The organism is Pseudoxanthomonas suwonensis 11-1 (assembly GCF_000185965.1).
In the GTDB taxonomy this organism is placed as follows: Bacteria; Pseudomonadota; Gammaproteobacteria; order Xanthomonadales; family Xanthomonadaceae; genus Pseudoxanthomonas; species Pseudoxanthomonas suwonensis_A.
The window spans coordinates 2,516,246-2,570,632 of sequence record NC_014924.1; the positions used below are offsets into that span (position 1 = coordinate 2,516,246).

Sequence of the window (54,387 nt, forward strand, 5' to 3'; positions counted from 1 at the left end):
GGCGCGCTCGATCGCCGCGTCCACGCCGTCGACCTGGATGGCATCGGTGCGCGCGATCAGGAAGAAGTCCGGATCGGTCTTCGCATCGGCCGCGGCCTTGACCCGGTCGACCATCTCGCCCTGGGTCACGATCTCCTTGCCCGGGCGGTGGCCGCAACGCTTGGCGCCGACCTGGTCCTCGATATGGCACGCCGCGGCGCCGGCCTTGATCAGGCCCTTGATGGTGCGCTCGATGTTGAACGCGCTCGGGCCGAAGCCGGTATCGATGTCCACCAGCAGCGGCAGGTCGCACACATCGGTGATGCGACGGGTATCGACCAGCACGTCCTCGAGGGTGTTGATGCCCAGGTCCGGCAGGCCCAGCGAACCGGCCGCGACGCCGCCGCCGGAGAGGTAGATCGCCTTGTAGCCGGCGCGCTTGGCCAGCAATGCGTGGTTGGCGTTGATCGCGCCGATCACCTGCAGCGGCGACTCGGCGGCCAGGGCGGCGCGGAAGCGGGCTCCGGCGGAAAGGGTGGACATGGGGTGCTCCAGGCGGGTGCTATCGACCGGCGCAATGTGTCACCGAGGTTCCGGTTGATCAATCTTGATCCGGACGATCAATGTTTCGCCGCCGCGAGGGCGTGACAGGGTGCACGCGGCGCGCCGATCCGGTGCCGCCTGGTACTCGCCGGTCACGTGCTGGCGACAACGTGGCGGCAGTCACAGTGCGGACTTGGCCAATGGTCGAAATCCGGCGACCCAAGGCAACCGGACCGGTGCACAACGGTTCCGCATGTGTCACGCTGTTATCGTTGATCAATCTTGATTCTTGTAGTCAACATGTCCATCGACCGAGACCTGATCCCCGCATCCGAGGCCTGCCGAGTGCTGGGCATCAGCCCGGCCACGCTCTACGCCTACGTCAGCCGCGGACTGCTGGAGTCGCGCCCCGGTCGCGACCACCGCAGCCGCGTCTACCGGCGCCAGGACGTCGAGCGGCTTGCCCAGCGCAAGCGCCTTGGCCGCGGCCCGGCACGCGGCGCCGCGCAAAGCCTGGACCGCGGCCTGCCGGTGCTGGAGACCCGGATCTCGCTGATCCGCCCGGACGGCCCGTACTACCGCGGCCGCTCGGCCGTGGGCATGGTCCGCGCCGGCGCCACGCTGGAGGACACCGCGCGACTGCTGTGGGACTGCGGCACCCAGGATCCCTTCGCCGACCCGGCGGGCGACTGGCCCGCGCGGGTGGTCTCGCTGGCCAACGATGCCGAGCTGCCGCCGCTGGCGCGGGCGATGGCGGTGATCCCGCTGCTGGCGCTGCAGGTGCCGCATTCGTTCCAGGCCGACCAGGGCACCCGTCGTGCCCTCGCCGCTACCCTGCTGCGCCAGAACGCTGGCCTGCTGGTGGCGCGGCGTCCGTCCGGCCCGGTGCACCGCCTGCTCGCCGACACCTGGCGCCCGGACGACGAGGGCTTCGCCGAACTGGTCCGCGCCGCCCTGGTGCTGTGCGCCGACCATGAGCTCAATGTCTCCGCCTTCGCCGCGCGCGTGGTCGCCTCCACCGGCGCACACCTGCACGCGACCGTGTGCGCCGGCCTCTCGGCCCTCGCTGGTCCGCGCCACGGCGGTGCCACCACGCGCGTCTACAAGCTGCTGGAGGATGCGCGCCAGAGCCGCGACGTGCGCCGCCTGATCGCCTCGCGCTGGCGCCAGGGCGAGGACCTGCCCGGCTTCGGCCACGCGCTGTACCCGGAAGGCGATCCGCGCGCCAGCGAACTGCTGGCGATGCTGCGTACCCAGCCGGTGCCGGAGCAGCCGATGGCGCTGCTGGAGGAAGTCATCGCCGCCGCCGAGAGCGTGGCCGAGCGCCGCCCGAACGTGGACTTCATGCTCGGCGCGATCTGCTTCGCCTACGGGCTGCCAGCGGCGCCCGCACTGTCGATCTTCGCCGCCGGCCGCCTCGCCGGCTGGCTGGCCCACGTGCTCGAACAGCAGGCCCTGGGCCGCCTGATCCGCCCGCGCGCCAGCTACACCGGCCTGCCGCCGGAAACCGACGCCGAGCAGGAGTAGCGGGAAAACCGGGGTCAGAGTGCAATTTCTCTCCCAGCTTCCCGATCCCAAAACCGGGGTCAGAGTGGGATTTCCGCAGACCTCCATCCAGTCTCACGGATGCTGGAGAGCAAAAACCGGGGTCAGAGTGCGATTTCTCCTCGACGCAGCCACGGGCTGGTCGGGAATGTCCGGAGAAATTGCACTCTGACCCCGGTTTTTGTTTCCCTCAGCCGAGCTTCTGGCGGACGGCGCGCAGCAGTTCGTTGAGGTTGAACGGCTTGAGCAGCATGTCCATGCCTTCGCCGAGGAAGGCCTGGCGGTTCTGGGCGTTCTCGGCGTAGCCGGTGATGAACAGCACGGCCATGTCCGGGTCGCGCTCGCGCACGCGGTCGGCCAGTTCGCGGCCACTGAGGCCGGGCAGGCCGACGTCGGTCAGCAGCAGGTCGAAGCCACGCGTGGCCACCGCCTGCAGCGCTTCGCCGGCATCGGCGCAGGCCACCACCTCGTAACCGGCGTCGACCAGCACTTCCAGGGCCATGCCGCGGACCAGCTCGTTGTCGTCCACCAGCAGGATGCTCTCGGCACCGCCGCGGACCTCGGCCTCCTCCGCCTGCACCTCGGTCGCGACCTCGGTGCCGCGTGGCAGCAGCAGCTCGATCGTAGTGCCCTGGCCTTCGACGCTGTGCACGCGCGCGGTGCCGCCGCTCTGGCGGGCGAAACCGTAGGTCATCGACAGGCCCAGGCCGGTACCCTGGCCGATCGGCTTGGTGGTGAAGAATGGCTCGAACACCTTGTCGACGATGTCGGCGGGGATGCCCGAGCCGTTGTCGCTCACCTTCAGGCTCACGTACTCGCCCGGCGGCAGGTCGCCCGGCAGCGACTCGGCCGGACGCGCGGAAATGGTCACCCGGCCGGCCCCACGCAGCGCGTCGCGGGCATTGATCACCAGGTTGAGGACCACGCTTTCCAGCTGGTTGGCATCGGCCACGACGACGAGTGACTCGTCCGGCAGGTCGAACTCCAGCTCGATGTTCTCGCCGATGGTCCGGGCCAGCAGTTCGGACAGGCTGGCCACGCGCGGGCCGATGTCGAAGGCCGTGGTGTCCAGCGACTGCTTGCGCGCGAACGCCAGCATGCGCTGGGTCAGCGCCGCGGCGCGGAAGGCCGAAGTCGTGGCGACGCTGGCGAAGCGCGGGATCCGCTCCAGGCGGTTGGTCTCCACCGCGGAGTTGATCATGTCCAGCGCACCGATGATGCCGGTCAGCAGGTTGTTGAAGTCATGGGCAATGCCGCCGGTGAGCTTGCCCAGCGCGTCCATCTTCATCGCCTGCTGCAGCTCGGCCTCGGTGCGCTCGCGCTCGGCGATCTGCACCGCCAGCTCGCTGGTGGCCGTGTGCAGGCGCTGGCGGTGTTCCTGCTCGCGCGCGTGCTGCTCGGTCTGGTCCTCCACGTACAGCAGGCCGGCACCCGGCTCCCGGTGCGGGGTGACCCGCCACTCGGTCACTCGGGTGCCGCGCGGGGTATGCAGCCAGTACCGGCCCTTCCAGCTGGTGCCGTTGCGCAGCGCCTCGCACAGCTCGGCCACCGGCTGGTCGGCGAACAGGCTGGACAGGTCCGCGGCGCCGGCTTCGTCCAGCAGCCGCTGGAAGGCCTGGTTGGCCTCGCGCACGTCCAGCGCGCCGGTGACCACCGCGATCGGCGCGCCGATGTTCTCGAAGATCTCGCGGAAACGCGCCTCGCTGGCATGCAGCGCGTCCTCGGCGCGACGCACGCGCAACAGGGTGCGCAGCGTGGCCAGCAGCACGTCGTGGTCCACCGGATGGACCAGGTAGGCGTCGGCGCCGGCGTCCAGGCCGGCGATCACGTCGCCATTGGCGATCGAGGCGGCGGAGACATGGATCACCGGCAGCAGGCTCGTGGCCGGATCGGCGCGCAACTTGCGCACCAGGTCGAAGCCGCTCATGTCCGGCAGGTTCACGTCCAGCACCAGCGCGTCGTACTGCGCGGTGTCCAGGCACTGCTGCCCCTCGGTGCCGGTCCCGGCCTCGTCCACGCTGAAGCCATGCCGCTCCAGCACGCGCCGCACCGAGTAGCGGGTGGCGGCGTTGTCGTCGACCACCAGGATCCGGTTAGCCCCCGTCATTGCTCTCCTCCGGCAGTGCGATCGGCACGATCACATGGAATTCCGACCCCTCGCCCACCACGCTGCTGACGCCTACGCTGCCGCCGAGCAGTTCGGCGAAGCGCCGGCACAGCGCCAGCCCCAGGCCGGTGCCGCGCAGGCGCTTCTGGATCGGGGTATCGACCTGGATGAAGTCCTCGAACAGCGCGCCCAGCATATGTTCGGGGATGCCGATGCCGGTATCGCGCACGCTGAAGCGCACGAAACCCACGCCCTCGGGACGCGCGGAGATCGCCACGCGGCCCTTCGGGGTGAACTTGAGCGCGTTGGAAATGAAGTTGCGCAGGATCTGCGCCAGCTTCTTGTCGTCGGTGTAGAGCATCGGCAGCGGCGGCGGCTCCTCGAACACCAGCTCGACGTGGTGGGCGTCGTCGACCAGCGGGCGGAACATGCCGCGCAGGGCCGAGAACAGGTCCATCAGGTCGAACCACGCCGGCGAGATCGAGATGCGCCCGGCCTCGATCTTGGCCAGGTCCAGCAGGTCGTCGACCATGTCGCGCAGCTCCACCGCCGCGCTGCTGACGAACCGCACCTGCCTGAGCTGCTCGTCGTTGAGCGGGCCGTCCATTCCCTCTTCCAGCAGCCGGGTGATGCTCAGGATCGAGCCCAGCGGCGTGCGGAACTCGTGGCTCATGTAGGACAGGAACCGGCTCTTGAGATCCGAGACCTCCTTGAGCTGCTCGGCCTGCTGGTCCAGCTCGGCGTACAGGGCGAGCACGCCCTGGTTGGTCTCCTCGAGCTCGGTCCGCAGCGCGGCGTTCTCCGCGCGCAGGCGCTCCAGTTCCGCGGCGATGTCAGTGGTACTGGTCACGTTGCGCCTCCAGGCGAACGGCAAGGGCGCCGGTGTCGTCGCGGCCGCGATCGAAATCGCGCAGCAGCACGGCGAGCACCAGGGCGGGATGGCGGTACACCAGGCCTTCGTACTGGGACAGGCTCCAGCGGGTCTGCAGGCCGTCACTGTGCATCAGCAGCAGTGCACCCGGCGCCGCCGGCACGACGAAGGAGGGTGTGCGGCGGTGCTGGCTGCCGACGATGCCCGGGTGCGAGGCAAGGCCACGCGATGGCTGGCCCGGCTCGTGGATCGCCGCGGCGATGTTGCCGACGCCGGCGAAGCGGACCACGCCGGACTCCGGTTCGTGGACGAAGGCAGCGGCGGCGCCACCGCGGGTCGGGGACATGCGCGCGTGCATCCGCGACAGCACCTCGTCCGCGGCCAGCTCCGGGCCCTCGGCGGCGGCGGCGATCCCGGCATCGGCCGCCTCGGCGGCGAGCAGGCCGTGGCCGAGGCCATCGACCAGGACGCCCGAGGTGCGCCCGCCATCGTCGCGGGACACGAACCAGGCGTCGCCGCACACCGGTTCCTGGCGCATCGGCAGGCGCAGCGCGCCGTAGCCGAGGTCCTCGTTGCGGGTGCGCTCGCCGTAGATGCGCGCCAGCACGATCGCGCCGCGCGCGTCCGACCACACGTCGAACACCTGTGCCTGGCGCTTGATCGCGCCCAGGCCCTGTCCGGGGGTGCCGCCGGTGGAATAGCCGTCCGGCAGGCAATCGGAGAGCGAGAAACCCGGCCCCCGGTCGATGCCGCAGACCTCCACGCCCTTGCTGGTGCGGCCCTGCACCAGCGACAGCAGCACGCGCCCGCCGCGACCATGGCGCAGCACGTTGGTGGCGATCTCCACGGCGGCCAGGGTCACGCGCCCGGCATCCAGCTCGGCGAAATCGGCCAGCTGCGCGAGAACCTGCGCCTCGCGGCGGACCTGGCCGACCTGGCTGGCTTCGTCCACCGTGATGGCGCGGGTGACCTGGCCGACGAACCCTATGCCCATTTGGTGATCGCAACCCGCGTGCCCTTGCCGGGCGAGCTTTCCAGCTCGAATGCATCCACCAGCCGGCGCGAGCCGGAAAGCCCCAGGCCCATGCCGTTGCCGGAGGTCCAGCCGTCGGTGAGGGCCCGGTCGATGTCGGGGATGCCGGGGCCCTGGTCGACGAACTCCAGGCGCACGCCCTTGCGCATGCCGTCCTTGACCGCGCGCCAGCTCATGCTGCCGCCACCGCCATAGACCACGGCATTGCGCGCCAGCTCGGATGCGGCGGTGATCAGCTTGGTCTGGTCGACCAGGCGCAGGCCGCAGGCCACCGCCGCCTGGCGCGCGGCCTGGCGGGCGAGGACCACGTCCTGCTCGGTGCGGATCGACAGTTGGCCATCGGCGCTCATTCGGACTCCGCGCTGGCCTGGCGCAGGAGGCGCATGCCGCGCTCCACGTCCAGGGCGGTGGAGACGCCGGTGAGGTTGAGGCCCAGCTCGACCAGGGTGATGGCCACCGCCGGCTGCATGCCCACCACCACGGTGCGCGCGTCCATCACCGCGGCCAGCGCGGAAATGGTGGCGATCATCCGGCCGATGAAGGAGTCGACGATGTCCAGCGCCGAGATCTCGATCAGCACGCCGCGCGCGGAGGTCTTGCGGATGCGCTCGGCCAGGTCGTCCTGGAGGGTCAGCGCCAGCTGGTCGTGCATGTCCACCTGGATGGTCACCAGGAGGACGTCGCCCATCTGCAGGATCGGGATGCGCTCCATCAGCCCGCCTTGGTCACGGTGACGCCCGTGCGCTTGAGCGCCAGCGCCAGCGCATCGGCGAGGTTGGCCTTGGTGACGATGCCCTGCAGGTCCAGGCCCAGGTGGACGATGGTCTGCGCGATCTGCGGACGCACGCCGCTGATGATGGCGTCGGCGCCCATCAGGCGGATGGCGGTGACGGTCTTGAGCAGGTGCTGGGCGACCAGGGTGTCCACGGTGGGCACGCCGGTGATGTCGATGATCGCGATCTCCGAACCGGTCTCGACGATCCGCTGCAGCAGCGATTCCATCACCACCTGGGTGCGCTGCGAATCCAGCGTGCCGATCATCGGCAGCGCCAGCACGCCTTCCCAAAGCTTCACCACCGGGGTGGACAGCTCCAGCATCTCTTCCTGCTGGCGCTTGATCACGTCCTCGCGGTTCTTCTGGAACACCTTGACCGTGTGCAGGCCCAGCTGGTCGACCAGCTCGGACACCGCGCGCAACTGGGCGGCCATCAGCTGCGGCTCGCCGGCATGGCCCTGCTCGATCACGTCGAACAGCGGGCGCTTGAGCGAGAACACGAAGCTGGCGGTCTCTGCCGCGCTGAAGCCCTTGAGCACGCGCTCGCGGGACAGCTCCTCGAGGAAGTGGCGGGTGTCTTCCCAGGCGTTGCCCTGGAGGTTGCCGGCGTCGCCGGAGGCGACCGCGCCGAGGAACAGCTGCCAGAACTCGCGTGCCTGGGCGTCGAGCTCACGCTGGGTGGTGCGGCCATCGAGGCCGGTCCTGGCGAAGTTCGCCACCCAGGTCTCGACGACCTGGTCCTGGCGGGACTGGAGAAGGGTGTAGGTACGCGGATCGAGGGCGGCCATGCAGGGGTCCTGTGTTGGCGCAGCCGGACGACCTCGACTCTGCAAGGATCCCCCCAGCCACATTGTTGATCGAGCCTAACGGAAACGTAATCACCGCGTCGGCGCGCGCGATTAGCGGGAAACGGATGTGAAACCGGTGTGAAATGCAGCCGGAACGGCGTCGTGCGGACTGCGTCGTGCGGAGGCTGGTCCGCTGCCCGTTGGCAGCTTCCCCGGACCGGCCGTGCTCCACGGTATCAGTGAATGCCTAATCGCTGCGAATGCAATCCGAATTGGTCGCGGCAACCGTTCACCCTAGACTCGGGCCGGCCACGGGCGCCGATGCCCGGATTCCGGGAGCTCCCATGGACGACCATCGACCGCACCACCCTGCCCGCCCTGCCGACGACCTGGTGCCGCGCCTTCCGGCGACGCGGCGCGCGCGCGTGGCCATGCGCCTGCTGGTGCTGCTGCCCCTGCTGGGCGCGGCGCTGGGCGTCGCCGCGGGCGAACCGGCGCCCGGCTCCAATCCGCTGTTCCGCGACCGGTTCACCGCCGACCCCGCCCCACTCGTGGTTGGCGACCGCCTCTATCTGTACGTGGGCCACGACCAGGCCCGGGGCGAGGAGATGTTCAACATGCGCGAGTGGCTGGTGTACTCGACCACCGACATGAAGCAGTGGACCGACCACGGCCCGGTCATGAAGTTCTCCGACTTCAAGTGGGCCAAGGCCGACGCCTGGGCCTCGCAGGCCATCGAGAAGGACGGCCGCTTCTGGTTCTACACCGCGGTCGAGCACGACGACACCCACCCGGGCAAGGCCATCGGCGTGGCCGTCTCGGATTCGCCGACCGGTCCGTTCGTCGACGCCAAGGGCTCGGCGCTCATCACCAACCAGATGACGCCCAAGGGCGAGCACAGCTGGGAGGACATCGACCCGACGGTGTTCACCGACGACGACGGCACGACCTGGATCGCCTGGGGCAATCGCCAGTGCTACATCGCCAGGCTCAAGCCGAACATGATCGAGATCGACGGGGAGATCACCGAGATCACCCCGCCGCACTTCGAGGAAGGTCCCTGGCTGCACAAGCGCGGCGACATCTACTACCTGACCTATGCCTCGCTGGATCGCAGCGACCACACCGACGAGCGCATCTCCTACGCCACCGCTCCCTCGATCCAGGGCCCGTGGACCTACCGCGGCGAACTGACCGGATCGGGGAAGAACAGCTTCACCATCCACCCGGGCATCGCCGAGTTCAAGGGCCAGTGGTACATCTTCCTGCACAACGCCGCGCTGTCCATCGGCGACCAGGAAGGCGCCCTGGGCCGCCGCGCGGTGACCGTCGAGTACCTGCAGTACAACGACGACGGCACGCTCAAGCCTGTGGTGCAGACCGAGGAAGGCGTGTCGGTACCGCCGCCGCGCTGAGGCGTCGAGCTGGAAAAACCGGGGTCAGAGTGCAATTTCCTTCCCGCTGCCCACGCCGCGGCGGCGTCCAGGGAGAAAACTGCACTCTGACCCCGGTTTTCTCTTTACAGGCGTGCAGCGGCCATCCGGCCCGCGGGCTAGCGAGCTGCAACCAGGATCAATGCGAGTCGCGAAGTGCCGTCTGCAGGGCGGCTATCGAGGACTGCCATTGGGCGAAGTCGTCGCTCTCCTCCCACAGCTCGCGCAGCTCGGAATCCGGAGCCAGGACGCGGGCCAGCGCCCGCTGCGCCAGCTGCAGCAGTTCCACTGACGGCTTGACGGTGATCGAGGCCAGCCACTCGTCCACCGGCTCGGTGTAAGCGTCGGACTGGGTTCCGCGGCCAAGGGCCTTGGCAAGGACCTCCGCGGCCGCGACAGCCTCTTCGGCCTCCCCGGCATCGAGATCCTCCCCGCTGTCGGCGGCGCGCTGGAGGACCGCAGCGACGGGCCCGAAATCCCTGCTCTCCTCCAGCCCGTCAGCCCAGTCGGCGGCAGTGTCGTTGCCAAACGGCTCGTGTGACCATGCACCCATCGTCATCTCCTCTTGGACCAGCGGTCCTGGACATTCCCCGTGCACCCGGCCCAGGCCGTCACCGGAAGGGCCATGCCCGCCTCCTCGCGACGTTCCTGCGGCCGATATCGATGAAGTCGGTGACATCGTGCTCGTCGAAGCGCTCGAGCAATGCGTCCGAACCCTCGCGCAGCTTCAGGTCCATCTCTTCCTGGAAAAGCGGGACGAGCGAGTAGAACTGGATCTCCTTCACCCCCGGAATGGACAGCTGCTCGAACTCCGGCGGGGTGCCCAGCGGTGGGAGCACGATGGTGCCGGTGAAGGGAACGCCGGGTGCGTAGGGCTCGGCCGGGTGGCCATTGGGCACGGTGTGGCCGTAGCCGAGCCAGGTCGCATGCTTGTGCGGGAGCCGCGCCAGGTCCTTCAGCAGGCGGATGGGCCAGTACCAGCGCTCGTCCTTGAAGGACTCCTGGTCGAGCTTCCAGTCCGCCGGCAGGGTGACCATCAGCTCGGCGAATTCCGGGAACCCGGAATCCTCCGGCACCGTCATTGGCAGGTCACTCATGCCCGATGTCACCAGGCGGACGGCGGGGAAATCCTCGCTCGCAGGCACCACATGCACATCGATATGCACGGTGTCCGAGACGAGCTCGTGGAATACGGAGCTGATCGGCCCCAGGTGCTGTTCGATATGGTCGGAGATCTCGGCGATGAACTCCTCGCCCTTGGGCGCCGCAAAAGGCGCCGGTTCGTCACGGTAATGGATTGGCTGCCCGCCAAGGCTGACGACCTTGGCCTTCCCGTGCGTCCCCATCCCTCTCCTCCCTGGCATCCCCCGTCGCGAACCACCGTCGACCGGCGCACCGGTCCATGGCGCTGCTTGCTGGCAGTCGATCTTGCCGTGTCCCGCGCCGGCGTGTCAGCACCTGTCGCGTGGGGAAGTGCCCGGATTCCGACAAGCGGTCGCCAGGATGCCTGCCAGAAAACCGGGGGTCAGAGTGCAATTTTTCCCTTACGCCGCGCCAGGTCCAGGCGGTGCATCGGGGAAATTGCACTCTGACCCCGGTTTTTCTTCGTCCTGCACGGAGTTGTCGAGCAGGAACTGGCTGATGGCGCGACGCAGGTCGAGGTCATCGGTGCCCGAGGCGACGGCGTCGGCGCGGACGGCGTACTCGTAGGCAAGCGCCGACTCTCCCAGGGTCACGTGGCGCTCGGCCAGTTCCAGCAGGATCGAACCTTCGTACGTGGCGGCGCCGTGCAGCGAGGCCTGTTCCAGCGCGCGCTTGTAGAGCTCGATCGCCGCGCGGTCGTCGGGGGTGAAGTCGGCCAGGGTTTCCCACAGGAAGGGATGGTCGCGACCGGCCGCGGCGGTCGATTCGCAGAACTCGCGCAGTTCGGCGTGCAGTTCCCAGGCCGCCTTGCGATCGGCCGACGCGTAGCTGTCGACGATGGCACGCGTCAGCTCCAGTACGCGCGCATGGATGTCTTCGGGAACTCGCATCGGGGGTCCTGCAGGTCGGGGGTCAGGGCCTATTGTCGCCGCGATGGAAGCGCAGTGGGGTCAATCCGTCGCCACGCCACCCTCGTGTGCTCCCGCCTACCTCGACAACAGCCACAGGGCCACGGCGTGCACGCCGATGACGAACATGATGGCCCCTGTCCGAGACCCGTGGCACCAGGCGCAGGAACCGGTTGAACCAGCGCTTGCGTTCCTCCTCGTCGAGGCTTTCGAAGTAGGCCTGCAGCTCCTTCTCGGGCGACCGCTTGAACAGGGCGTCGAACCGCGAGCTTTCCTCGATCCTGATCCCTTGTCAGCGAGCCGGACGACCACGAAGAAGAACAGCGCCCGGAACAGCAGGCCGGTAACCACGGAGCTCGTGAAGGTGGTTGCGAAGATGATTACGAACAGCGTGGAGATGCCGCTCTACCGTCCCCGAAGTTGGACAAGAAGCCTTGGGGCCAGCGCCCGGAGGGAGCAGGACCTGGCGCACTGGATGGACGTCGACCTCCAGGGCCATCCGCCCTCAATCCGCGAACCTGACCTGGGCAGGACTGAATACCTCGACGTGAGTCTGGTAGTAGTACTTGCCGGTCCGCTTGCCCGCCTCGTCGGCGAAGTCGATGCGGATGCGCCGGGCGATGCCGCGCACCACCAGCCTGCGTCCGCGGAGCTCCTGGAACTTCACGCCGAGGTGCTTCTCCAGCCTGGGGACGATCGAGGTGTGCATGCGGATGGTCAGGTTGCGCTGGTCGCGATAGTCCTTCTCGGAGTTCAGGTAGGACTGATCCGGGTAGGAATCGAGGTTCCTGACCGTAAGCACGAACTCCCCGTGCATGCCGCGGCCGGGGGCCTCGTTCGCCCCGCGGATCGCCTCGAGCGGCTCGATCCAGCCTTGCCCGGTTGCCGGCACCGAGGCGCAGGCGCTGGCCGCGAGAACAACCATGGCCGTGAGTAGAAGGATCAGCAAGCGCATCCGGATTCCATGGGAACAGTGGCAAGAAAAAGCCGGGGTCAGAGTGCGATTTCCATCCGGCGCCGCCCTGGGGGAAAACCGGGGTCAGAGTGCAATTTGCTGCGTGGCAGCGGCCCAGGTGATGCCGGAGAAAGTGCACTCTGGCCCCGGTTTTCCGCCCGCCGCCTGCCGCGCCAGAGAGAAATCGCACTCTGACCCGGTTTTCTGCGCAAGAAAATCGCACTCTGACCCCGGTTTTTCTGGGGCGCTAGCTGTAGAAGACCGCCAGCCAAACGGTGGGTATGTCCGGATCCGTCCAGGCCACCCTGTGCTTCACGTGGGCGGGAATGTCGACGTAGTCGCCGGCCGACAGCTCGCAGCTGGAACCATCCTCGAACTCCAGCGACGCCCTGCCCGCGACGACCATCACCCACTCGTTCTCGCCCTGGTCGTACCACCCGGCTTCCGGCGAGGCGTGGCCCCTGGAGACGATGCGTTCGATCCTCACCGACGGCGAGCGGACGATGTTCTGGAAGACCTCGTGCGTCAGGTCCGCGGGAAGTGATCCGAGCAGGTTGGCTGGCTTCATGGTGGCTCGGGTCTCCGCCCAGGGATCGAACATGGAGCTTATCGAACCGCACGTCCGACAGCCGGGTTCGGGCGACATCGCCAGGCAGGTCCGGCAGGACAAGCATCATGCGTCCTGCTTCGGCCTGGACCAGGGCGGCTCGCGCAGCCAGTAGTAGCAATGGACGCACACCTCCTCGTCGGCGCCGCTTCCCCGCGCGAGGTACCCGCCTGGTGGTCTGTTGCAGTTCGGGCACAACAGGCTGAGCTGCGAATGCCCCTGCAATGCGATGAGGACGCAAACCAGGGCGAACATCGCCACCAACGCGAACGCGGACGGCGCGTAAAGGAGCCAGCACACGCCGACGACGAGCGCGGCGACGAGCACTCTTCGTGGGCGGCCATACTTGCGCTCGAACGCGGCCACCTTGGCGTCCCAGGCCTCGATCACACGCTTGTCGACTGTCGCCCGATAGTTCTTCATGCCCTCGCTCCCTCATCCACCACCGGTACCGTCGGATACATGCCCCCTGTCGCCCCCATCGCGTCATGGAGTCACGATGCGTCCCCGTAGCTAACGGGTCCCGTCCAATACACCAATCCTGCAGCAGCTGCGCCAGTCCAGCTCGACACCTGGGTCGACCGCCTTCCCAACCAGGTAACTGGTGGATTCCGCGCGTGCCAGATAGCAGACGCTTACAAAGCTCTATCGCCTGATGCCTTCTGGCCCACCGAGTCCCTTCCAATCCTGCAAACGCAAGCCGGCGAACACTTCACAACTGCTCGGCCATCGTGTCGGAGAAGAAGAAGGAGTTGACCAGCCAGTGATCCGCGGGCTTGGAGAACACGAAGCGCCATCCCACCGGGTGCTTCTCGAACTTCTGCACGTAGCGGACGATGGATTTCCCGGCTTTCTCTTCCTTCACGAACTCATGGCCGAGGCTGTTGCCGAAGCGCCCCTCCACCATCGGCGCCTGCAGCAGCGCCTGCCCGGTCATTGCTTCCAGTTCGGCCCTGGGAACGACCGTATAGGCCTCGCTGACCAGGTCCAGCGCGGCCTTGAGGTTGCCGGCGGACGCCAGCTCCATCACCTGATCGGTGAATGCGCGCATTTCGGCTTCGGACCTGAATTCGCGGGCCGGGAGCGTGGCCGGCATGAGCAGCACGCAAGCAGCAGGACACGACGCATGACATCCCCCTCCCTGTTGGATTGACCCGGATTATGCCGTGCGCACGGGTTGGCGGAATTGACCTGTTGGGGCCTGCTGGTGGCGTCCGGCGAAAGGCATGGGCGGCGGTGCCATCCACGGGAACGGCCAATGGGAGACTCGCCGGACCAGCCGGTCTGGATAACCTGGTCCGGATAACCCGGGGGTGCATGTCGGGGACACTCCGGGCCCGGATGACGGGACCTGCTGCCTGTTCGCAAAGTCCGGAGCTTCGCCTGCAAGGCTTTCTACCTTGCGTGCAAGGCTCGGAGCTCCGCCTGCAAGGCTTTCTGCTTTGCGCGCGAAGCTTTTTTCCTTGCACGCGAAGCCCGGAGCCCGGCGCGCCGGGCAAATTTCCTTGCGCACAGGGCTTTCAGCCTTGCGGTTGGAACGCTGCGTGGCACGGCGCAAGGCTTTTTGCCTTGTGCGCAAGGCCCTGGAATCCAGTTGCAAGGCTCCAGGCTTTGCACGCAAGGCTCGGAGCCTTGCAACTGGAGCTTTTTTCCTTGCCATCACAAGCCCCGGAGGCTTGCGCGCAAGGCTCCAAGGCTTGCGTGCAAGGCAAGGAGCCTTGCGGTCGGAGCTCCTATCCCCGTGCGCAAGCCTCCGGGCCTTGTGCGCGAGGCTCCCAGGCTTTGCGTGCAGCGCTTTGGGCCTTGTGGCTGGCCGCGGGAAACTTGCACGCCGCGATTCGAATTCCCGTGGAGCGGCAGCCTTTGCCGGCCTGGAGGCTGGGCAGGAAAGACGCTGGGCTCCAGCTTCCGCCGCGACGACGAGTGGGGATCCGGGCGGTCGTAGGCCGGGCACGCGGAGCGCACCCGGGGTGGAGGCCAGGCATCGTGATCCGACGAATCCACGGAAGCCCCGGAGCGGCCTTTGGCCGTGTCCGGCTACACGCGTCGCTGCCTGGGGCGGTGGGATGCGCGCAGCTGCCGATCCTCGCCCCCCAAATCGCTCTCCCAAAGGGAGAGGGATTACACGTAACCGGGGTTAGCGAAGCGCACCCGGGGTGCGATCGCAGTCACCGCCTGACGCATGTGTGAAGGACCCGGATGCGGCCTTCGGCCTTATCCGGGCTACACGCGTCGTTGCCTGGGGCGGCGGGATGTGCAGAGCTGCCGCCCTGCTTCCCCAACCCTGCTCCCGAAGGGAGAGAGGAATACGCGTAGCCCGGGTAAGCGGAGCGCACCCGGGGTGGGAGTAGCGTGTCGCTGGCAGCCGCGCACACAGAGGCGCCGGATGCGGCCTTCGCTACACACGTCGTTGCCTGGGGCGGCGGGATGCGCAGATCTGCCGCCCCTCTCCCCAGCTCCTTCCCCAGGGTTTGAAGGGATTACGCGTAGGTCGGGCGACCCACGAAGCGATCAAAGGAGGGCCTGGCGGCGGACCCGGTGGCCCGTCAGGTTCCATCCGTGTCCTGCCGCTGCAGGAATTTGTGCATCACGTATGTGCCCACCGGGCCGAGCACGCGGTGCCTGAAGGCAGCGGGCAGCGTGCCCACGACGGCGAAACCAAGCTTCCTGTACAGCTCGACGGCCGGCGTATTGGTGCTTACGACGTAGTTGAACTGCATGGCCAGGTAACCATCACTCCGGGCCCGGGCAAGACTGTCCAGGACCATCGCACGCCCGACACCCCTGCCCTGGGCGGCTGGCCGCACCAGGTAGGTGGCGCTGGCAACGTGCGACCCGAGGCCTGGGTAGTTGGCGCCGTACCTGTACATGCCCAGGACATCCGGACCTTCCGCGGCAAGATAGGTCGCCTGCGCGCCGAACCAGTGGGACTGGAATGTCGCCCGATCGAAGTCGGCGGAGAACGGCAGCGAATCACCGCCGGCGATGACTTCCTGGAAGATCTCCCACATCGCTGCAAGGTCGGATGGGACTGCCGGTCGGATTTCCATGGCGGAAGGCACCCCTGGGCCTGGCGCGGGTGGCACGCCCACACGGAGCACCCGCTGTCGGTGGACGGCGAGCCCTCATCGTGACATGTAACCGCCCAGGGAGTCGGCGGCCGGACCGGAGGCCACCTTCGCGCCCTGAGGGCCAAGCCATGGCAGCGCACCGGCGTTCTCGCACCTAGAACGCGCGCGGCCCGGGTTCCTGCCAGCCGGGCGCAGCGGCCGCGGCCGCCAGTCTCCATCGTCTGGGGCGCTTCCGGTGCGCCCGGCCCGCAGGACCGGGAAGGAACTGCAACGGCGTTGCCGTCACCTGGACGCGGACGATGGGGTCGCCATCGCTCACGGGTGCGGCAGCGACTGCCGCGATGGCTCAGGTGCCGGCGTCGGCGCCGCGTTCCAGCGCGCGCTTCACTTCCTCCAGCGCGTTGGGATCGTCCAGGGTGGAGAGGTCGCCCGGGTCGCGGTGTTCGGCCAGGGCCTGCAGCGAGCGGCGCAGCAGCTTGCCGGAGCGGGTCTTGGGCAGGGCGTTGACCACGTACACGCGCTGCGGGCGGGCGACCGCGCCGAGCTGGCTGGCGACGGTCTGCAGCATCCCGCTGGCGGCGCCGGCCGGGTCGGTATCGGTGCGCTTGAGCGTGGCGAACACCACCGGCACCTGGCCCTTGACCTCGTCGTGCACGCCGACCACCGCGGCCTCGGCCACGTCCGGATGGCTGGCCACCGATTCCTCGATCTCGCGCGTGCCCAGGCGATGGCCGGCGACGTTGATGACGTCGTCGGTGCGGCCGAGGATGAAGGTGTAGCCGTCCTCGTCGCGGATCGCCCAGTCCAGCGAGCTGTACAGCAGCTCCTTGAAGTGGCTGAAGTAGCTGGCGATGAAGCGGTCGTCGTTGCCCCACACCGTGCTCAGGCAGCCCGGCGGCAGCGGCGGCTGGATCGCCAGCACGCCCTTTTCGCCCGGACCGACATCCGCGCCGGTGTTCTCGTCGATCACGCGCAGGCGGTAGCCCGGCGATGGCAGGCCGGGCGAGCCGAGCTTGACCGGCTTCAGCTCCACGCCGGGCATCAGGGTCAGCACCGGCCAGCCGGTCTCGGTCTGCCAGTAGTTGTCGATCACCGTCTTGCCCAGGGCGTTGGTGATCCAGTCGGCGGTCGGCTCGTCCAGCGGCTCGCCGGCCAGGAACAGGTACTTGAGCTGGGACAGGTCGGCGCTGTCCAGCCACTTGGGATCCTGCTTCTTCAGCACGCGCACGGCGGTGGGCGAGGAGAACATGGTGCGCACGCCGTACTTCTCGCAGATGCGCCACCAGATGCCGGGATCCGGGTTGGTCGGCAGGCCTTCGTAGAGGATCGAGGTGGCGCCGGCGATCAGCGGGCCGTAGACGTTGTACGAGTGGCCCACCACCCAGCCGATGTCGGAGGTGGAGAACATCGCCTGGCCGGCGCGCACGTCGTAGACCGACCACATCGACAGGGCCAGGGCGACGGCGTAACCGCCGACGTCGCGCTGCACGCCCTTGGGCTTTCCGGTGGTGCCGGAGGTGTAGAGGATGTAGCTGGGCTCGTTGGATTCCAGCCACTCCACCGGCACCTCGGCATCGGCGTGCTGCGCGGCCAGCGGGCCGTACTCGACGTCGCGGCCTTCCTGCATCGGCACTTCGCCGGCCAGGCCGCGGTTGACCACCAGCACGTGCGCCGGCGGATGCCCGGCACGCGACAGCGCCTCGTCCACCAGCGGCTTGAACGGGATGACCTTGCCGCCGCGCATGCCGGCGTCGGCGCACACCAGCACCGCCGGCCTGGCGTCGTCGATGCGCAGGGCCAGGTTGAGCGCGGCGAAGCCACCGAACACCACCGAGTGGATCGCGCCGATGCGGGCGCAGGCCAGCATCGCGACCGCGGCCTCGACGGTGTGCGGCATGTAGATCACCACCCGCTCGCCCTTGTGCACGCCCAGCGACCTGAGCACGGCGGCGAAGGTGTTCACCTCGCGGTGGAGCTGGCGGAAGCTCAGCTCGCGCACCTGCCCGGTCTCGGTGGACCAGCCGACCAGGGCCGGCTGGTCGCCACGCTCGGCCAGGTGGCGGTCGACCGCGTTGTGGCAGAGGTTGGTGGTGCCGCCGACGAACCAGCGCCGGAACGGCGGGTTGTCGTAGTCGAGGATGCGCTGCGGCTGGTCCTTCCAGTCGATGGCGCGGGCCGCTTCGGCCCAGAATTCCTCCGGTTGTTCGATCGAGCGCCGGTAAAAGTCTTCGTAACCCATGACGTCCCCTCCAGAGGATGGGCCGAGCATAGACCCGGCCCGCCGGGGCGGGGGTGCGACCTTGGTCGAAAACACGTGCCCCAGGTACAGGAAAGGCCGGTTTTGCCGGCCTTTCCATGGGTCACAGGTTGATCGTGGCGATCAATGCGCCGCGCCGCGGCCGGCCTTCCCGGTGGCGCCGCCGGTCGCCTTGCCGTCCGGGCCGCCGGCCTTCACGTAACGGTCGAACCAGGCCAGCATCTCGGCCACGAAATGCTCGTTGGACTCGCGCGCGGTATACCAGTGCGGCTCGAACGGCAGCATCACCAGGCGGGTGGTGCCGCCGTTGCCGCGGATGGCCTGGAACAGGCGCGGCGACTGGGTGGCCTCGGTGCCGGGGTTGGCGTCGTCGGAGCCGTGCACGATCAGCAGCGGCTCGTTGATCTTGTCGGCATGGAAGAACGCCGAGGCCTGGTCGTAGGCGCCGGGCGCGGCCCAGAACGAGCGCCGCTCGCTCTGGAAGCCGAACGGGGTCAGGGTCTTGTTGTAGCCGCCGCTGGAGGCCACGCCGGCACGGAACAGGTCGGTGTGGGCCAGCAGGTTGGCGGTCATCAGCGCGCCATGGCTGTGGCCGGTGACGCCGATGCGCTCGCGGTCGACCACGCCCAGCTCCACCGCCTTGTCCACCGCCGCCTCGGCGTTGGCCACCAGCTGCTCCAGGTAGGTGTCGTAGGCGCTGCGCGGGTCGCCGACGATCGGGAACGCGGCGTTGTCGATGATCGCGTAGCCGGCCAGCAGCAGCAGGCGGTAGTTGGACAGGCGGGTGAAGGTCTGCTCCGAGCCGCTGACCTGGCCGGCCTTGGACGGGTCGGCGTAGTCCAGCGGGTAGGCATAGAGGATCGCCGGCACCCGGGTGCCTTCGATGTAGCCCGGCGGGGTGTACAGGGTGAAGGACAGGTCCACCCCGTCCTTGCGCTTGTAGGTCACCAGGCGCTTCTTGACCCCGCGCACCAGCGGCGTGGGATCGGGGAAGCGGGTCACCGCGGTGGCGGCGGAGGCGACCGCGGCCTCGCCTTCGGCGGCGTCGGCGAAGGGCTCGCCCAGGGTGCGCAGGTACAGGTTCGGCGGATCGACCGGGGACTGGTGCCAGGTCAGCAGGCGCGAGCTGTCGCCGCCGGCGAAGCCGACGAAGCTCTCGTAGGCGTCGGCGGCGCTGCGGAACAGGCGGGTGGTCTGGCCGCTGGCCAGGTCATAGCGGTCCAGGAACGGGCGATCGCCGTTGGGGTTGGCGCCGTCGCCGCGCAGGAACAGCTGGCCGTCCTCCTCGCGCAGCACCGAATAGCCATTGGGCAGGCGGCGGGTGACCGGGCTGCCCGGGTCCTCGTAGAGCTCGTCGGTTGACAGGTCCCACAGCACCCTGCCCGGCTGGCCGGGTCGGTCGATGTCGACCAGGGTGGTGGTCTGCCAGTTGCGGTTGGCGTCGTACTCGTAGGCCAGGGCGCGGCCGCCGTCGGCGAAGAAGGACACGCCGGCGAAGCGCTGCTTCGTGCGCAGGACCTCGCGCGGCTTGCCGGTGAACGGGGCGGCCAGGGCCAGGACGCGGTCGCGGTACGGGACCTCGGTCTTCCAGTCGCCGCCGTCCAGGGCCTCGGCCCACAGCAGGGTCGCCGGCTGGTTGGCGCGCCAGCGGTGGCTGCGCTGGCCAGTGGGCACGCCGTGCACGGGCACGCGGTCGGCCACCGGCAGGCTGGCGAGGACGCGGCTGCGGCCGTCGGCCAGGTCCAGCACGGCCACGTCGCGGGCGAAGCGGTTCCAGGTGGTGACGTAGGAGTACGGGCGCTTGAGGGTCTCCACCAGCACGTGGCGGCCATCCGGGGCGGCGTCGATGCTGGCGACCACGGCCGGCTGGCCGACCGGGGCGGTGGCGCCGCTTGCCAGGTCCACGGTCACCAGCTGGGAGCTGGCGTAGTAGTCGAACAGGGCCTCGTCCTCGGGGCCGGACAGGGTGTCGCGGGCCTCGTAGGTGCTGCTCTCGCCCTTGCCGCCGATGGCTTCCTTGATCTCCGGGCCAGGCGGCACGGCGGCCTTCTGCGGCGCGGGACCAAGGTTGGCGGGAACGGCCTTGACCAGCAGCTTCGACTGGCCGCCCAGCCACTGCATCCAGCCGCCGATCACGGTATTGACGCGGATGCCTTCGATCCGGCGCACGGTGCCGGTGGCGGCTTCGCCGATCCACAGCTCGACGCCGCTGTCGGTGGTGTTGTCGAAGGCGAAGCGCTGGCCGTCGGGAGACCAGGACGGCATGCCGGGGCAGGCGCCCTCGGGCAGCTGCACGGGGGTCTCGGCGCCGGTGGCCAGCTCCAGCACGCTGAAGCCTTCCAGGCAGGTGCGGATGCCGTAGCCGTTGGAGCGGTCGTGGCGGCTGTGGTTGCGCGGTTCGACGCGCACGCCGGCCAGCTTGAGGTAGGGCTCGGCCACGCGCTCGACCGGCGGGTACTGGGACTGGCGCACCAGCAGGGCGCGGGTGGCGGTCGGATCCAGCGCGGGGCTCGGGTTGAGCGGTGCGCGCATCACGCCCAGCAGTGGCTCGGGGGGTTGCAGGTATCCGCTGTCGGCAGCCATGGCCGGCGCGCCGAACGCGCCCGCCACCAGCACCGTCAGTCCCAGGGGTCGCCACGTCTGCAGCATGGTTGTTGGTTCCGTATCGGTTGGAGAGGCGCCAGACCGTAACACGTGAAAACACGCGTAAAGCCGGGATCCGGGCCGGATGTGCCATCAGTCACGGGTGGTGGCGGGCGATACGTGGCACACGTAGCCCGGGTAAGTGGAGCGCACCTGGGTGGGTTGGGCGGAGGCGTGCCACGGATGCAGGGCGGAGCGCGGCGCCGCAATGCCTGTTGTGCTGCTGCAAACCTCTTGCTGCATGCAGTGTGCCGCACACGCTGCAACAGCACTTGTCCGGAGGCATGGCGAGGCGCTGCGCTGCAACGCCTGTCGCCCTCCATGTCCCCCGGCTTCGTCCCCCGCTTCCGTAGGGAACGAAGCCTCCTCCTTTACTTCCGGGCAACAGGCATTGCAGCGCGGCGTGGATGCATTGCCGGCTTCCTGGGGAGAACAAAGGCAAGAGCAACGACCGGCTGCAAGGCGCGTAGCGCGTAGCCCGTGTAAGCGAAGCGCACCCGGGGCTTTCTTCTTCGATGCACGCATGACGCCATGGACATCCGCTGCGCGTGGGATACATGCACACCCCGGATGCGGCCTCCGGCCTTCCGGGCTACACGAACTGCAAACCCCTTGCTCAATGCGACGTGCCGCAACCCTGCAACAGCATTCGGCCGGGATGGATGGCGAGGCGCCGCGCTGCAACGCCTGTCGCCCTCCATGTCCCCCGGCTTCGTCCCCCGCTCCCGCGGAGGACGAAGCCTCCTCCTTTACTTCCGGGCAACAGGCATTGCATCGCGGCGTGGATGCATTGCCGGCTTGCCGGGAAAAACAAAGGCAAGAGCAACGACCAACTGCAAAAAGCGCGTAGCCCGTGTAAGCGAAGCGCACCCGGGGCTTTCTTCTTCGATGCACGCATGACGCCGTGGACATCCGCTGCGCGTGGGATACATGCAACCCCGGATGCGGCCTTCGGCCTTATCCGGGCGACGCGGGTAATCACGTGCGCAGCGGCCTGTGCGTCACAGGGTCACCGGCCCTCGCCCCCCGACGCCCGCTGCGTACCCTCACTCCACGTGGAGAGGGCTTCAAAGCGGGGTTCGCACGCGCGCCCTGCCCCACGGGGAGACAGGCATGGAAAAGGCAAAGAAAAGGGCGGCCCAAGGCCGCCCTTTCCATGCACAACCTGGTGGCTGGATCAGCCCAGCAGGTGGGCGACGCCGGAGCGCTCTTCTTCCAGCTCGGCAAGGGTCTTGTCGATGGCCTTCTGGCTGAACTCGTCGATCGGCAGGTCCTTGACCAGGGTGTACTTGCCGTTCTCGGTAGTCACCGGGAAGCCGAAGATCACGCCCTCCGGGATGCCGTAGGAGCCGTCGGACGGGATGCCCATGGTCACCCACTTGCCGTTGCTGCCCAGCACCCAGTCGCGGATGTGGTCGATGGCGGCGTTGGCGGCCGAGGCGGCCGAGGACAGGCCACGGGCCTCGATGATGGCGGCGCCGCGCTTGCCGACCTTCGGGATGAACTCGTTGGCGTTCCAGTCGGCGTCGTTGATCTTGTCCTTCAGCGACTCGCCCTTGACGGTGGCGAAGCGGTAGTCCGGGTACATGGTCGGGCTGTGGTTGCCCCACACGACCAGCTTCTCGATGTCGCCGACGGCCACGTTGGCCTTGGTGGCCAGCTGGCTCAGGGCGCGGTTGTGGTCCAGGCGCAGCATCGCGGTGAAGTTCTCCGGCTTCAGGTCCGGGGCCGACTTCATCGCGATGTAGGCGTTGGTGTTGGCCGGGTTGCCGACCACCAGCACCTTCACGTCACGGCTGGCGACCTTGTTCAGCGCGGCGCCCTGGGCGGTGAAGATCTTGGCGTTCTCCAGCAGCAGGTCCTTGCGCTCCATGCCCGGGCCGCGCGGACGCGCGCCAACCAGCAGGGCCACGTCGGCGTCCTTGAACGCCACTTCCGGGTCGTCGGTGCCGACGATGCCGGCCAGCAGCGGGAACGCGCAGTCCTCCAGCTCCATGATCACGCCCTTGAGCGCGGCCTGGGCCTTTTCCATCGGCAGCTCCAGCAGCTGCAGGATCACGGGCTGGTCCTTGCCGAGCATCTCGCCGGAAGCGATGCGGAACAGCAGGGCATAGCCGATCTGGCCGGCGGCACCGGTCACGGCAACTCGAACGGGGGTCTTCATCGGTGGAGGTCCTTCGGTATGTGTTGCGGGAAATGGAGTGGCGTCGACGGTCGCCCGTCCGGCGCGCGCAGGTTAATAGACGTCGTATCCCAGCGGGGTAAGCCTTTGGTCCAAGGCCGCGGTGTCGTAGCCGCGGACCACGTCCTGGCCGATCACGGTGACCGGGACGCCACGGGTGCCCAGGGCGAGCATGGCCTGGCTGCCCTCCTCCCGGTCGACGTCCAGCACCCGGTAACGGACGCCGGCGCGCTCGAAGTCGGCGCGCTGGCGCTGGCAGTAGCCGCACCAGTCGGCGGCCAGCATCACGATGCCGTCGTCGCCGGTGGCGCGGCGCGGGTCGTCCGGATGCAGCTGCGCCGGGCCCCGCGACCACCAGGCGAACACGCCGCCGGCCAGGCCCAGGATCAGTAGCAAGCCGAGGATGCGCATGGGAATCCGTCGTCGGGGGGCGGGAATTTTACCACCGCGCCCCCTGCCCGGCCGGGACGATGCCAATTGGAACCATTGGCCCGGACTGTCACCCGGCACCGGGACGGGCCGCGCGTGGCGGCCCGGACGGGCGTGGATCAGGCGCTCAGGAAGCGATTCCACTCGGCGACACGGTCGGCCTTGGCGGCCAGCACGGCGTCGGCATCACCCTCGATCTTCACCGAGTTGATCTTGTCGCCCTGGGCGATGGCGTCGACCACGTCCAGGCCCTCGGTGACCTTGCCGAATACGGTGTGGCGGCCGTCCAGCCAGTCGGTCTTCACATGGGTGATGAAGAACTGGCTGCCGTTGGTGTTCGGGCCGGCGTTGGCCATGGACAGCACGCCGCGCTCGTGCGGCACGCCGTTGTTGGTCTCGTCCTCGAAGCGGTAGCCCGGGCCGCCGCGGCCGGAACCCTCGGGGCAGCCACCCTGGACCATGAAGTCCTTGATCACGCGGTGGAAATTGAGGCCGTCGTAGAAACCGCGCTTGGCGAGGTTGACGAAATTGGCCACGGTCAGGGGGGCCTTGTCGGCCAGCAGGTCCACCTTGATCACGCCCTTGGCGGTGTCGAAGACGGCGGTGACGGTCATTGGTTCATCTCCAGGCGCCCGGAAGGGGCAGTTGACCCGCTATAATAGCCCGTTCGTCCGTCCACTATTCCGCGCCCTGTCCTCCTTCTGGCAGCCGGGTGCGTCTTACCCGATCCCAGAAAACAATGTCCATCCAGAACCTTCGCAACATCGCCATCGTCGCCCACGTCGACCATGGCAAGACCACCCTGGTCGACCAGCTGCTCAAGCAGTCCGGCACCCTTTCCGAGCGCACCGTGCTTGCCGAGCGCGTGATGGACAGCAATGACCAGGAAAAGGAACGCGGCATCACCATCCTGGCCAAGAACACCGCCATCACCTGGCGCGGCAACCGCATCAACATCGTCGACACTCCCGGGCACGCCGACTTCGGCGGCGAGGTCGAGCGCGTGCTGTCGATGGTCGACTCGGTGCTGATCCTGGTCGACGCGATGGACGGCCCCATGCCGCAGACCCGCTTCGTCACCCAGAAGGCCTTCGCGATGGGCTTCAAGCCGATCGTCGTGGTCAACAAGGTCGACCGCCCCGGCGCCCGTCCCGAGTGGGTCGTGGAGCAGGTGTGGGACCTGTTCGACCGCCTGGGCGCCACCCCGGAGCAGATGGACTTCCCGATCATCTACGCCTCCGGCCTGGCCGGCTATGCGGGCCTGACCGAGGACGTGCGCTCCGGCGACATGACCCCGCTGTACGAAGCGATCATGCAGCACGTGCCGGTGCCGCCGGTCGATCCGGAAGGCCCGTTCCAGATGCGCATCAGCCAGCTGGACTACAACAGCTTCGTCGGCGTGATCGGCATCGGCCGCATCCAGCGCGGCACCCTGAAGAAGAACCAGCCGGTGGTCGTGATCGACCGCGAGGGCAAGAAGCGCCAGGGCAAGGTCCTGCAGGTGCTGGGCTTCATGGGCCTGGAGCGCATCGAGCAGGAAAGCGCGCAGGCCGGCGACATCGTCGCCATCTCCGGCATCCAGGAACTGACCATCTCCGACACCGTCTGCGCGCTGGAAGCCCCCGAGGCGCTGCCGCCGCTGACCGTCGACGAGCCGACCATCTCGATGACCTTCCAGGTCAACAACTCGCCGTTCGCCGGCAACAAGGACCTCTCGGGCGGCAAGTTCCTCACCAGCCGCCAGCTGAAGGAGCGCCTGGAGCGCGAGACCGTGCACAACGTGGCGCTGAAGGTCGAGCAGCTCGAGGACGCGGACAAGTTCCTGGTTTCCGGCCGCGGCGAGCTGCACCTGTCGGTGCTGATCGAGAACATGCGCCGCGAGGGCTACGAGCTGGCCGTGTCGCGCCCGGAGGTCATCATCAAGGAGATCGACGGCCAGCTGATGGAGCCGATCGAGCAGCTGGTGGTGGACATCGAGGAGCAGCACCAGGGCGGCGTGATGGAGAAGCTGGGCATCCGCAAGGCCCAGCTGAAGAACATGGAGCCGGACGGCAAGGGCCGCGTGCGCCTGGACTATGAAATCCCGGCGCGTGGCCTGATCGGCTTCCAGAACGAGTTCAAGACCCTGACCCAGGGCTCGGGCCTGCTGTTCCACGTGTTCGACCACTACGGCCCGAAGGAACAGGGCGCCATCGCCAAGCGCCCGAACGGCGTGATGATCGCCAATGCCGCCGGCCCGACCCCGGCCTACGCGCTGGGCCCGCTGGAAGAGCGTGGCCGCCTGTTCGCCGCCGAGGGCGACAACGTCTACGAAGGCCAGCTGATCGGCATCCACTCCAAGGACAACGACCTGACGGTCAACGCGATCAAGACCAAGCCGCTGACCAACATGCGCGCTTCGGGCAAGGACGACGCGATCAAGCTGACCCCGGCGCTGAAGTTCTCGCTGGAGCAGGCGCTGGACTTCATCGAGGACGACGAGCTGGTCGAGGTCACCCCGAAGGAAATCCGCCTGCGCAAGAAGATGCTGACCGAGAGCGACCGCAAGCGCGCTTCCCGCTCGGCCTGAGCCTGCCCGGCGCGGCCTGTCCGCGCACGGGAAGGAAAACGGAGAACGCCGGCCCTGGTGGCCGGCGTTTTCCGTTTTGGACCCTGCCCAATTCCCTTCGCGCTCAGCCTGCCGGCGGCGGAGGTGGGGCGATCGGCATCTCGCCATCCTCGGCGCGCGGCGAGTCGGGCACCTCGACACCGGCATCGTGGCGGCGCCGCATCGGCTCCTCGCCGGCCACGTCGATCTGCGCGCGCATCCGCGGCAGCGCATAGGGATGCTTGCTGGCGAGGAAGTCGATCATCCGCTCGCGCACCGCGCAGCGCAGGTCGAAGGCCTGTCCGGAATCGGGCGAGCTCACCAGCAGGCGCACCTGCATCACGTGCTCGGCGGTCTCGGTGACCTGGGCGATGCACACCCGCCCATCCCAGCGAGGATCGTCCTTGCAGATGCGTTCCAGCTCCGCGCGCACCTCGTCCATCGGCGTGCGGTAGTCCAGCCACAGGAAGGCGGTGCCCAGCATCTGCGCGGTGCGCCGGGTCCAGTTCTGGAACGGGTTCTCGATGAACCAGGACAGCGGCACCACCATGCGCCGCTCGTCCCAGATCCGCACCACCACGTAGGTGCTGGTGATCTCCTCGATCCGGCCCCACTCGCCTTCCACGATCACCACGTCGTCCAGCCGGATCGGCTGGGCCAGGGCGATCTGCAGGCCGGCGATCAGGTTGCCGAACACCGGGCGCGCGGCGATACCGGCGACCAGGCCGGCGATACCCGCCGAAGCCAGCAGGGTCGCACCCACCTGGCGCACCGCCGGGAAGGTCATCAGCGCCAACGCGGCACCGAGCAGGATGATCCCGCCCTGCACCACCCGGCTCAGCACCCGGGTCTGGGTCTGGATCCGGCGCGCGTGCAGGTTGTCGGCCACCTCCATCGGGTTGTGGCGCAGGATCGAGGCCTCGACCGCGCCGACGATCCGCACCAGCAGCCAGGTGACGCAGCCGAACACCGCCAGGCGCAGCAGGTGCAGCCAGTTGGCCAGGTGCTCCTCCGGCATCGGCACCGCGCGCAGGGCCTGGCCGAGGAAGACCAGCGGCAGGGCGAAGGCCAGCGGCAGGATCACCGCGTGGGCCACGCGGGCGCGGCTGGAGTCCTTCAGCGCGACGCGGCGCGCGAACCGGCGCAGCACGTAGTGCACCAGCAGGCCCAGCAGCAGGGCCGCGCCGATCGGGATGGCATAGGCGACCGCAAGGCGCCAGTCGGGCACCGGCACGCCGGCGATGAGGAAATGGGGATCGGGCATCTGTCTGCTCTCGCGTTGCCGTGAGTGGTAGCCATGCCCTTCATGTCACTGCGGCATGGCGCACCGGTCGATGCACCATGCTGCCGATGCCGGCGTGAGGAACGCGCAAGCGCGCCCCGCGCCTCAGCATCACCCGCGGACTTCAGCCGTGCGCTTCGACCGGGCGCTGCGCCTGCGCCTGCTTGCGCACGATGGCCATCGCGATCTCCAGCGACTGCTCGTAGTTCAGGCGCGGATCGACGGTGGAGCGGTAGGCGCGTTCCAGGTCCACGTCCTTGAGCTCGCGCGCGCCGCCGGTGCATTCGGTCACGTCCTCGCCGGTCAGCTCCAGATGCACGCCGCCCAGGCGGGTGCCGGCCGCGGCATGCAGGTCGAAGCTCTGCTCGACCTCGCCGAGGATGTTGGCGAAGCGGCGGGTCTTGTAGCCGTTGCTGGTGCTCTCGGTGTTGCCGTGCATGGCGTCGCACACCCATAGCACGCGGCGGCCGTCACGCTTGAGCGCATCCAGCAGCGGCGGCAGTTTCTCGGCGATCTGGGCCGCGCCCATGCGGTGGATGAAGGTCAGGCGGCCCGGCTCGTCGTCCGGGTTGAGCACGTCGATCAGGCGCAGCAGCTGGTCCGGCTGCACCGACGGGCCGACCTTGATCGCGATGGGGTTGCGGATGCCGCGGAAGTACTCGACGTGGGCGCCATCCAGCGCGGCGGTGCGCATGCCGATCCACGGGTAGTGGGTGGACAGGTTAAACCAGCCCCACTGCCGCGGCACCTGCCGGGTCAGCGCCTCCTCGTACGGCAGCAGCAGTGCTTCGTGCGAGGTGTAGAAATCGATGCGGTTGAGGTTGTGCACCTCGGCGCCGGCCAGGGTCTCCATGAAGCGCACGGCGTCGCCGATGGAGTTGACCATCTTCTGGTAGTCCTCGGCCAGCGGCGAGCAGCCGACCCAGCTGAGGTTCCAGTACTCGGGGTGGTGCAGGTCGGCGAAACCGCCGTCGATCAGCGCCCGCACGAAGTTCATGGTCATGGCCGAGCGCGCATGCGCGGTGATCATGCGCTGCGGATCCGGCACGCGCGCCGCGGCGGTGAAGGCCGGACCGTTGACCACGTCGCCGCGGTAGCTGGGCAGGCTCACCTCGCCGCGGGTCTCCATGTCGGCCGAGCGCGGCTTGGCGTACTGGCCGGCGAAGCGGCCCACGCGCACCACCGGCAGGCGCAGGCCGTGCACCAGCACCAGGCTCATCTGCAGCAGCACCTTGAGCCGGTTGGAGATGGTGCCGGACTCGCAGTCGGAGAAGTTCTCGGCGCAGTCGCCGCCCTGCAGCAGGAAGCGCCTGCCCTCCTGGGCCTCAGCCAGCTGGCGCTTGAGCGCGAAGATCTCCCACGAGGTCACCAGCGGCGGCAGGTTGCGCAGCTCGGCCAGCGTGGCTTCCAGCGCGGCCTGGTCCGGATAGGTCGGCATCTGCAGCGCCGGGCGCGAGCGCCAGCTGCCTGGGGCCCAGTCGGCGGGCAGGTTGACGGGTTGCAGGCTGCGTTCGGAGGTGCTCATGGGGAGGTCCGGGGAAGGAGGAGCCAGCGGCTCAGTAACGGGTGCGGCCCTTGGGCCGGCGCAATGCCGCCACCAGGCCCCAGGCGGTCAGCAGGACGAAGCAGACCAGGCTCCAGGCCGGCATGCCCAGGCCCAGGAAGGTCCAGTCCACGTCGCCGCAGTTGCCGGTGCCGGTCAGTACCTTCCGCACCAGCTCGAGGGGTCCCATGGTTTCCTGCAGGAAGGACAGCGGCGGACCACACGACGGCGCCGCGTCCGGCGGCAGGCTCTGCAGCCACACGTGGCGGCCGGCGATGCCGATGCCGGCCAGGCCCGCCAGCGCGACCAGCGCGCCGTAGACCTGGCGCGCGCCAGTGCCCTTGGGCGCGTGCAGGCCACCGACCAGGAACACCAGCGCCAGCGCGGCGAAGGCGATGCGCTGGAAGATGCACAGTGGGCACGGCTCCAGCCCCTGGTAGAGCTGGGTGTAGATGGCGTAGGCCAGCAGGGCCACGCAGCCCAGGAAACCTGCGAGGAAACGTGCGCGGAAACTCCAGAACGGATTCATCGGCTGCTGTCGGAAGGCGATGTGCCGATTATTCCGCATCAGGCGACCGAACAGGAAAAAGCGTGACACCTGAAACGGAAAACCCCGGCCGGGGCCGGGGTCTTCGGGGTCTTGCCTGCGGCGCGATTACTCGGCGGCAGCTTCGGGGCGGTCGACCAGCTCGACGTACGCCATCGGGGCGTTGTCGCCGGCGCGGAAGCCGCACTTCAGGATGCGCAGGTAGCCACCCGGACGATCCTGGTAACGCGGACCGAACTTGGTGAACAGGTTGCCCACGGCTTCCTTGTCGCGCAGGCGGGCGAAGGCCAGGCGGCGGTTGGCGACGGAGTCGACCTTGGCCAGGGTGATCAGCGGCTCGGCGATGCGGCGCAGTTCCTTGGCCTTCGGCAGGGTGGTCTTGATCAGCTCGTGCTTGAACAGCGAGGCGGCCATGTTCTTGAACATGGCTTCGCGGTGGGCGCTGGTGCGGTTGAACTTGCGGCCGGCTTTCTGGTGGCGCATGGCGTTGTTCCTTTATCGGTGAATGTTGGGTCTGTGTACTTCGCTGTCGCCATCCACTGGCGCTGGAGCATGGACTGCGCTGGCCCGACCGGCCCTCCTGGCCGGATAGTCGCCGCGGACCTTACGGGTCCGTCGGCGCTGTTGCCCCCGTTGCCAGGGGCCGTCCTGCTGGTGTTGCGGTACTGCTACAGCGACGGCCGGCGCCCCGGGGGACGCCAGCCGTTGCGGGCTCATCAGCCAAGCATGCCGTGGGCGGCAACACCGGCCGGCGGCCAGTTCTCGAGCTTCATGCCGAGGGAGAGGCCGCGCTGGGCAAGCACTTCCTTGATCTCGGTCAGCGACTTCTTGCCCAGGTTCGGGGTCTTGAGCAGCTCGACCTCGGTCTTCTGGATCAGGTCGCCGATGTAGTAGATGCTCTCGGCCTTCAGGCAGTTGGCCGAACGCACGGTCAGCTCCAGGTCGTCGATCGGGCGCAGCAGCACCGGGTCGACGCCGGCCTGCGCCGGCTTGGCCGCACCGCGGTCGCGGTGGGTGAAGTCGCCGAACACCGACAGCTGGTCGCTCAGGATGTCGGCGGCGGTGCGCACGGCTTCCTCGGCGTCGATGGTGCCGTTGGTCTCGATGTCGATGACCAGCTTGTCCAGGTCGGTGCGCTGCTCGACGCGCGCGGCTTCGACCGAGTAGGCGACGCGGCGCACCGGCGAGAACGAGGCGTCCAGCATCAGGCGGCCGATGGCGCGGGTCTCTTCGTCAGGACGGCGACGCGAGGTGGCCGGCTGGTAGCCGAAGCCGCGCTCGATCTTCAGGCGCATGTTCAGCGCCGTGTCCTTGGTCAGGTGGCAGATCACGTGCTCGGGATTCAGGATCTCGACGCTGTGGTCGGTCTTGATGTCGCCGGCGGTGACGACGCCCGGGCCCTGCTTGGCCAGGCTCAGGGTCGCGCTCTCGCCGGTGTGCATGCGGATGGCGACGTCCTTCAGGTTCAGCAGGACTTCCAGCACGTCTTCCTGCAGGCCCTCGACCGTGGTGTACTCGTGCAGCACGCCGTCGATCTCGACCTCGGTGATCGCGAAGCCCGGGATCGAGGACAGCAGGACGCGACGCAGGGCGTTGCCCAGCGTGTGCCCGTAGCCGCGCTCGAGCGGCTCGATCACGATCTTGGCGCGATTGCCATTGAGGCGTTCGATCTGCGGTCCGCGGGGACGCAGGACCTGGTTGGCGGTAACCGTCATGTTGCGGATTCTCCTGCAATGGGCCGACGATCGGGAGGCGCCGGCCCTGGTGTGTGGCCCCTTATCCGGGGACGGCCGGAAGGCGGGGCGACGCGATCCGGCCGGGGGTGGGATGCGGCGCCGCGCCCCGGAGGGCGCGGCTGCCTGCCACTACTTGTTACTTCGAGTACAGCTCGACGATCAGCGCTTCGTTGATGTCGGCCGGCAGGTCGGCCCGGTCAGGCACGGCCTTGAACACGCCGGCGAACTTCTTCGCATCGACTTCGATCCACGACGGGGTCATGTCGTGCTGCTCGGCGACGGTCAGGGCTTCCTGGACGCGCAGCTGCTTCTGCGCCTTCTCGGACAGGGCGATCGAGTCGCCGGCCTTGACCTGGTACGACGGCAGGTTCACCGGCTTGCCGTTGACCAGCACGCCGCGGTGCGAGACCAGCTGGCGGGCGGACGGACGGGTCACCGCGAAACCCATGCGGTAGACGACGTTGTCCAGGCGGGTTTCCAGCAGCTGCAGGAGGTTCTCGCCGGTGTTGCCCTTCTTGGTCGAGGCCTTCTTGTAGTAGTTGCGGAACTGGCGCTCCAGCAGGCCGTAGATACGCTTGACCTTCTGCTTCTCGCGCAGCTGGGTGGCGTAGTCGGAGAGCTTGCCCTTGCGCGCAGCGCCGTGCTGGCCGGGCTTCTGCTCCAGCTTGCACTTGGAGTCCAGCGCACGGGCCGGGCTCTTGAGGGACAGGTCGGCGCCTTCGCGGCGCGCGAGCTTACAGGTAGGACCGATATAACGAGCCATTTCTTATCGCCCCCTTAGACGCGACGCTTCTTCGGCGGACGGCACCCGTTGTGCGGGATAGGCGTCACGTCGATGATGTTGGTGATCTTGTAGCCCACGTTGTTCAGCGAGCGCACGGCGGACTCACGGCCCGGGCCCGGGCCCTTGATGCGGACTTCCAGCGACTTCACGCCGTAGTCGAGCGCGGCCTTGCCGGCCTTCTCGGCGGCGACCTGCGCGGCGAACGGGGTCGACTTGCGCGAACCGCGGAAACCCGCGCCGCCCGAAGTGGCCCACGACAGCGCATTGCCCTGGCGATCGGTGATGGTGACGATGGTGTTGTTGAAAGAAGCGTGGACGTGGGCGATGCCGTCGGTGACGACGCGCTTGATCTTCTTCTTGGTCTTGGCAGCAGCTGGCTTGGCCATGGTCTATATGTCCCTTACTTCCGGATCGCCTTGCGCGGACCCTTGCGGGTGCGGGCGTTGGTACGGGTGCGCTGGCCACGCAGCGGCAGGCCGCGACGGTGGCGCAGGCCGCGGTAGCAGCCCAGGTCCATCAGACGCTTGATGGCGATGCCGACTTCGCGACGCAGGTCGCCCTCGACGATGTACTTGCCGACCTCGGCGCGCAGGCGCTCGATTTCCGGCTCGGACAGGTCACGGATCTTGGTCGTCGTGGCCACGTTGGCGGCCTCGCAAACCTTCTTCGACCGGGTGCGGCCGATGCCATAGATGCTCTGCAACCCCACCCAGACGTGCTTATGGGTCGGCAGGTTGACGCCTGCAATACGCGCCATGACGCGATCTCCAAACTTGAGGGTCGGGGCGCCATGGGCGTACCCGACAGGATTGGTTCAAAAGTGAACTGCGAATTCTATCAATGTCCCGGATTGCTTGGAAGCCCAAGGTCTTGCGACCCTGGACCCGGCATGGGGAGTGTGCCCATGCTCCGGCGCCGGACCCCGCTGGCCCCGGTTTCCCGGGGCCGGCCGCGCTACTCCAGCGCAGCACCGCAAGGTCTCACCCGCGCGCGAGACGTCGCACGGGCCGCCCATTTCTGGAAGTACCGGCCCGTGGGGCCGGCCTGCCGGCGGAATGGGTCCGCCGGACTTGGATCTTGCAAGGTCAGCCGCGGGACAGGCCGCGCGAACCGCCCTTCAGGTTGGCCTTCTTGAGAAGGCTCTCGTACTGGTGCGACATCAGGTGGGCCTGGACCTGCGCAATGAAGTCCATGACCACCACCACCACGATCAGCAGCGAGGTACCACCGAAGTAGAACGAGGTGCCCAGCTGGGTGCGCATCAGCTCCGGCAGGAGGCAGACGATCACCAGGTAGGCGGCGCCGGCGGCCGTCAGCCGGGTCAGCACGCCGTCGATGTACTCGGCGGTGGCCTTGCCGGGACGGATGCCCGGGATCAGGGCGCCCGACTTCTTCAGATTATCCGCGGTTTCCTGCGAGTTGAACACCAGCGCGGTATAGAAGAACGCGAAGCCGGCGATCAGCGCAGCCAGGGCGATCATGTGCAGCGGCTCGCCCGGGCCCAGCGCGTTGGCCACGCGCTGCAGCCAGGTGGCCGAGGTCGCCTGGCCGGACCACATGCTCAGGGTCGCCGGGAAGGCCAGGATCGACGAGGCGAAGATCGCCGGGATCACGCCCGCCATGTTGAGCTTCAGCGGCAGGAACGAGGTCTGGTTCATGTACGCGCTGCGGCCACCCTGGCGGCGCGCGTAGTTCACCGTGATCCGGCGCTGGCCACGCTCGACGAACACGACGAACCAGGTGAAGCCGGCAACCACCGCGGCGATGATCAGCAGCGTCAGGAAGTTCAGCTGGTCATCGCGGTAGGCCTGAAAGGTCTGGATGACCGCACCCGGAAGGCCGGCGACGATGCCCGCGAAGATGATCAGCGAGACACCATTGCCGATGCCGCGCTCGGTGACCTGCTCGCCCAGCCACATCAGGAAGATGGTGCCGGCGGTCAGGGAGACCACCGCGGTCAGGACGAAGCCCATGCCCGGGGCGTACACCACCGGCATGCCGCCCGGGGCGGTCTGGCCCTGCAGCGCCAGGGCGATGCTGCCGCCCTGCACGATCGCCAGGCCCACCGCGCCGATGCGCGAATACTGGGTGATCTTGCGGCGGCCGGACTCGCCTTCCTTCTGCATCGCCTTGAGCGTCGGGAAGATGTGCACGGCCAGCTGCATCACGATGGACGCCGAGATGTACGGCATCACGTTCAGCGCGAACACGCTGAAACGGTGCAGGGCGCCGCCCGAGAACATGTTGAACATGTCCACGATGCCGCCGCCCTGCGCCTGCATCATGGCGAGCATGGCATCGGGGTTGACGCCCGGCACCGGCACGAAACAGCCAATGCGGTAGACGACCAACGCTCCAAGCACGAACAGCAGGCGCTGGCGAAGTTCGGTGAACTTGCCCAGGCCACTGCCGAGATTGCCGATGCCAGCTTGCGCCATTTGCGACTTACTCCTCGATGCTGCCGCCGGCAGCCTCGACCGCGGCCTTGGCGCCGGCGGTCAGGGCGATGCCCTTGATGACCAGCTTCCGCGAAAGCTCGCCCTTCTTGACGATCTTCGCGCGCTTGGCGGTGGACGGGACCAGCTTGGCGGCCTTCAGGGCCGCGAAGTCGACGGTATCGCCCTCGACCAGCTCGAGCTTGTACAGGAGCACCTCCGCGGTGTCCTTGGCGGTCATCGAACGGAAGCCGATCTTCGGCAGGCGACGCTGCATCGGGGTCTGGCCGCCTTCGAAGCCGGCCTTGATCTTGCCCTTGCCGGCGCGGGCGAAGGAGCCCTTGTGACCGCGACCCGCGGTCTTGCCCAGGCCGGAGCCGATTCCGCGACCGACGCGGGTACGCTCCTTGCGGGCGCCCTCTGCGGGCTTGAGAGTATTCAGACGCATGGGATTCTCCTTAGTCCTCAACCCGCACCAGGTAGTGCAGCTGGTTGATGAGGCCGCGGACCTGCGGGCTGTCCTTCAGCTCGCGCACGTCGTTGAGCTTGTTGAGGCCCAGGGCACGGACCGAGAGACGGTGACGGGCCTGGGTGCCGCGCAGGCCGCGCACCAGGCGCACCTTGACGGTCTTGTTGGACTCGTTAGCCATTGAGGAGTTCCTCCGCCTTCTTGCCGCGCTTGGCCGCGATGCGGGTCGGGGACTGCATGGCTTCCAGGCCCTTCAGGGTGGCGCGGACCAGATTGATCGGGTTACGCGAACCGACGGCCTTGGCCAGCACGTTCTTCACGCCGACCGCTTCCAGGACAGCGCGCATGGCGCCGCCGGCGATCACGCCGGTACCTTCGGAAGCCGGCTGCATGAACACGCGGGCCGCACCGTGGCGGGCCTTGACCGGGTGCCACAGGGTGCCGTTGTTCAGGTCGACGGTCAGCATGCCCTTGCGCGCATACTCCATCGACTTCTGGATGGCGACCGGGACCTCGCGGGCCTTGCCGTAGCCGAAGCCGACCTTGCCCTCGCCGTCGCCGACGACGGTCAGCGCGGTGAAGGTGAACTGGCGGCCGCCCTTGACGGTCTTGCTGACGCGGTTGACCGCGATCAGCTTCTCGATCATGCCGTCATCGACTTTCTCTTCGCGGTTGCGGTCGCGATCGCGACCCCGCGGCTGACGCTCTTCTGCCATTTCTATTTCCTGGTTGGTTGGATATGTACGGCTCTGTCGCCGCTTGTTGTTGTGGTCTACAGCCGTGGAGCGGTCCGTCGACGCAGAAGGAAGACGGCGCCCGGCGCTACCCGCGCCGGCAGGTCAGGCCCGCCCCGGAGGACAGGCCCGCGGAATCAGAACTGCAGGCCACCTTCGCGGGCGGCGTCGGCCAGGGCCTTGATGCGGCCGTGGAACCGGTAGCCCGAGCGGTCGAAGGCAACCTTCTCGATGCCGGCAGCCTTGGCACGCTCGGCGATCAGCGCACCCACCTTGGTGGCGGCGTCGGTGTTCTTGCCGTTCTTCAGGCCTTCCTTGACGTCGGCCTGCAGGGTATTGGCGGCGGCAATCACCTTCGAGCCATCGGCGGTGAACAGCTGGGCGTACAGGTGCTGGCCGGTACGCAGCACCGACAGGCGCGGCACGCCGAGCTTGCGGATGTGCGAACGGGTGGTCTTGGCGCGGCGCAGGCGGGCGTCGTTCTTGATGCTCATTGTCTGTGTCCTTGGAAGCGGATCGGCTTGGGCGTATTCCCGTGGCGCCGGACGGGCCGGCACCGGGGGAAGCCGCATTACGCCTTCTTGGCTTCCTTGCGAATGATGACTTCGTCGGAATACTTCACGCCCTTGCCCTTGTAGGGCTCCGGCGGACGCACGGCGCGGATCTTGGCGGCGATCTCGCCAACGCGCTGCTTGTCGGCGCCCTGCACCAGGACCTCGGTCTGGGTCGGGGTGGACAGGGTGATGCCTTCCGGCGCCTCGAACACCACCGGATGCGAGAAGCCCAGCGAGAGGCTGAGATCCTTGCCCTGCATGGCGGCGCGGTAACCGACGCCGACCAGCTCGAGCTTGCGCTCGAAGCCTTCGGACACACCCTTGACCATGTTGGCCAGGATGGCGCGGACGGTGCCGGTCATCGGGATCAGGGAAGCGTCATTGGCCGAGAGCACGGCATTGCCGTCCTCGATGGCGATCTGCACGCCGGCCGGCTTGACCAGTGACAGGGTGCCCTTGGGGCCCTTGGCGCTGACGCTGGTGTCCTGGATGTTGAGTTCGACGCCCTTCGGCAGGGCGATCGGCTTCTTGGCTACGCGGGACATGGTCGTCGTACTCCTTCGATTAGGCCACGTAGCACAGGACTTCGCCGCCAATGCCGGCGCTGCGCGCCTGCTTGTCGGTCATGATGCCCTGGGAGGTGGAGATGATGGCCACGCCGAGGCCGCCAAGGACCTTCGGCAGCTCGCTCTTGCCGCGGTACATGCGCAGGCCCGAGCGCGAGGCGCGCTTCAGCTGCTCGATGACCGGGCGGCCTTCGAAGTACTTCAGCACGATTTCAAGCTCGGCCTTGTTGCTCTCGCCCTGGACGACGCGCAGGTCCGAGATGTAGCCCTCGTCCTTCAGGACGGTGGCGATGGCGACCTTGATCTTGGAGGACGGCAGCTTCACCGTCTGCTTGCCGACGGCGGCCGCATTCTTGATGCGGACCAGCATGTCGGCGATGGGATCAGTCATGCTCATGAGTGGTTCCTTGAGTGCACCGATATCCGCTTTCGCGAAATCTGTATTGTCCCGGGAGGGACCGGGGCCCTTGAAGCACTGCCGGCGGGGCCGGGCAAGCGCGGAATCATAGCAGAAAACCGGCCCGTGGGGGCCGGCTTCCTTCAGCCGGGCGGCGTGGCCGCCCTGCCCTTTGTTACCAGCTGGCCTTGCGCAGGCCGGGCACGTCGCCGCGCATGGTGGCTTCGCGCAGCATGTTGCGGCCCAGGCCGAACTTGCGGTACACGCCACGCGGACGGCCCGACAGTTCGCAGCGGTTGCGCTGGCGGCTCGGCGAGGAGTCGCGCGGCAGCTTGGCCAGCTTGGTCGCAGCCTCGATCTTCTCTTCGTACGAAGCGGTCTGCGAGGAGATGACCTTCTTCAGTTCGACGCGCTTGGCGGCGTACTTCTTGGCCAGCTTTTCCCGCTTCGCGTCGCGGTTGATCATGGAGGTCTTAGCCATGGTCGATATCCCTTAGTTGCGGAACGGGAACTTGAACGCCTCGAGCAGCGCCTTTGCTTCGGCGTCGGTCTTGGCGGTCGTGGTGATGGCGATATCCATGCCGCGGATCGCGTCGACGGCGTCGAAGTCGATTTCCGGGAAGATGATCTGCTCCTTCACGCCCATGTTGTAGTTGCCACGGCCGTCGAACGAACGGCCGGACACGCCACGGAAGTCACGCACGCGCGGCAGCGCGACGCTGACCAGGCGGTCCAGGAACTCGAACATCTGGTTCCGGCGCAGCGTGACCTTGCAGCCGATCGGCCAGCCGTCGCGGATCTTGAACGAGGCCACCGAGACACGGGCCTTGGTGGTCACCGGCTTCTGGCCGGTGATCTTGGCCAGGTCGGCGACAGCGTTCTCCAGCACCTTCTTGTTGGTCGCCGCCTCGCCGACACCCATGTTCACGGTGATCTTGACGAGCTTCGGGACTTGCATCGGATTGCTGTAGCCGAACTTCTCCATGAGAGCCGGCACAACCTGTTCCTTGTAGATCTTTTCGAGCCGCGTGGTCATTGCTTCATCCTCAGGCGTCGAGCGCCTCACCACTGGAGCGGAACACACGCAGTTTGCGTCCATCCTCCAGGACCTTGTAGCCAATGCGCTCGCCCTTGCCGGTGGCAGGGTTGAGCGGCATCACGTTGGAAATGTGGATCGAGGATTCACGCTCGACCACGCCGCCGGCGATGCCCGCCTGCGGGTTCGGCTTGGTGTGCCGCTTGACCAGGTTCACGTTGGCGACGACCACGCGGTCGCCATCAACGCGAATGACCTCGCCCTGCTTGCCCTTGTCCTTGCCGGTGGTGACCACGACCTGGTCACCCTTCTTGATACGGTTTGCCATGTCTGCTTCCTCCGCTCAGAGCACTTCAGGCGCGAGCGAGACGATCTTCATGAACTTCTCGGAACGCAGCTCACGGGTCACCGGTCCGAAGATACGGGTACCGATCGGCTCCTGCTTGTTGTTCAGCAGGACGGCGGCGTTGCCGTCGAAGCGGATCAGCGAGCCGTCGGGACGACGGACGCCCTTGCGGGTACGGACCACGACGGCGTCGTAGACCTCGCCCTTCTTGACCTTGCCACGCGGGATCGCGTCCTTGACGGTCACCTTGATGATGTCACCGATGCCGGCGTAACGGCGCTTCGAGCCGCCCAGCACCTTGATGCACATCAGTTCCTTGGCGCCGGAGTTGTCGGCGGCGTCAAGGTAGCTCTGCATCTGGATCATGATTCAGATCTCCCTTATTCGGCCGCGCGGGTGACGACTTCAACCACGCGCCAGTTCTTGGTCTTGGACATCGGTGCGATCTCGGTCACGCGCACCACGTCGCCCTCGTTGCAGCTGTTGTCGGCATCGTGGGCGTGGAGCTTGGTCGAGCGCTTGATGTACTTGCCGTACAGCGCGTGCTTGACCTGGCGCTCGACCAGGACGGTAACCGTCTTGTCCATCTTGTTGCTGATCACGCGGCCTTCGACCGTGCGCAGCGGCTTGTTGTTGTTCTCGCTCATCGCTGCGATCCCTTACTTGTTGGCGCCGAGCAGGGTCTTGACACGAGCGATCTCGCGGCGCACCCGGCGGGTTTCGTGGGTCTTCGTCAGCTGGCCGGTCGCCCGCTGCATGCGCAGGGAGAACTGCTCCTTGCGCAGGTCAAGCAGGTGAGCCTTCAGTTCGTCGGCCGACTTTTCACGGAGTTCGTTGATCGTAGCCATTAGCGCACCGTGCGGGTCACGAAGGTGGTGGTGACCGAGAGCTTGGCGGCCGCCAGGCGGAACGCCTCGCGCGCCTGCTCCTCCGACACACCCTCGATTTCATAGATCATGCGGCCCGGCTGGATCTGGGCCACCCAGTACTCGACGCTACCCTTACCGGAGCCCATGCGGACCTCGATGGGCTTCTGGGTGATCGGCTTGTCCGGGAACACGCGGATCCACATCTTGCCGCCGCGCTTGACGTAGCGGCTGATCGTGCGGCGGGCCGCCTCGATCTGGCGCGCGGTCAGGCGACCGTGGGCGGTGGCCTTCAGGCCGTACTCGCCGAAGGAAACGGCGTTGGCGCTCCAGCTCAGGCCGTCGTTACGACCCTTGTGCTGCTTGCGGTACTTGGTTCGCTTGGGTTGCAACATCGCCGTTACCTCGCTTCACGTGCCGGACGGGAGGGACGCTCGCGGTCGCCACGCTCGCCGCGGGGGCTGCTGGCTTCTTCCTGCTTCTCCTGACCAACCTGGGCGAAGTCGAAGATCTCGCCCTTGTAGACCCATACCTTGATGCCGATCACGCCGTAGGTGGTGTGAGCCTCGGCAAACCCGTAGTCGATGTCCGCGCGCAGGGTATGCAGCGGCACGCGGCCTTCGCGGTACCACTCCGAACGGGCGATCTCGGCGCCGTTCAGGCGGCCGGCGACGTTGACCTTGATGCCCAGGGCGCCGAGGCGCATCGCGTTGCCCACGGCGCGCTTCATCGCGCGGCGGAACATGATGCGGCGCTCAAGCTGCTGCGCGATGGACTCGGCGACCAGCTGCGCGTCCAGCTCGGGCTTGCGCACCTCGCTGACGTTGATGTGCGCCGGGACGCCCATCATCTCGCTGACTTCCTTGCGCAGCTTCTCGATGTCCTCACCGCGCTTGCCGATCACCACGCCCGGGCGGGCGGTGTGGATGGTGACGCGGGCGGTCTTGGCCGGGCGCTCGATCAGGATGCGGCTGATGCCGGCCTGGGCCAGCTTCTTGCGCAGCATCTTGCGGACCTTGAGGTCGGCAGCCAGGTAGTCGGCGTACTCGCCCTTGCCGGCGTACCACTTCGAGTTCCAGTCCTTGGCGATGCCCAGGCGGATACCGGTGGGATGAACTTTGTGACCCATATTACTTGCCCTCTCCCACGACGACGGTGATGTGGCTGGTCCGCTTGAGGATGCGGGTGCCGCGGCCCTTCGCACGCGCCATGAAGCGCTTCAGGGTCGGGCCCTCGTCGACCATGATGGTCTTGACCTTCAGGGCGTCCACGTCGGCGCCGTTGTTGTTCTCGGCGTTGGCAATGGCGGACTCGACGACCTTCTTGATCAGGGCGGCGGCCTTCTTGTCGGAGAACTTCAGCAGGTTGACGGCACGCTCGGCCGGCAGGCCACGCACCTGGTCGGCGACCAGGCGGGCCTTCTGCGGGGAGATGCGCGCGGTGCGCAGGATGGCTTTCGCTTCCATGGTCATCTCCTTACTTCGACTTCTTGTCGCCGCCGTGACCCTTGAAGGTCCGGGTGACAGCGAATTCGCCGAGCTTGTGGCCGACCATGTTCTCGTTGACGAGCACCGGAATATGGTTCTTGCCATTGTGGATGGCGATGGTGAATCCCACCATTTCCGGCAGGATCATGGAACGGCGCGACCAGGTCTTGATCGGCTTCTTGGTGCCGGCCGCAGACTCCACCTTCTTGATGAGGTGGTGATCGACGAACGGGCCTTTCTTGAGGGAACGTGGCATGGTCGATTAGCCCCTGCGATCGCGGACGATGAACTTCTGGGTGCGCTTGTTGTTGCGCGTCTTGTAACCCTTGGTCGGGACACCCCAGGGGGTGACCGGATGCGGGTTACCCTGGCCGGCCTTGGCCTCACCACCACCGTGCGGGTGGTCAACCGGGTTCATCGCCGCACCGCGGACGGTCGGGCGAACGCCGCGCCAACGCTTGGCGCCGGCCTTGCCCAGCTTCTCCAGGTTGTGCTCGTCGTTGCTGACTTCGCCGATGGTGGCACGGCACTCGGCCGGGATCTTGCGCATCTCGCCCGAACGCAGGCGGACCAGGGCGTAGGCACCCTCGCGGGCGACCAGCTGCACGCCGGCGCCGGCGGCGCGGGCGATCTGGGCGCCCTTGCCCGGCTTCAGCTCGATGCAGTGCACCGTGGTGCCGACCGGGATGTTGCGCAGCGGCAGGGTGTTGCCGGCCTTGATCGGGGCGTCGGAACCAGCGATCACCTGGTCGCCGGCCTTCAGCCCCTTCGGGGCGATGATGTAGCGACGCTCGCCGTCGACGTAGCACAGCAGGGCGATGTGCGCGGTGCGGTTCGGATCGTATTCGATCCGCTCGACGCGCGCGACGATGCCTTCCTTGTTGCGCTTGAAGTCGATCAGGCGGTAGTGCTGCTTGTGACCGCCGCCGACGTGGCGGGTGGTGATGCGACCGTGGTGGTTACGGCCGCCGGACTTGCTCTGCTTCTCGACGAGCGCGGCGTGCGGGGCACCCTTGTGCAGATCCGGGGTGACCACGCGGACCGCGGAGCGGCGGCCGGCAGAGGTGGGCTTGAACTTCATCAATGGCATGGGATCACCCTCAGGCCTTCGCGGACACGTCGATGCTCTGGCCATCGGCCAGGCGCACGTACGCCTTACGCCAGTCGCCGCGGCGACCGGAACGGAAGCGGAAGGACTTGTTCTTGCCCTTCACGTTGACGACGTTGACCGACTCGACCTTGACGTCGAACAGCTGCTCCACGGCGGCCTTGACGTCGGCCTTGGTGGCGTCGTTCGAAACTTCGAACACGTACTGGTTGCTGACTTCCTGCAGGCGTGCCGTCTTCTCCGACACGCGCGGCGCGAGCAGCACGCTGAAAACTTTCTCGTTGGTGCTCATGCCAGCCACTCCTCGACCTTCTTGACCGCGTCAGCGGTGATCAGCACGGAATCGGCGCCGACCAGGGCGACCGGATCCAGGCCCTGCACGTCGCGCACCTGCACGTAGGGCAGGTTGCGGGCGGACAGGAACAGGTTCTCGGAAGCGTCCTCGGTGACGATCAGCGGGCGCTTGCCCAGCTCGTAACCGGCCAGCTTCTCGACCAGGCCCTTGGTCTTCGGCGCGTCGATGTCGAACGACTCGACGACCTTCAGGCGGCCCTGGCGGTTGAGCTCGGACAGGATCGAGCTGATGGCCGCGCGGTACATCTTGCGGTTGACCTTCTGCGCGAAGCTGCGCGGCTTGGCCGCGAAGGTGACGCCGCCGCCGACGAAGATCGGAGCCGTCAGCGCGCCATGACGCGCACCGCCGCCCTTCTGCTTCTTCGACTTCTTGGTGGTGCCGCTGACTTCGGCGCGGGTGAGCTGCGCCTTGGTGCCGGCGCGACCGGCGTTGCGGTAGGCGACGACGACCTGGTGGACCAGGTCCTCGCTGAAATCGCGGCCGAACACGTCGTCGGAGACCGACAACTTGTTGGCGCTACCCGTAATGGTGAGTTCCATCGTGCTTCTCCTTACGCCTTGCTAGCCGGACGCACGATCACGTCGCCACCCGGGGCACCCGGGACGGCGCCGCGGACGGCGATCAGGCCGCGCTCGGCATCGACGCGAACCACTTCCAGGTTCTGCGTGCTCTGCTGCTCGGCACCCATGTGGCCGGCCATCTTCTTGCCGGGGAACACGCGACCGGGGGTCTGGCGCTGGCCGATCGAACCCGGGGCGCGGTGCGACAGCGAGTTACCGTGGGTGGCGTCACCCATGGTGAAGTTGTGGCGCTTGATCGTGCCCTGGAAGCCCTTGCCCTTGGTCACGCCCTGGACGTCGACGATCTGGCCGACCTCGAAGATGTCGGCCTTGATCTCGCCGCCAACGGCGAAGTCACCGATCTTCTCGTCGGCGACGCGGAACTCCCACAGGCCACGGCCGGCTTCGACCTTGGCCTTGGCGTAGTGGCCGGCCAGCGGCTTGTTGACCAGCGAGGCGCGGCGCGCGCCAGTGGTGACCTGGACGGCGCTGTAGCCGTCGGCCTCGACGGTCTTGATCTGGGTGATGCGGTTCGGGGTGGCCTCGATCAGGGTCACCGGGATGGAACGGCCATCCTCGGTGAAGACGCGGCTCATGCCGGCCTTGCGGCCGACCAGACCCAACGAATACTTCTTCGTCATGTCGGCAGTCCTCAGGCGAGCTTGATCTGGACGTCGACGCCAGCCGCGAGCTCGAGCTTCATCAGCGCGTCCACGGTCTTGTCGTTGGGGTCGACGATGTCGAGCACGCGCTTGTGCGTGCGGGTCTCGTACTGGTCACGCGCATCCTTGTCGGCATGCGGGGAGACGAGAATGGTGTAACGCTCGATCTTGGTCGGCAGCGGGATCGGGCCACGCACCTGCGCGCCGGTCCTCTTGGCCGTCTCGACGATCTCGCTGGCCGAACGGTCGATCAGACGATGATCGAACGCCTTGAGCCGAATCCGGATCTTTTGGTCCGCCATGACGGAGTTCCTTCGTTAAAGAGCGACGGGCGCGGCCTCTGGGATGCCTGCCCCGGTATGGTTCGTTTCGTCCGGCCGGTCCCGCTCCGGACTGGAAGCCGCGCCAGGCGGCCCCCAAAAGCGCGGGCAGACCAGCGAGCCGGCCTGCCCAGACGGAAAAGTATAGAACGCGTAAAACGGCGCGTCAACAGCCAATAGCTGTTACGCGCTCTGCGTCACGCGACTTTTCCCTGTCTGGCGAACACGAGGCGCTTCCTGCACCTCTTTTCGCGGTAAGCCCCCTGCCCGCCCAGGCGGACAGGGGGCTGGGTCAGACCCGAATTACTTCAGGATCTTGGCAACCACGCCGGCGCCGACGGTACGGCCGCCTTCGCGGATGGCGAAACGCAGGCCTTCGTCCATCGCCACCGGGTTGATCAGGGTGACCGACATCTTCACGTTGTCGCCCGGCATCACCATCTCCACGCCTTCCGGCAGCTGGATCGCACCGGTGATGTCGGTGGTGCGGAAGTAGAACTGCGGACGGTAGCCCTTGAAGAACGGGGTGTGGCGGCCGCCTTCGTCCTTGGACAGCACGTAGACCTCGGCCTCGAAGTCGGTGTGCGGCTGGATCGAACCCGGCTTGGCCAGCACCTGGCCACGCTCGACCTCGTCACGCTTGGTGCCGCGCAGCAGCAGGCCCGCGTTGTCGCCCGCCTGGCCCTGGTCCAGCAGCTTGCGGAACATCTCCACGCCGGTCACGGTGGTCTTCTGGGTCGGACGGATGCCGACGATCTCGATTTCGTCGCCGACCTTGATGATGCCGCGCTCGATGCGGCCGGTCACCACGGTGCCGCGGCCCGAGATCGAGAACACGTCCTCGACCGGCATCAGGAACGACTTGTCGACGTCACGCTCCGGGGTCGGGATCCAGGTGTCCAGCGCGTCCACCAGCTTCAGGATCGCCGGCACGCCGATGTCCGACTGGTCGCCTTCCAGCGCCAGACGCGCCGAACCGGCGATGATCGGGGTGTCGTCGCCCGGGAAGTCGTACTTGCTCAGCAGCTCGCGGACTTCCATCTCCACCAGCTCCAGCAGCTCGGCGTCGTCCACCATGTCGGCCTTGTTCAGGAACACGACGATGTACGGCACGCCGACCTGGCGCGACAGCAGGATGTGCTCGCGGGTCTGCGGCATCGGGCCGTCAGCGGCCGAGCACACCAGGATCGCGCCGTCCATCTGGGCGGCACCGGTGATCATGTTCTTGACGTAGTCGGCGTGGCCGGGGCAGTCAACGTGGGCGTAGTGGCGGGTCGGGGATTCGTACTCGACGTGCGCGGTCGAGATCGTGATGCCGCGAGCCTTCTCTTCCGGCGCCGCGTCGATCGCGTCATACGCCTTGAACTCGCCACCGAAACGCTCGGCGCCGATCTTGGTCAGCGCGGCGGTCAGCGTGGTCTTGCCGTGGTCAACGTGGCCGATGGTGCCGACGTTCACGTGCGGCTTGGTGCGCTCGAACTTACCCTTGGACATTGGTGCAAACCTCTTTTACTTGGATTTCCTGGGAGGCCGGGGCCACCCCGCGGGGATGGCCTGGCCTGGTATGCATGCGCCGGTGGGCGCCGCCGCTTACGCCTTCTTCATCACCGTTTCGGCGATGTTGTTCGGCGCTTCCTCGTAGTGGTCGAACTCCATCGAGAACGTGGCGCGACCCTGCGTCATCGAACGCAGCGAGGTGGCGTAGCCGAACATCTCGCCCAGCGGGATCATCGCGTTGATGATCTTGCCCGACGGGCTGTCGTCCTGGCCCTGCAGCACGCCGCGGCGACGGCTCACGTCGCCCATGACGTCGCCCAGGTAGTCCTCGGGGCTGACGATCTCGACCTTCATGATCGGCTCGAGCAGCACCGGGCTGGCCTTGGCGAAGCCCTGCTTGAACGCCATCGAGGCGGCCAGCTTGAACGCCATTTCCGACGAGTCGACGTCGTGGTACGAACCGAAGACCAGCTTGACCTTGACGCCGACGACCGGGAAGCCGGCCAGCGGGCCGCTGGTGATGGTCTCGCGCAGGCCCTTCTCGACCGACGGGATGAATTCCTTCGGGATCACGCCACCGGTGATCTCGTTGAGGAACAGGAAGTCGTCCTTGATCGCGTCGGCGTGCTTGGCACGGTCCTCGGCGGTCAGCGGCGACAGCTCGATGACGACGTGGCCGTACTGGCCCTTGCCGCCGGACTGCTTGGCGTGCTTGTAGTCCGACTTGACGTCGCTGGAGCGGATCGTCTCGCGGTAGGCAACCTGCGGCTTGCCGACGTTGGCCTCGACGTTGAACTCGCGCTTCATGCGGTCAACGATGATGTCCAGGTGCAACTCGCCCATGCCGGAGATGATGGTCTGGCCGGATTCCTCGTCGGTACGGACGCGGAAGGACGGGTCTTCCTGGGCCAGGCGGCTCAGGGCGTTGCCCATCTTCTCCTGGTCGGACTTGGTCTTCGGCTCGACGGCCATCGAGATGACCGGCTCCGGGAACGCCATGCGCTCGAGGACGATCGGGGCGTCGATGGCGCACAGGGTGTCGCCGGTGGTGACGTCCTTCAGGCCCACGGCGGCGGCGATGTCGCCGGCCAGCACTTCCTTGATCTCGTCGCGGTTGTTGGAGTGCATCTGCAGCAGGCGGCCGATGCGCTCCTTCTTGTTCTTGACCGAGTTCAGCACCTGGTCGCCGGCGTTCAGGGTGCCGGAGTAGACGCGGAAGAAGGTCAGCGAACCGACGAACGGGTCGGTCATGATCTTGAACGCCAGGGCCGAGAACGGAGCCTTGTCGGACGACTCGCGGGTCATCTCCTTGGTCTCGTCGTCCATGTCGACGCCCTTCACCGCCGGCACGTCGACCGGCGACGGCAGCAGCTTGATGACGCCGTCGAGCATGGCCTGCACGCCCTTGTTCTTGAACGCCGAGCCGCAGAACATCGGCACGATCTCGGTCGCCAGGGTACGGATGCGCAGGGCGTTGTAGATCTCGTCCTCGGTCAGCTCCTCGCCGCCCAGGTACTTGTCCATCAGCTCTTCGCTGGCCTCGGCGGCGGACTCGACCATGTACGAACGCGCTTCCTCGGCCTGCTCCTTCAGCTCGGCCGGGATGTCGCGGTACTCGAAGGTCATGCCCTGGTTCTTCTCGTCCCAGTGGATGGCCTTCATCTTGACCAGGTCGACCACGCCGGCGAAGTTGTCCTCGGCGCCGACCGGGATCTGCATCGGCACCGGAACGGCACCCAGGCGGGCCTTCAGCTGGTCACGGACCTTGAAGAAGTTGGCGCCGGTGCGGTCCATCTTGTTGACGAACGCGATGCGCGGCACGTGGTACTTGTTGGCCTGGCGCCACACGGTCTCCGACTGCGGCTGCACGCCACCGACGGCGCACAGCACGAACACCGCGCCGTCCAGCACGCGCAGCGAGCGCTCGACTTCGATGGTGAAGTCGACGTGCCCGGGGGTGTCGATGATGTTGAAGCGGTGCTCCGGGAAGGACTTGTCCATGCCCTTCCAGAACGCGGTGGTGGCGGCGGACTGGATCGTGATGCCACGCTCCTGCTCCTGCTCCATCCAGTCCATGGTCGCGGCGCCGTCGTGCACTTCACCCAGCTTGTGGCTCTTGCCGGTGTAGAACAGGATGCGCTCGGACGTGGTGGTCTTGCCGGCATCGATGTGGGCCATGATGCCGAAATTGCGGTAACGCTCGATGGGAGTAGTGCGGGCCACGGGGAGCCTCTCGTTAGCTTGGCGTTTCGGGTGCAGGGGCCGGCAGTGCGGCACCCCCTGAAATGCGGAGGGCGCGGAACATGCCGCGCCGCCCGGGCTGGCCAGACGGGCCCGCTCGGGGCCCGCGGGCTGTTACCAGCGGTAGTGGGCGAAGGCCTTGTTGGCCTCGGCCATGCGGTGGGTCTCTTCGCGCTTCTTGATCGCGCCACCACGGTTCTCGGAAGCGTCCAGCAGCTCGCCGGCCAGCTTGCGGGCCATGGTGTTCTCGCCGCGCTTGCGGGCGGAATCGATCAGCCAGCGCATGGCCAGGGCCAGGCGGCGGGACTGGCGCACCTCGACCGGAACCTGGTAGGTCGCGCCGCCGACGCGGCGGGACTTGACCTCGACCGCCGGGGACACGTTGTCCAGCGCCTTCTGCACCAGCTCGATGGCGTTGGGGTTCTTCTGGCCGATGACGTCCATCGCGTCGTACACGATGTTCTCGGCGATCGACTTCTTGCCGCTCTTCATCACCATGTTGATGAAGCGGGCGATGGTCTCGCTCCCGTGCTTGGGATCAGGCAGGACGGAGCGCTGGGGGGTGGAACCTTTACGGGACATGTCGGGCTTCCTCGATTAGCTCTTCGGGCGCTTGGCGCCGTACTTCGAACGGCCCTGGCGACGCTTGGTGACGCCGGCGGCATCCAGCGAACCGCGGACGGTGTGGTAACGCACGCCCGGCAGGTCCTTGACGCGGCCGCCGCGGATCAGCACCACGGAGTGCTCCTGCAGGTTGTGGCCTTCGCCGCCGATGTACGAGATGACCTCGTAGCCATTGGTCAGGCGGACCTTGGCAACCTTGCGGAGGGCCGAGTTCGGCTTCTTCGGGGTGGTGGTGTAGACGCGGGTGCAAACACCGCGGCGCTGCGGGCACTTCTCAAGTGCCGGCGAGGCGCTCTTGTACGTTTCCGCCTGCCGCGGCTTGCGGACCAGCTGGTTGATCGTCGCCATTCTAAGGTTCTTCTGCTTGGGGCCCCGCGGACCGGGGCCGGACGTGAAAACGACGGCAGGCCGAAGGACGGCCTGCCGAGACACGGGAGTATAGCGGGCCGGTAAAAACCGCGTCAACCGACCCCCTTCCCTGGCCCGGCGCCCCGGCTGGCCCGAAGGCCTGCCGGTGGCCGGGTGCGGCCGGGCATCCCTGCCCCGCCGTCACCCCGCGCCGCCGCCGTTGCCGGCGGCGGCCGGATGGATCACTCCGCCGCGTCGTCCTGGGCCGGGGCGGCCTCGGCCACCTCGGCCACGGCCGCCGGCTCGGAGCCGCCGGACAGCGCCTCCAGCTCCGACTCGGTCAGGCCGGTGGCGTTGCGGCGGCGCTTGCTGTGGTACGCCAGGCCGGTACCGGCCGGGATCAGGCGGCCGACGATGACGTTCTCCTTCAGGCCGCGCAGGCTGTCGCGGGTGCCGCGGACGGCAGCCTCGGTCAGCACGCGGGTGGTCTCCTGGAAGGAGGCCGCAGAGATGAACGACTCGGTCGCCAGCGAGGCCTTGGTGATGCCCAGCAGCACCGGCTCGTACTTGGCCGGGATCTCGTTGCGGGCCACCAGGCGCTGGTTCTCCTCGATGACGCGCTGCTTCTCGACCTGCTCGCCGTTGAGGAACTTGGAGTCGCCCTGGTCGGTGATCTCGACCTTGCGCAGCATCTGGCGGGTGATCACCTCGATGTGCTTGTCGTTGATCTTCACGCCCTGCAGGCGGTAGACGTCCTGGATCTCCTTGACCAGGTACGCGGCCAGGTCCTCGATGCCCTTGAGGCGCAGGATGTCCTGCGGGCTCGGCTCGCCGTCCACGATGGTCTCGCCCTTGGTCACGTGCTCGCCTTCGAACACGATGATCTGGCGGTACTTCGGGATCAGCTCCTCGTGCTCCTCGCCCTCGGCGCCCTTGATGATCAGGCGCTGCTTGCCCTTGGTGTCCTTGCCGAAGCTGACCACGCCGGAGCGCTCGGCCAGGATCGCGGGGTCCTTCGGCTTGCGGGCCTCGAACAGGTCGGCCACGCGCGGCAGACCGCCGGTGATGTCGCGGGTCTTGGAGGCTTCCTGCGGGATCTTGGCGACCACGTCGCCCACGCCCACCGGGGCGCCGTCCTGCAGGTTCACGATCGAGCGCGGCGGCAGCAGGTACTGCGCCGGCAGGTCGGTGCCCGGGATGGTCAGGTCGTTGCCGTCCTTGTCCACGATGCGGACCAGCGGACGCAGGTCCTTGCCCTGCGAGCCACGACGCTTCGGATCGGTGATCTCGCGCGAGGCCAGGCCGGTCAGTTCGTCGGTCTTCTCGATGACGGTGATGCCGTCGACGAAGTCGATGAAGCGCACGAAACCGGCCACTTCCGAGACGATCGGGTGGTTATGCGGATCCCAGTTGGCGATCTGCTGGCCAGCCTTGACCTCGGCGCCGTCCTTGACGGAGATGGTGGCGCCGTAGGCCAGCTTGTAGCGCTCGCGCTCGCGGCCGTGCGGGTCGAGGACCGACACTTCGCCCGAACGCGAGACCGCCACCAGGTGGCCGCCCGCATGCTCGACCGACTTGAGGTTGGTGAACTTCACCGAACCGGTGGTCTTGACCGTGATGTTGTCGACCGCCGCCGCACGCGACGCCGCACCACCGATGTGGAACGTACGCATGGTCAGCTGGGTACCCGGCTCACCGATCGACTGGGCGGCGATGACGCCGACCGACTCGCCGATGTTGACCAGGTGGCCACGGGCCAGGTCGCGGCCATAGCAGTGCGAGCACACGCCGAAGGCCGATTCGCAGGTGATGGTCGAGCGGACCTTGATGGTCTGCACGCCCGCCTCCTCGAGGCGGTTCACCCACACTTCGTCCAGCAGGGTGTTGCGGGTGACGACCGGATCCTCGTCGTTGCCCGGCAGGAACACGTCCTCGGCCACGACGCGGCCCAGCACGCGGTCCTTCAGCGGCTCGACGACGTCACCGCCTTCCACGATCGGGGTCATGGTCAGGCCCTGGATCGTGCCGCAGTCGACCTCGGTGATCACCACGTCCTGCGCCACGTCGACCAGGCGACGGGTCAGGTAACCGGAGTTGGCGGTCTTCAGCGCGGTATCGGCCAGGCCCTTTCGGGCACCGTGGGTGGAGTTGAAGTACTCCTGCACGTTCAGGCCTTCGCGGAAGTTCGCCTTGATGGGCGTCTCGATGATCGAGCCGTCCGGGCGGGCCATCAGGCCGCGCATGCCGGCCAGCTGGCGGATCTGCGCCTGCGAACCACGGGCACCGGAGTCGGCCATGATGTACAGCGAGTTCATCGACTTCTGCGCGACTTCCTCGCCCTTGGCGTTGACCACCTTGTCGGTACCGATGGTTTCCATCATCGCCTTGGCGATGCGCTCGTTGGTGCGCGACCAGATGTCGACCACCTTGTTGTAGCGCTCGCCGGCGGTGACCAGGCCGCTCTGGTACTGCTCCTGGATCTCCAGGACCTCGGCCTCGGCCTCGGACAGGATGCCCTTCTTCTCGTCCGGGATCAGCATGTCGTCGATGCCGATCGACACGCCGGCGCGGGTGGCGAAGCTGAAGCCGGTGTACATCAGCTGGTCGGCGAACACCACGGTGTCCTTCAGGCCCAGGCGACGGTAGCAGCTGTTGATCAGGCGGCTGATGTTCTTCTTGGTCAGCTCGGTGTTGGCCAGCGCGAACGGGAGGCCGGCCGGCAGGATCTCGGCCAGCAGCGCACGGCCGACCGTGGTGTCCACGATCGAAGCCTTCTTCTGCTTGTTGCCGTTCTCGTCGGTCACCACCTCGGTGATGCGGACCTTGACCTTGGCGTGCAGCTCGACGGTGCGGTTGTCGTAGGCGCGCTTGACCTCGGCCACGTTGGCGAACGCCATGCCCTCGCCCTTCTTGTTCTCGAGGGCGCGGGTCATGTAGTACAGGCCGAGCACGACGTCCTGCGACGGCACGATGATCGGCTCGCCGTTGGCGGGCGACAGGATGTTGTTGGTCGACATCATCAGCGCGCGCGCTTCCAGCTGGGCCTCCAGGCTCAGCGGGACGTGCACGGCCATCTGGTCGCCGTCGAAGTCGGCGTTGAACGCGGTGCAGACCAGCGGGTGCAGCTGGATGGCCTTGCCCTCGATCAGCACCGGCTCGAACGCCTGGATGCCCAGGCGGTGCAGGGTCGGGGCGCGGTTCAGCAGCACCGGGTGCTCGCGGATCACCTCTTCGAGGATGTCCCACACCTCGGCCTCTTCACGCTCGACCAGCTTCTTGGCAGCCTTGATCGTGGTGGCCAGGCCGCGACGCTGCAGCTTGGCGAACACGAACGGCTTGAACAGCTCCAGCGCCATCTTCTTCGGCAGGCCGCACTGGTGCAGGCGCAGGTACGGGCCGACCACGATGACCGAACGGCCCGAGTAGTCGACGCGCTTGCCCAGCAGGTTCTGGCGGAAGCGGCCCTGCTTGCCCTTGATCATGTCGGCCAGCGACTTGAGCGGACGCTTGTTGGTGCCGGTGATGGCACGGCCGCGGCGGCCGTTGTCCATCAGCGCGTCGACCGACTCCTGCAGCATGCGCTTCTCGTTGCGCACGATGATGTCGGGCGCATTGAGCTCCAGCAGGCGGCGCAGGCGGTTGTTGCGGTTGATGACGCGGCGGTACAGGTCGTTCAGGTCGGAGGTCGCGAAGCGGCCGCCGTCCAGCGGGACCAGCGGACGCAGGTCCGGCGGCAGCACCGGCAGCACGGTCATGACCATCCACTCCGGACGGTTGCCGGACTCGATGAACGCCTCGATCAGCTTGATGCGCTTGGTCAGCCGCTTGAGCTTGGTCTCCGAACCGGTCGCCGCGATCTCCTCGCGCAGGCGGGCCATCTCGGCCTGCAGGTCGATGGTGCGCAGCAGCTCGTAGATCGCCTCGGCGCCCATGGCGGCGTCGAAGTCGTCGCCGTGCTCCTGGCGGGCGGTCAGGTACTGCTCTTCGGTCAGCAGCTGGCGGCGCTCGAGCGGGGTCAGGCCCGGCTCGGTGACCACGAAGGCCTCGAAGTACAGGATGCGCTCGATGTCGCGCAGGGTCATGTCCAGCATCAGGCCGATGCGCGACGGCAGCGACTTGAGGAACCAGATGTGCGCGACCGGCGAGGCCAGGTCGATATGACCCATGCGCTCGCGGCGGACCTTGGCCAGGGTGACCTCGGTGCCGCACTTCTCGCACACCACGCCACGGTGCTTCATGCGCTTGTACTTGCCGCACAGGCACTCGTAGTCCTTGATCGGGCCGAAGATCGCGGCACAGAACAGGCCGTCACGCTCGGGCTTGAACGTGCGGTAGTTGATCGTCTCGGGCTTCTTCACCTCGCCGAAGGACCACGAACGGATCAGGTCCGGCGAAGCCAGGGCGATCTTGATCGCGTCGAAGTCCAGCGTCTGGCGCTGCTGGTTGAAGAGGTTGAGCAGGTCTTTCATTTCTTGTCTCCGTCAGGAGTAAAGGCGGTCGATCGGGCGATTCGGGGGAAGCGCGGCGGCATTGCCGCCGCGCCGCGCGCCTTACTCGTCCTCCAACTCCATGTTGATGGCCAGCGAGCGGATTTCCTTCACGAGCACGTTGAAGGACTCCGGCATGCCCGCGACCATCTCGTGGTTGCCGTCGACGATGTTCTTGTACATCTGGTTGCGGCCCTGCACGTCGTCGGACTTCACCGTCAGCATTTCCTGCAGGGTGTAGGCCGCGCCGTAGGCTTCCAGCGCCCAGACTTCCATCTCACCGAAGCGCTGGCCGCCGAACTGCGCCTTGCCGCCCAGCGGCTGCTGGGTGACGAGCGAGTACGGACCGGTCGAACGGGCGTGCATCTTGTCGTCGACCAGGTGGTTCAGCTTCAGGTAGTGCATGTAGCCGACCGTGGTCTTGCGGTCGAACGCCTCGCCGGTGCGGCCGTCGTGCAGCTGCATCTGGGTCTTGGTGGCGTTGAAGCCCAGGCGGACCGTCTCCGGGTCGTCGGTCGGGTAGGCCAGCTCCAGCATCTGCCGGATCTCGTCCTCGTACGCACCGTCGAACACCGGGGTCGCCATCGGCACGCCACCGGTCAGGTTGCGGGCCATGCCCAGCAGCTCCTCGTCGCTGAACTGCGACAGGTCCACGCGTTGGCCGACCAGGCTGCTGTCGTGGTTGTAGACCTTGTCCAGGAACTCGCGCAGCTCGGAGACCGCACGCTGCTCGTCCAGCATCTTCTGGATGCGCTTGCCCAGGCCCTTGGCGGCCCAGCCCAGGTGCACCTCGAGGATCTGGCCGATGTTCATGCGCGAAGGCACGCCCAGCGGGTTGAGGCAGATGTCAACCGGGGTGCCGTCGGCCATGTACGGCATGTCCTCGACCGGGACCACGTTGGACACGACGCCCTTGTTGCCGTGGCGGCCGGCCATCTTGTCGCCCGGCTGGATGCGGCGCTTCACGGCCAGGAAGACCTTGACCATCTTCAGCACGCCCGGGGCGAGGTCGTCGCCCTGGGTGATCTTGCCGCGCTTGTCGGCGAAGCGGCGCTCGAACTCCTTCTCGTGCGCGGCGATCTGCTTCTGCGCGCGCTCGATGGCGTCGGAGGCCTCCTCGTCCTTCATCCGCAGCAGGAACCAGTCGGCCTTCTTCAGGCCGTCCAGGTAGGCGTCGGTGATGGCATCGCCCTTCTTCAAGCCCGGGCCGCCGTTGGCGACCTTGCCCACGATCTGGCCGCGCAGGCGTGCGTAGATCGCCGCTTCCAGGATGCGGAACTGGTCGTCGAAGTCCTTCTTGACGCGGCGGATCTCGTTTTCCTCGATCTGCTTGGCGCGCTTGTCCTTCTCGATGCCGTCGCGGGTGAAGACCTGCACGTCGATGACGGTGCCGTCCATGCCCGGGGGCACGCGCAGCGAGCTGTCCTTAACGTCGGAGGCCTTCTCGCCGAAGATCGCGCGCAGCAGCTTCTCTTCCGGGGTCAGCTGGCTCTCGCCCTTCGGCGTGACCTTGCCGACCAGGATGTCGCCGGCGCGGACCTCGGCGC

59 protein-coding genes (2 of these 59 only partly in view) are annotated in these 54,387 nt (G+C 67.4%); 3 read left to right on the forward strand and 56 right to left on the reverse strand.

Annotated features, from left to right (window positions below):
* Positions 1-522, reverse strand: partial view of a methylisocitrate lyase gene (gene prpB / locus PSESU_RS11445; RefSeq protein WP_013535943.1) — the 5' portion only. The gene continues 363 nt to the left of window position 1, outside the view; only the first 522 of its 885 coding nucleotides appear in the window; it begins with the start codon at positions 520-522; its stop codon lies off the left edge, out of view.
* 300 nt (positions 523-822) lie between these two features.
* Between prpB and PSESU_RS11450 the strand changes: the two genes are divergently transcribed.
* Entirely contained in the window at positions 823-2,049 is a 1,227-nt protein-coding gene (locus tag PSESU_RS11450) for a citrate synthase family protein (protein ID WP_013535944.1), read from the forward strand.
* A gap of 208 nt (positions 2,050-2,257) precedes the next feature.
* On the opposite strand, the gene PSESU_RS11455 is transcribed toward PSESU_RS11450, so the two are convergent.
* From PSESU_RS11455 to PSESU_RS11480, 6 genes are read right to left on the reverse strand one after another with little or no spacing between them, the layout of a single operon-like run.
* The gene (locus tag PSESU_RS11455; RefSeq protein WP_013535945.1) at positions 2,258-4,174 is read right to left on the reverse strand and encodes a hybrid sensor histidine kinase/response regulator; all 1,917 of its coding nucleotides are present in this window, start codon (positions 4,172-4,174) and stop codon (positions 2,258-2,260) included.
* On the reverse strand, positions 4,161-5,024 hold the full coding sequence (locus PSESU_RS11460) for a sensor histidine kinase (protein WP_013535946.1): 864 nt from the start codon (positions 5,022-5,024) through the stop codon (positions 4,161-4,163). The genes PSESU_RS11455 and PSESU_RS11460 overlap by 14 nt, the downstream gene beginning before the upstream one ends.
* Positions 5,008-6,039 (reverse strand): ATP-binding protein, encoded by a 1,032-nt coding sequence (locus tag PSESU_RS11465; protein ID WP_013535947.1) that lies wholly within the window; start codon positions 6,037-6,039, stop codon positions 5,008-5,010. The genes PSESU_RS11460 and PSESU_RS11465 overlap by 17 nt, the downstream gene beginning before the upstream one ends.
* On the reverse strand, positions 6,030-6,428 hold the full coding sequence (locus PSESU_RS11470; protein WP_013535948.1) for an anti-sigma regulatory factor: 399 nt from the start codon (positions 6,426-6,428) through the stop codon (positions 6,030-6,032). The genes PSESU_RS11465 and PSESU_RS11470 overlap by 10 nt, the downstream gene beginning before the upstream one ends.
* Positions 6,425-6,790 carry an STAS domain-containing protein gene (locus PSESU_RS11475; RefSeq protein WP_013535949.1) on the reverse strand — a complete coding sequence of 122 codons (366 nt, stop codon included), beginning with the start codon at positions 6,788-6,790 and terminating at the stop codon, positions 6,425-6,427. The genes PSESU_RS11470 and PSESU_RS11475 overlap by 4 nt, the downstream gene beginning before the upstream one ends.
* Complete coding sequence (locus PSESU_RS11480) at positions 6,790-7,641, reverse strand: STAS domain-containing protein (RefSeq protein WP_013535950.1); 852 nt, start codon at positions 7,639-7,641, stop codon at positions 6,790-6,792. The genes PSESU_RS11475 and PSESU_RS11480 overlap by 1 nt, the downstream gene beginning before the upstream one ends.
* Positions 7,642-7,985: 344 nt before the next feature.
* Here PSESU_RS11480 and PSESU_RS11485 point away from each other — a divergent pair, with 344 nt between their 5' ends.
* On the forward strand, positions 7,986-9,056 hold the full coding sequence (locus PSESU_RS11485) for a glycoside hydrolase family 43 protein (RefSeq protein WP_013535951.1): 1,071 nt from the start codon (positions 7,986-7,988) through the stop codon (positions 9,054-9,056).
* Positions 9,057-9,213: 157 nt separating this feature from the next.
* On the opposite strand, the gene PSESU_RS11490 is transcribed toward PSESU_RS11485, so the two are convergent.
* From PSESU_RS11490 to PSESU_RS11550, 13 genes are all read right to left on the reverse strand, one after another.
* Positions 9,214-9,627 carry a DUF4259 domain-containing protein gene (locus PSESU_RS11490; protein WP_013535952.1) on the reverse strand — a complete coding sequence of 138 codons (414 nt, stop codon included), beginning with the start codon at positions 9,625-9,627 and terminating at the stop codon, positions 9,214-9,216.
* A 58-nt stretch (positions 9,628-9,685) separates the two neighbouring features.
* Complete coding sequence (locus tag PSESU_RS11495; RefSeq protein ID WP_013535953.1) at positions 9,686-10,420, reverse strand: suppressor of fused domain protein; 735 nt, start codon at positions 10,418-10,420, stop codon at positions 9,686-9,688.
* Between the two features lie 198 nt (positions 10,421-10,618).
* On the reverse strand, positions 10,619-11,107 hold the full coding sequence (locus tag PSESU_RS15745; RefSeq protein WP_013535954.1) for a hypothetical protein: 489 nt from the start codon (positions 11,105-11,107) through the stop codon (positions 10,619-10,621).
* A gap of 523 nt (positions 11,108-11,630) precedes the next feature.
* Positions 11,631-12,080, reverse strand: coding sequence for a hypothetical protein (locus tag PSESU_RS11505; RefSeq protein ID WP_013535955.1), 450 nt, complete (start codon positions 12,078-12,080; stop codon positions 11,631-11,633).
* A gap of 247 nt (positions 12,081-12,327) precedes the next feature.
* Positions 12,328-12,648 carry a cupin domain-containing protein gene (locus PSESU_RS11510; RefSeq protein WP_013535956.1) on the reverse strand — a complete coding sequence of 107 codons (321 nt, stop codon included), beginning with the start codon at positions 12,646-12,648 and terminating at the stop codon, positions 12,328-12,330.
* A 105-nt stretch (positions 12,649-12,753) separates the two neighbouring features.
* Complete coding sequence (locus tag PSESU_RS11515) at positions 12,754-13,110, reverse strand: hypothetical protein (RefSeq protein ID WP_013535958.1); 357 nt, start codon at positions 13,108-13,110, stop codon at positions 12,754-12,756.
* A 289-nt stretch (positions 13,111-13,399) separates the two neighbouring features.
* The gene (locus PSESU_RS11520; RefSeq protein WP_162145829.1) at positions 13,400-13,738 is read right to left on the reverse strand and encodes a hypothetical protein; all 339 of its coding nucleotides are present in this window, start codon (positions 13,736-13,738) and stop codon (positions 13,400-13,402) included.
* A gap of 1,495 nt (positions 13,739-15,233) precedes the next feature.
* Complete coding sequence (locus PSESU_RS11525) at positions 15,234-15,737, reverse strand: GNAT family N-acetyltransferase (RefSeq protein ID WP_013535961.1); 504 nt, start codon at positions 15,735-15,737, stop codon at positions 15,234-15,236.
* 367 nt (positions 15,738-16,104) lie between these two features.
* Positions 16,105-17,997 (reverse strand): propionate--CoA ligase, encoded by a 1,893-nt coding sequence (gene prpE / locus PSESU_RS11530; RefSeq protein WP_013535962.1) that lies wholly within the window; start codon positions 17,995-17,997, stop codon positions 16,105-16,107.
* 141 nt (positions 17,998-18,138) lie between these two features.
* Entirely contained in the window at positions 18,139-20,664 is a 2,526-nt protein-coding gene (locus PSESU_RS11535) for a S9 family peptidase (RefSeq protein WP_013535963.1), read from the reverse strand.
* A 1,171-nt stretch (positions 20,665-21,835) separates the two neighbouring features.
* The gene (locus PSESU_RS11540) at positions 21,836-22,822 is read right to left on the reverse strand and encodes a malate dehydrogenase (protein ID WP_013535964.1); all 987 of its coding nucleotides are present in this window, start codon (positions 22,820-22,822) and stop codon (positions 21,836-21,838) included.
* Positions 22,823-22,894: 72 nt separating this feature from the next.
* Positions 22,895-23,251 carry a glutaredoxin family protein gene (locus tag PSESU_RS11545; RefSeq protein ID WP_013535965.1) on the reverse strand — a complete coding sequence of 119 codons (357 nt, stop codon included), beginning with the start codon at positions 23,249-23,251 and terminating at the stop codon, positions 22,895-22,897.
* Positions 23,252-23,388: 137 nt separating this feature from the next.
* Positions 23,389-23,883: a peptidylprolyl isomerase gene (locus PSESU_RS11550; RefSeq protein ID WP_013535966.1), complete on the reverse strand. Its 495-nt coding sequence runs from the start codon at positions 23,881-23,883 to the stop codon at positions 23,389-23,391.
* 125 nt (positions 23,884-24,008) lie between these two features.
* Here PSESU_RS11550 and typA point away from each other — a divergent pair, with 125 nt between their 5' ends.
* A complete protein-coding gene (gene typA / locus PSESU_RS11555; protein WP_013535967.1) occupies positions 24,009-25,838 on the forward strand; it encodes a translational GTPase TypA in 1,830 nt (609 codons plus the stop codon).
* Between the two features lie 103 nt (positions 25,839-25,941).
* On the opposite strand, the gene PSESU_RS11560 is transcribed toward typA, so the two are convergent.
* The 36 genes from PSESU_RS11560 to rpoB form a co-directional block, all read right to left on the reverse strand.
* Positions 25,942-27,120, reverse strand: a complete 1,179-nt coding sequence (locus PSESU_RS11560; protein ID WP_013535968.1) for a mechanosensitive ion channel family protein — start codon at positions 27,118-27,120, stop codon at positions 25,942-25,944.
* 142 nt (positions 27,121-27,262) lie between these two features.
* Positions 27,263-28,663 (reverse strand): class II 3-deoxy-7-phosphoheptulonate synthase, encoded by a 1,401-nt coding sequence (locus PSESU_RS11565; protein ID WP_013535969.1) that lies wholly within the window; start codon positions 28,661-28,663, stop codon positions 27,263-27,265.
* 31 nt (positions 28,664-28,694) lie between these two features.
* Positions 28,695-29,210 carry a disulfide bond formation protein B gene (locus tag PSESU_RS11570; RefSeq protein ID WP_013535970.1) on the reverse strand — a complete coding sequence of 172 codons (516 nt, stop codon included), beginning with the start codon at positions 29,208-29,210 and terminating at the stop codon, positions 28,695-28,697.
* A 126-nt stretch (positions 29,211-29,336) separates the two neighbouring features.
* Entirely contained in the window at positions 29,337-29,711 is a 375-nt protein-coding gene (gene rplQ / locus PSESU_RS11575) for a 50S ribosomal protein L17 (protein ID WP_013535971.1), read from the reverse strand.
* 233 nt (positions 29,712-29,944) lie between these two features.
* Entirely contained in the window at positions 29,945-30,943 is a 999-nt protein-coding gene (locus PSESU_RS11580; protein ID WP_013535972.1) for a DNA-directed RNA polymerase subunit alpha, read from the reverse strand.
* A gap of 157 nt (positions 30,944-31,100) precedes the next feature.
* Entirely contained in the window at positions 31,101-31,727 is a 627-nt protein-coding gene (gene rpsD, locus PSESU_RS11585; protein WP_013535973.1) for a 30S ribosomal protein S4, read from the reverse strand.
* Positions 31,728-31,741: 14 nt separating this feature from the next.
* Positions 31,742-32,134 (reverse strand): 30S ribosomal protein S11, encoded by a 393-nt coding sequence (rpsK, locus tag PSESU_RS11590; RefSeq protein WP_013535974.1) that lies wholly within the window; start codon positions 32,132-32,134, stop codon positions 31,742-31,744.
* Positions 32,135-32,148: 14 nt separating this feature from the next.
* Positions 32,149-32,505 (reverse strand): 30S ribosomal protein S13, encoded by a 357-nt coding sequence (gene rpsM / locus PSESU_RS11595; RefSeq protein ID WP_013535975.1) that lies wholly within the window; start codon positions 32,503-32,505, stop codon positions 32,149-32,151.
* A gap of 328 nt (positions 32,506-32,833) precedes the next feature.
* On the reverse strand, positions 32,834-34,186 hold the full coding sequence (gene secY / locus PSESU_RS11600) for a preprotein translocase subunit SecY (protein ID WP_013535976.1): 1,353 nt from the start codon (positions 34,184-34,186) through the stop codon (positions 32,834-32,836).
* Positions 34,187-34,193: 7 nt separating this feature from the next.
* Positions 34,194-34,631, reverse strand: a complete 438-nt coding sequence (gene rplO, locus PSESU_RS11605; protein ID WP_013535977.1) for a 50S ribosomal protein L15 — start codon at positions 34,629-34,631, stop codon at positions 34,194-34,196.
* 10 nt (positions 34,632-34,641) lie between these two features.
* Positions 34,642-34,833, reverse strand: coding sequence for a 50S ribosomal protein L30 (rpmD, locus tag PSESU_RS11610; RefSeq protein WP_013535978.1), 192 nt, complete (start codon positions 34,831-34,833; stop codon positions 34,642-34,644).
* Positions 34,826-35,368, reverse strand: a complete 543-nt coding sequence (gene rpsE, locus PSESU_RS11615; RefSeq protein WP_013535979.1) for a 30S ribosomal protein S5 — start codon at positions 35,366-35,368, stop codon at positions 34,826-34,828. The genes rpmD and rpsE overlap by 8 nt, the downstream gene beginning before the upstream one ends.
* A gap of 155 nt (positions 35,369-35,523) precedes the next feature.
* The gene (gene rplR / locus PSESU_RS11620; RefSeq protein ID WP_013535980.1) at positions 35,524-35,880 is read right to left on the reverse strand and encodes a 50S ribosomal protein L18; all 357 of its coding nucleotides are present in this window, start codon (positions 35,878-35,880) and stop codon (positions 35,524-35,526) included.
* 77 nt (positions 35,881-35,957) lie between these two features.
* Entirely contained in the window at positions 35,958-36,485 is a 528-nt protein-coding gene (gene rplF, locus PSESU_RS11625) for a 50S ribosomal protein L6 (RefSeq protein ID WP_013535981.1), read from the reverse strand.
* Between the two features lie 19 nt (positions 36,486-36,504).
* Complete coding sequence (rpsH, locus tag PSESU_RS11630) at positions 36,505-36,903, reverse strand: 30S ribosomal protein S8 (protein ID WP_013535982.1); 399 nt, start codon at positions 36,901-36,903, stop codon at positions 36,505-36,507.
* A gap of 175 nt (positions 36,904-37,078) precedes the next feature.
* Positions 37,079-37,384, reverse strand: coding sequence for a 30S ribosomal protein S14 (rpsN, locus tag PSESU_RS11635; protein ID WP_013535983.1), 306 nt, complete (start codon positions 37,382-37,384; stop codon positions 37,079-37,081).
* A 12-nt stretch (positions 37,385-37,396) separates the two neighbouring features.
* Entirely contained in the window at positions 37,397-37,939 is a 543-nt protein-coding gene (rplE, locus tag PSESU_RS11640; protein ID WP_013535984.1) for a 50S ribosomal protein L5, read from the reverse strand.
* Positions 37,940-37,949: 10 nt separating this feature from the next.
* Positions 37,950-38,267, reverse strand: a complete 318-nt coding sequence (gene rplX / locus PSESU_RS11645) for a 50S ribosomal protein L24 (protein WP_013535985.1) — start codon at positions 38,265-38,267, stop codon at positions 37,950-37,952.
* 15 nt (positions 38,268-38,282) lie between these two features.
* Entirely contained in the window at positions 38,283-38,651 is a 369-nt protein-coding gene (gene rplN, locus PSESU_RS11650) for a 50S ribosomal protein L14 (protein ID WP_013535986.1), read from the reverse strand.
* 14 nt (positions 38,652-38,665) lie between these two features.
* A complete protein-coding gene (rpsQ, locus tag PSESU_RS11655; RefSeq protein WP_013535987.1) occupies positions 38,666-38,932 on the reverse strand; it encodes a 30S ribosomal protein S17 in 267 nt (88 codons plus the stop codon).
* A gap of 12 nt (positions 38,933-38,944) precedes the next feature.
* Positions 38,945-39,133, reverse strand: a complete 189-nt coding sequence (rpmC, locus tag PSESU_RS11660) for a 50S ribosomal protein L29 (RefSeq protein ID WP_013535988.1) — start codon at positions 39,131-39,133, stop codon at positions 38,945-38,947.
* Entirely contained in the window at positions 39,133-39,546 is a 414-nt protein-coding gene (rplP, locus tag PSESU_RS11665; protein WP_013535989.1) for a 50S ribosomal protein L16, read from the reverse strand. The genes rpmC and rplP overlap by 1 nt, the downstream gene beginning before the upstream one ends.
* Before the next feature lie 5 nt (positions 39,547-39,551).
* Positions 39,552-40,280, reverse strand: a complete 729-nt coding sequence (gene rpsC / locus PSESU_RS11670; protein WP_013535990.1) for a 30S ribosomal protein S3 — start codon at positions 40,278-40,280, stop codon at positions 39,552-39,554.
* A 1-nt stretch (position 40,281) separates the two neighbouring features.
* Positions 40,282-40,617, reverse strand: a complete 336-nt coding sequence (gene rplV, locus PSESU_RS11675) for a 50S ribosomal protein L22 (RefSeq protein ID WP_013535991.1) — start codon at positions 40,615-40,617, stop codon at positions 40,282-40,284.
* Positions 40,618-40,627: 10 nt separating this feature from the next.
* On the reverse strand, positions 40,628-40,894 hold the full coding sequence (rpsS, locus tag PSESU_RS11680) for a 30S ribosomal protein S19 (protein WP_013535992.1): 267 nt from the start codon (positions 40,892-40,894) through the stop codon (positions 40,628-40,630).
* A gap of 6 nt (positions 40,895-40,900) precedes the next feature.
* Positions 40,901-41,728 carry a 50S ribosomal protein L2 gene (gene rplB / locus PSESU_RS11685; protein ID WP_013535993.1) on the reverse strand — a complete coding sequence of 276 codons (828 nt, stop codon included), beginning with the start codon at positions 41,726-41,728 and terminating at the stop codon, positions 40,901-40,903.
* 10 nt (positions 41,729-41,738) lie between these two features.
* Positions 41,739-42,038 carry a 50S ribosomal protein L23 gene (rplW, locus tag PSESU_RS11690; protein ID WP_013535994.1) on the reverse strand — a complete coding sequence of 100 codons (300 nt, stop codon included), beginning with the start codon at positions 42,036-42,038 and terminating at the stop codon, positions 41,739-41,741.
* Positions 42,035-42,640 carry a 50S ribosomal protein L4 gene (rplD, locus tag PSESU_RS11695; RefSeq protein ID WP_013535995.1) on the reverse strand — a complete coding sequence of 202 codons (606 nt, stop codon included), beginning with the start codon at positions 42,638-42,640 and terminating at the stop codon, positions 42,035-42,037. Before rplD ends, rplW begins: the two co-directional genes overlap by 4 nt.
* An 11-nt stretch (positions 42,641-42,651) precedes the next feature.
* The gene (gene rplC, locus PSESU_RS11700) at positions 42,652-43,302 is read right to left on the reverse strand and encodes a 50S ribosomal protein L3 (RefSeq protein ID WP_013535996.1); all 651 of its coding nucleotides are present in this window, start codon (positions 43,300-43,302) and stop codon (positions 42,652-42,654) included.
* Between the two features lie 11 nt (positions 43,303-43,313).
* Positions 43,314-43,625 carry a 30S ribosomal protein S10 gene (gene rpsJ / locus PSESU_RS11705; RefSeq protein WP_013535997.1) on the reverse strand — a complete coding sequence of 104 codons (312 nt, stop codon included), beginning with the start codon at positions 43,623-43,625 and terminating at the stop codon, positions 43,314-43,316.
* 321 nt (positions 43,626-43,946) lie between these two features.
* A complete protein-coding gene (tuf, locus tag PSESU_RS11710; RefSeq protein ID WP_013535998.1) occupies positions 43,947-45,137 on the reverse strand; it encodes an elongation factor Tu in 1,191 nt (396 codons plus the stop codon).
* Between the two features lie 96 nt (positions 45,138-45,233).
* Complete coding sequence (gene fusA / locus PSESU_RS11715; protein ID WP_013535999.1) at positions 45,234-47,363, reverse strand: elongation factor G; 2,130 nt, start codon at positions 47,361-47,363, stop codon at positions 45,234-45,236.
* 132 nt (positions 47,364-47,495) lie between these two features.
* Positions 47,496-47,963 (reverse strand): 30S ribosomal protein S7, encoded by a 468-nt coding sequence (rpsG, locus tag PSESU_RS11720; RefSeq protein WP_013536000.1) that lies wholly within the window; start codon positions 47,961-47,963, stop codon positions 47,496-47,498.
* Between the two features lie 15 nt (positions 47,964-47,978).
* Positions 47,979-48,353 (reverse strand): 30S ribosomal protein S12, encoded by a 375-nt coding sequence (gene rpsL, locus PSESU_RS11725; RefSeq protein ID WP_013536001.1) that lies wholly within the window; start codon positions 48,351-48,353, stop codon positions 47,979-47,981.
* Positions 48,354-48,595: 242 nt separating this feature from the next.
* Positions 48,596-52,822, reverse strand: a complete 4,227-nt coding sequence (gene rpoC / locus PSESU_RS11730; RefSeq protein WP_013536002.1) for a DNA-directed RNA polymerase subunit beta' — start codon at positions 52,820-52,822, stop codon at positions 48,596-48,598.
* An 81-nt stretch (positions 52,823-52,903) separates the two neighbouring features.
* Positions 52,904-54,387: the 3' portion of a DNA-directed RNA polymerase subunit beta gene (gene rpoB, locus PSESU_RS11735; RefSeq protein ID WP_013536003.1), read on the reverse strand. Its footprint extends 2,707 nt past the window's final position; only the last 1,484 of its 4,191 coding nucleotides appear in the window; its start codon lies beyond the right edge, outside the window; its stop codon occupies positions 52,904-52,906.

What these genes read in the sequence shown, in the direction of transcription:
- PSESU_RS11450 (WP_013535944.1), top strand. Translation starts at nt 823, where the DNA reads ATGTCCATCGACCGAGACCTGATCCCCGCATCCGAGGCCTGCCGAGTG.
- PSESU_RS11455 (WP_013535945.1), bottom strand. Translation starts at nt 4,174, where the DNA reads ATGACGGGGGCTAACCGGATCCTGGTGGTCGACGACAACGCCGCCACC.
- PSESU_RS11465 (WP_013535947.1), bottom strand. Translation starts at nt 6,039, where the DNA reads ATGGGCATAGGGTTCGTCGGCCAGGTCACCCGCGCCATCACGGTGGAC.
- PSESU_RS11470 (WP_013535948.1), bottom strand. Translation starts at nt 6,428, where the DNA reads ATGAGCGCCGATGGCCAACTGTCGATCCGCACCGAGCAGGACGTGGTC.
- PSESU_RS11475 (WP_013535949.1), bottom strand. Translation starts at nt 6,790, where the DNA reads ATGGAGCGCATCCCGATCCTGCAGATGGGCGACGTCCTCCTGGTGACC.
- PSESU_RS11480 (WP_013535950.1), bottom strand. Translation starts at nt 7,641, where the DNA reads ATGGCCGCCCTCGATCCGCGTACCTACACCCTTCTCCAGTCCCGCCAG.
- PSESU_RS11485 (WP_013535951.1), top strand. Translation starts at nt 7,986, where the DNA reads ATGGACGACCATCGACCGCACCACCCTGCCCGCCCTGCCGACGACCTG.
- PSESU_RS11490 (WP_013535952.1), bottom strand. Translation starts at nt 9,627, where the DNA reads ATGGGTGCATGGTCACACGAGCCGTTTGGCAACGACACTGCCGCCGAC.
- PSESU_RS11495 (WP_013535953.1), bottom strand. Translation starts at nt 10,420, where the DNA reads ATGGGGACGCACGGGAAGGCCAAGGTCGTCAGCCTTGGCGGGCAGCCA.
- PSESU_RS15745 (WP_013535954.1), bottom strand. Translation starts at nt 11,107, where the DNA reads ATGCGAGTTCCCGAAGACATCCATGCGCGCGTACTGGAGCTGACGCGT.
- PSESU_RS11505 (WP_013535955.1), bottom strand. Translation starts at nt 12,080, where the DNA reads ATGCGCTTGCTGATCCTTCTACTCACGGCCATGGTTGTTCTCGCGGCC.
- PSESU_RS11510 (WP_013535956.1), bottom strand. Translation starts at nt 12,648, where the DNA reads ATGAAGCCAGCCAACCTGCTCGGATCACTTCCCGCGGACCTGACGCAC.
- PSESU_RS11515 (WP_013535958.1), bottom strand. Translation starts at nt 13,110, where the DNA reads ATGAAGAACTATCGGGCGACAGTCGACAAGCGTGTGATCGAGGCCTGG.
- PSESU_RS11520 (WP_162145829.1), bottom strand. Translation starts at nt 13,738, where the DNA reads ATGCGCGCATTCACCGATCAGGTGATGGAGCTGGCGTCCGCCGGCAAC.
- PSESU_RS11525 (WP_013535961.1), bottom strand. Translation starts at nt 15,737, where the DNA reads ATGGAAATCCGACCGGCAGTCCCATCCGACCTTGCAGCGATGTGGGAG.
- prpE (WP_013535962.1), bottom strand. Translation starts at nt 17,997, where the DNA reads ATGGGTTACGAAGACTTTTACCGGCGCTCGATCGAACAACCGGAGGAA.
- PSESU_RS11535 (WP_013535963.1), bottom strand. Translation starts at nt 20,664, where the DNA reads ATGCTGCAGACGTGGCGACCCCTGGGACTGACGGTGCTGGTGGCGGGC.
- PSESU_RS11540 (WP_013535964.1), bottom strand. Translation starts at nt 22,822, where the DNA reads ATGAAGACCCCCGTTCGAGTTGCCGTGACCGGTGCCGCCGGCCAGATC.
- PSESU_RS11545 (WP_013535965.1), bottom strand. Translation starts at nt 23,251, where the DNA reads ATGCGCATCCTCGGCTTGCTACTGATCCTGGGCCTGGCCGGCGGCGTG.
- PSESU_RS11550 (WP_013535966.1), bottom strand. Translation starts at nt 23,883, where the DNA reads ATGACCGTCACCGCCGTCTTCGACACCGCCAAGGGCGTGATCAAGGTG.
- typA (WP_013535967.1), top strand. Translation starts at nt 24,009, where the DNA reads ATGTCCATCCAGAACCTTCGCAACATCGCCATCGTCGCCCACGTCGAC.
- PSESU_RS11560 (WP_013535968.1), bottom strand. Translation starts at nt 27,120, where the DNA reads ATGCCCGATCCCCATTTCCTCATCGCCGGCGTGCCGGTGCCCGACTGG.
- PSESU_RS11565 (WP_013535969.1), bottom strand. Translation starts at nt 28,663, where the DNA reads ATGAGCACCTCCGAACGCAGCCTGCAACCCGTCAACCTGCCCGCCGAC.
- PSESU_RS11570 (WP_013535970.1), bottom strand. Translation starts at nt 29,210, where the DNA reads ATGAATCCGTTCTGGAGTTTCCGCGCACGTTTCCTCGCAGGTTTCCTG.
- rplQ (WP_013535971.1), bottom strand. Translation starts at nt 29,711, where the DNA reads ATGCGCCACCAGAAAGCCGGCCGCAAGTTCAACCGCACCAGCGCCCAC.
- PSESU_RS11580 (WP_013535972.1), bottom strand. Translation starts at nt 30,943, where the DNA reads ATGACGGTTACCGCCAACCAGGTCCTGCGTCCCCGCGGACCGCAGATC.
- rpsD (WP_013535973.1), bottom strand. Translation starts at nt 31,727, where the DNA reads ATGGCTCGTTATATCGGTCCTACCTGTAAGCTCGCGCGCCGCGAAGGC.
- rpsK (WP_013535974.1), bottom strand. Translation starts at nt 32,134, where the DNA reads ATGGCCAAGCCAGCTGCTGCCAAGACCAAGAAGAAGATCAAGCGCGTC.
- rpsM (WP_013535975.1), bottom strand. Translation starts at nt 32,505, where the DNA reads ATGGCGCGTATTGCAGGCGTCAACCTGCCGACCCATAAGCACGTCTGG.
- secY (WP_013535976.1), bottom strand. Translation starts at nt 34,186, where the DNA reads ATGGCGCAAGCTGGCATCGGCAATCTCGGCAGTGGCCTGGGCAAGTTC.
- rplO (WP_013535977.1), bottom strand. Translation starts at nt 34,631, where the DNA reads ATGCGTCTGAATACTCTCAAGCCCGCAGAGGGCGCCCGCAAGGAGCGT.
- rpmD (WP_013535978.1), bottom strand. Translation starts at nt 34,833, where the DNA reads ATGGCTAACGAGTCCAACAAGACCGTCAAGGTGCGCCTGGTGCGCGGC.
- rpsE (WP_013535979.1), bottom strand. Translation starts at nt 35,368, where the DNA reads ATGGCAGAAGAGCGTCAGCCGCGGGGTCGCGATCGCGACCGCAACCGC.
- rplR (WP_013535980.1), bottom strand. Translation starts at nt 35,880, where the DNA reads ATGAGCATCAAGAACGACGCCCGCCTGCGCCGCGCCAAGACCACCCGT.
- rplF (WP_013535981.1), bottom strand. Translation starts at nt 36,485, where the DNA reads ATGTCCCGCGTAGCCAAGAAGCCGATCGCCCTGCCGAAGGGCGTCGAA.
- rpsH (WP_013535982.1), bottom strand. Translation starts at nt 36,903, where the DNA reads ATGAGCATGACTGATCCCATCGCCGACATGCTGGTCCGCATCAAGAAT.
- rpsN (WP_013535983.1), bottom strand. Translation starts at nt 37,384, where the DNA reads ATGGCTAAGACCTCCATGATCAACCGCGACGCGAAGCGGGAAAAGCTG.
- rplE (WP_013535984.1), bottom strand. Translation starts at nt 37,939, where the DNA reads ATGACCACGCGGCTCGAAAAGATCTACAAGGAACAGGTTGTGCCGGCT.
- rplX (WP_013535985.1), bottom strand. Translation starts at nt 38,267, where the DNA reads ATGGCAAACCGTATCAAGAAGGGTGACCAGGTCGTGGTCACCACCGGC.
- rplN (WP_013535986.1), bottom strand. Translation starts at nt 38,651, where the DNA reads ATGATCCAGATGCAGAGCTACCTTGACGCCGCCGACAACTCCGGCGCC.
- rpsQ (WP_013535987.1), bottom strand. Translation starts at nt 38,932, where the DNA reads ATGAGCGAGAACAACAACAAGCCGCTGCGCACGGTCGAAGGCCGCGTG.
- rpmC (WP_013535988.1), bottom strand. Translation starts at nt 39,133, where the DNA reads ATGGCTACGATCAACGAACTCCGTGAAAAGTCGGCCGACGAACTGAAG.
- rplP (WP_013535989.1), bottom strand. Translation starts at nt 39,546, where the DNA reads ATGTTGCAACCCAAGCGAACCAAGTACCGCAAGCAGCACAAGGGTCGT.
- rpsC (WP_013535990.1), bottom strand. Translation starts at nt 40,280, where the DNA reads ATGGGTCACAAAGTTCATCCCACCGGTATCCGCCTGGGCATCGCCAAG.
- rplV (WP_013535991.1), bottom strand. Translation starts at nt 40,617, where the DNA reads ATGGAAGCGAAAGCCATCCTGCGCACCGCGCGCATCTCCCCGCAGAAG.
- rpsS (WP_013535992.1), bottom strand. Translation starts at nt 40,894, where the DNA reads ATGCCACGTTCCCTCAAGAAAGGCCCGTTCGTCGATCACCACCTCATC.
- rplB (WP_013535993.1), bottom strand. Translation starts at nt 41,728, where the DNA reads ATGCCATTGATGAAGTTCAAGCCCACCTCTGCCGGCCGCCGCTCCGCG.
- rplW (WP_013535994.1), bottom strand. Translation starts at nt 42,038, where the DNA reads ATGAGCACCAACGAGAAAGTTTTCAGCGTGCTGCTCGCGCCGCGCGTG.
- rplD (WP_013535995.1), bottom strand. Translation starts at nt 42,640, where the DNA reads ATGGAACTCACCATTACGGGTAGCGCCAACAAGTTGTCGGTCTCCGAC.
- rplC (WP_013535996.1), bottom strand. Translation starts at nt 43,302, where the DNA reads ATGACGAAGAAGTATTCGTTGGGTCTGGTCGGCCGCAAGGCCGGCATG.
- rpsJ (WP_013535997.1), bottom strand. Translation starts at nt 43,625, where the DNA reads ATGGCGGACCAAAAGATCCGGATTCGGCTCAAGGCGTTCGATCATCGT.
- tuf (WP_013535998.1), bottom strand. Translation starts at nt 45,137, where the DNA reads ATGTCCAAGGGTAAGTTCGAGCGCACCAAGCCGCACGTGAACGTCGGC.
- rpsG (WP_013536000.1), bottom strand. Translation starts at nt 47,963, where the DNA reads ATGTCCCGTAAAGGTTCCACCCCCCAGCGCTCCGTCCTGCCTGATCCC.
- rpsL (WP_013536001.1), bottom strand. Translation starts at nt 48,353, where the DNA reads ATGGCGACGATCAACCAGCTGGTCCGCAAGCCGCGGCAGGCGGAAACG.
- rpoC (WP_013536002.1), bottom strand. Translation starts at nt 52,822, where the DNA reads ATGAAAGACCTGCTCAACCTCTTCAACCAGCAGCGCCAGACGCTGGAC.